A 57,671-nucleotide genomic window follows, 5' to 3' on the forward strand; every position below is an offset into this window, starting at 1 on the left:
CGGATGTCCGGGAAATGGCGGTCCATGCCGTTGTGCTGGTAAAAACCGCCGGGGTTCTCCAGCGCTTCGACAATTCGCGCCACCGGAATTTTATCCACCGCGTCGGTGCCGCCTTTAACGCTACCCTGCATTGAAGCCAGCACCGCAGCCCGGCGCGTTGGGTTACCGCCGTTGGCAAAATGGTACGACAGCCCAAAGCCGCCGCCTGGCGTCCCGATTTGTCCAAGCATGGCGGCCAGGGTGACGATCATCCAGTGTTTCTGCTCGCCATACTGTTGGCGCTGCATCCCCCATCCTGCCATCAGCATGGTGGTGTTTTGGTGAAATATCGCCGCAAGTTCGCGTATCTTCGTCGCCGGAATGCCACAAATATCAGCCGCCCACTCTGCCGTTTTTGCAACATCGTCAGATTTACCCAGCAGATAGTCGGCAAAACGGTCATATCCGGTGGTACACCGGGCGAGAAAGTCCTCGTCATGCCAGCCGTTTTCCACCAGCGTATGCGCGATGCCCAGCATCAGCGCCACGTCGGTCCCCATATGCGGGGCAATCCATTCCATCTTATCGCCAAAGAAATCGACGCTTTCCGATCGCATCGGATCGATACAGATCAACCGTTTACCGCTGTCGCGCAACGCCTCAAAGTACGCGAGGCCCTGCTCATCGGACGCGTTCCAGGCAATCTTCAGGGTATTCAGCGGATTGGCGCTCCATAACACCACCACTTCGCTGTTCTCCAGCACCACCGGCCAGCTGGTTTGCTGCTGGTAAACTTCGTTACCGCCCACCACGTACGGCATGATTGCCTGCGCAGCCCCCGTCGAATAATCCCCCAGATGCCCGGTATAACCGCCCGCCAACGCCATATAACGCTGTAACAGGGTCGCCGCTTTGTGTAACACGCCGTTGGAACGCCAGCCGTAGGAACCGGCAAAAATCGAGGCCGGACCGTAGCTGTCACGGATGCGTTTATGCTGCGTATGGATAAGATTCAGCGCGTCGTCCCAACTGACGCGAACAAATTCATCCTGCCCACGTACGCCCTGTGGGTTCTCCGGCGAGGCGAGAAACCCTTTACGCACCATCGGAAAACGTACCCGCGTTTTACTGTGAACCTGGTCGCGCACCACGGTTTGCAAAGAGTTGGGATGAGTGGTGGGCAGCGCGCCACGCGAGGAGAAAACCGTCTCACCATCGGTGTCGACGAGGATTGGTCCCCAGTGGGCGGCGGTTAACACCGAGTAATGTGCGGGTGAATTAGCCAAGATGGCGCTCCTGAATGCGATGTGACGGCTTATTTATTATGCCGTTCAATGTTACTTACAAATTTAAGAGTCTTCCCTGGAATTTTCTTCATGTTCACACGTCATAATCAACCGCCACGGTCGCTGTGGCAAAGAAGAAAAAGTCATTAAGGAATTAAGATGAAGAAACGTGTATTTGTTATTGCTGCCATCGTGAGCGGCGCCCTGGCGGTTTCTGGCTGCACAACAAACCCTTACACCGGCGAACGCGAAGCGGGTAAATCCGGCATTGGCGCAGGTATTGGCTCTCTGGTCGGCGCGGGCATTGGCGCACTCTCTTCTTCGAAGAAAGATCGCGGCAAAGGCGCACTGATTGGCGCAGCGGCTGGCGCGGCCGTTGGCGGTGGTATCGGCTATTACATGGATGTGCAGGAAGCAAAACTGCGCGAAAAAATGCAGGGAACGGGCGTCAGCGTGACGCGCAGTGGCGATAACATCATTCTGAACATGCCAAACAACGTCACCTTCGACAGCAGTAGCGCCAACCTGAAACCTGCGGGTGCCAACACCCTGACCGGCGTGGCGATGGTACTGAAAGAGTACAATAAAACCGCCGTCAACGTGCTGGGCTTCACCGACAGCACCGGCAGCCAGGATCTGAATATGCGTCTGTCGCAGCAACGCGCAGACTCCGTTGCCAGCGCCTTGATCACTCAAGGGGTCGCTGCTAACCGTATCCGTACTCAGGGTATGGGCCCGGCAAATCCGATCGCCAGCAACAGCACGGCGGAAGGTAAAGCGCAAAACCGTCGCGTAGAGATTACCTTAAGCCCGATCCAGTAACGTTTTGTGCCGGATGGAGACAGACCATATCCATCCGGCATGAAGCACTTGCCATCGTTGATTTTCGCGTTAAGGTGTTGTCACCAAATTCAGGGAAATCAGCGATGAGCAAATCAACACGGGCAACCATCAGCGATGTGGCGAAAGCCGCAAAAACCGGCAAGACCAGCATTTCACGTTATCTCAACGGTGAAAAGCACCTGCTTTCCGACGCGCTGCTGGCCCGCATTGAACAAGCCATTGCCGATCTCGACTACCGTCCCAGCCTGATGGCAAGAGGCCTGAAACACGGTCGTACCCGACTGATTGGCCTGATCATCGCCGATATTACCAATCCCTACTCTGTCAACGTGCTAAGCGGTATTGAAGCCGCCTGTCGCGATAAAGGCTTTACCCCGCTGGTGTGTAACACCAACAACGAAGTGGATCAGGAACTGCATTATCTCGACCTGCTGCGCAGCTACCAGGTCGAAGGGATTGTGGTCAACGCTGTCGGGATGCGCGAAGAGGGGCTGAATCGCCTGCAACAGTCTGCGCTGCCGATGGTGCTGATTGACCGTAAAATTCCCGATTTCGCCTGTGATATGGTCGGGCTGGATAACACCCAGGCGGCAACGGTTGCCACGGAACATCTGGTCGAGCAAGGTTTTGAAGCCATCCTGTTCCTCAGCGAACCACTCGGCATGGTGAATACCCGCCGCGAACGCCTGAGCGCTTTTCGCACCACGCTCGCGCAATACCCCGGCGTTATCGCGCAAAATGCCGAAGTTCCGCTCACGGACAATACGCAACTGGACGACACCCTGCGCCAGTTTCACCAGCAGCATCGGGGAATGCGTAAAGCCGTTATCTCTGCCAACGGAGCCCTCACATTGCAGGTTGCCCGCGCACTGAAACGCATTGGCCTTAACTGGGGGAGCGACATTGGCTTGCTCGGCTTTGACGAACTGGAATGGGCAGAGCTGGCGGGCGTTGGTATTACCACGTTGAAACAACCCACCTGGCAGATTGGTTACACCGCCGTTGAGCAGGTTGTGCGCCGGATCGATGGCGGCTCCGCTGCCGTTCAGGAACAGGTTTTCTCCGGCGAGCTGATCGTGCGCGGCTCTACCGCCCGTTAAATTACCTTCGTGATGGTGATCATAAATTCGACATCATGGGCTTTTCTTTGGAACCGGTTCCATCTAGCGTTATAACAAGAACGCTAGTCTGGAGTTTCCATGAAAAGAAAAATTATGGTGGTCACCGCCGCTTACGGCCACGACCAGGTACGGGCCGCAGGTGGGCAAACGGCAATGCTGCCCATTATCGCTGAAGCCGGTGCTGACGGCGTCGAAATCCGCCGCGAGCTATTAACCGACGCCGAGCTGAAAACGCTGTCAACAATGGCCTCTGCGATCGAAATCTTCGGCCTGCTGGCCTGTTACTCAGCGCCTGAACCGTTGTTCCTTGAGGACGGTAACCTCAATCCCCGTCTTCCAGAACTACTTGAGGAAGCGCAGGCCTTGCAGGCGCTGTGGTTAAAAGTCTCCCTCGGCCATTTTTCCCATACCGAACAGTTCGACGTTCTACGCCAATGGCTGGACAACAGCGGAATGGAGCTGGTTGTCGAGAACGATCAGACCGCCTGCGGACGCCTGCAGCCGATGCAGCGCTTTAACGAAGCCTGTCAGATGCAAAACCTGCCGATATCTTTGACCTTCGATATGGGCAACTGGCTGTGGGTGGGTGACTCCCCGGAACAAGCGGCGCAGAACCTGGCGTCAACCGTTGGCTATATCCATGTCAAAGCCGCAGTTGCACATCGCGACAACTACCGCGCCGTACCGCCAGATGCAGCAGACTCGCGCTGGCTGGCGCTGCTAAAAACGCTACCCAACGATGTCCCGCGCGGCATTGAGTTTCCCCTGGAAGGGCAGGATTTGACGGCGGTGACCCGCCGCTACGTCGAGCTGTTACGCGAGGAGTAACGCATGAAAAATTCACTGGATGTGGTCACTATTGGTGAAGCGATGGCGATGTTTGTCGCCACGCAAACCGGCGAACTGGCGGATGTGGAGCAATTTATCAAGCGCGTTGCAGGCGCGGAGCTCAACGTGGCGACCGGTCTTGCCCGTCTGGGCCTGAAGGTTGGTTGGGTGAGCCGTGTAGGCAACGACAGTTTTGGACGTTTTATCGTTAAGTCGCTGGAAAAAGAAGGGATTGATGCGCAGGGAGTCACCCAGGACGGGCGTTACGCTACCGGCTTTCAGCTTAAATCTAAGGTCGAAAATGGAACCGATCCCATTGTGGAATACTTCCGCAAAGGTTCCGCTGCCAGCCGCCTCAGCATTGAGGATTATCACGAGGCCTATTTCGCCAGCGCGCGCCACCTGCACCTGAGCGGCGTAGCAGCAGCGCTTTCCGCTAGCTCCTATGAGCTTCTGGCGCATACCGCCCGCACCATGAAGGCCCAGGGGAAGACCATCTCGTTCGACCCGAATTTGCGCCCGGTACTGTGGAAAAGCGAAGCCGAGATGGTGGAAAAACTGAACCGACTGGCATTCCAGGCGGACTGGGTTTTACCAGGGTTAAAAGAGGGCATGATTTTAACCGGTCAGCAAACGCCTGAAGCTATCGCCGACTTTTATCTGCGCCACGGAGTGAAGGCCGTGATCGTGAAAACCGGGGCTGATGGCGCCTGGTACAAAACTACCAGCGGCGAACAAGGCTGTGTTGCACCGGTAAAAGTCGACAACGTGGTCGATACGGTCGGCGCAGGCGATGGCTTTGCCGTGGGCGTTATTAGCGCCCTGCTGGAAGGCCGCTCGTTGCATCAGGCGGTGACCCGCGGCAATAAAATAGGCGCACTGGCCATTCAGGTTCAGGGCGACAGCGAAGGATTACCCACACGTGAACAATTAGGGGAATAAACTCCCGGCCAACTCTGTACCCTACATACAGAGGCGGCGTATCAGCATAACCAGAGGGCAGTCTATGAATAGCTCAACTAATGCAGCAAAACGCTGGTGGTACATCATGCCAATCGTGTTTATCACGTATAGCCTGGCGTACCTTGACCGCGCGAACTTCAGCTTCGCCTCCGCCGCCGGTATCAACGAGGACCTCGGCATTACCAAAGGGATCTCTTCCCTGCTGGGCGCGCTGTTTTTCCTCGGTTATTTCTTCTTTCAGATCCCGGGCGCAATTTACGCTGAACGCCGCAGCGTGCGGAAACTGATTTTTGTCTGTCTGATCCTCTGGGGCGCATGTGCGTCATTAACCGGCATGGTCAGCAATATTCCAATGCTTGCCGCCATCCGCTTTATTCTTGGCGTCGTTGAAGCCGCCGTGATGCCGGCAATGCTGATTTACATCAGCAACTGGTTTACGAAATCTGAACGCTCGCGCGCAAACACTTTCTTGATCCTCGGTAATCCGGTCACCGTTCTGTGGATGTCCGTGGTTTCCGGTTACCTGATTCAGGCGCTGGGCTGGCGAGAAATGTTCATCATCGAGGGCTTCCCGGCCATCATCTGGGCGTTCTGCTGGTGGGTGCTGGTAAAAGACAAACCGTCTCAGGTCGGTTGGCTGTCAGAATCTGAAAAAGCCGCCCTTCAGGCACAACTGGAAAAAGAGCAGCAAGGCATCAAAGCCGTACGTAACTACAGCGAGGCTTTCCGCTCACGAAACGTCATCCTGCTGTGTATGCAGTATTTCGCCTGGAGTATTGGCGTCTATGGTTTTGTCCTGTGGCTGCCGTCGATTATCCGCAACGGTGGCGCAAACCTGGGGATGGTGGAAGTTGGTTGGCTGTCATCTGTACCGTATCTGGCGGCAACGGCGGCGATGATCCTAGTCTCCTGGGCGTCCGATAAGCTGCAAAACCGTAAGCTGTTTGTCTGGCCACTGTTACTGATCGCGGCGTTCGCGTTTATCGGCTCCTGGGCCGTGGGCGCAGACCACTTCTGGATTTCTTACACGCTGTTGGTTATTGCAGGCGCGGCAATGTATGCCCCCTACGGTCCCTTCTTCGCCATCATCCCGGAAATGCTGCCGCGCAACGTCGCCGGTGGAGCAATGGCGCTGATTAACAGCATGGGCGCGCTAGGCTCATTCTTTGGTTCATGGTTTGTCGGCTACCTCAATGGCGCAACCGGCAGCCCGTCCGCCTCGTACATTTTTATGGGGGTAGCGCTTTTTGTCTCAGTATGGCTAACTTTGATTGTTAAGCCTGCTAATAATTCCCAAATTCCGGTTGGCGCACGCCACGCTTAAATTTTAACTTACGGAGATTCGCATGAAGCCGTCCATTATTCTCTATAAAGCGTTACCTGACGATTTACTGCATCGCCTGGAAGAGCATTTTACTGTGACTCAGGTGCCTAACCTGCGCCCGGAAACAGTCACACAGCACGCCGACGCTTTTGCCAATGCAGAAGGTCTACTGGGCTCCAGTGAAGCCGTCAATACCGATCTGCTGGAGAAAATGCCCAGGCTGCGTGCGACCTCCACGATTTCCGTAGGCTATGACAATTTCGACGTCGATGCTCTCAACGCACGTAAGGTGCTGCTGATGCACACGCCAACCGTGCTGACGGAAACCGTCGCCGATACGGTAATGGCGCTGGTGTTAAGCACCGCTCGCCGCGTGGTGGAAGTTGCTGAACGGGTGAAGGTCGGTGAATGGACCAAAAGTATCGGACCGGACTGGTTTGGTACCGATGTACACCACAAAACGCTGGGGATTGTCGGTATGGGCCGCATTGGGCTGGCGCTGGCACAACGTGCGCATTTCGGCTTTAGCATGCCGATTCTCTATAATGCGCGCCGTCATCATCAGGAAGCAGAAGAACGCTTCAATGCACGTTACTGCGACCTCGATACGCTGTTGCAGGAGTCTGATTTTGTCTGCCTGATCCTGCCGTTAACCGACGAAACGCATCATCTGTTCAGTACCGAGCAGTTTGCCAAAATGAAGTCTTCCGTCATTTTCATTAACGCCGGACGTGGCCCGGTGGTCGATGAAAAAGCGTTGATTGCCGCCCTGCAAAACGGCGAAATTCATGCCGCTGGCCTGGATGTATTTGAGCAAGAGCCATTATCGGTAGACTCACCGCTGCTGTCACTGCCCAACGTGGTGGCCGTACCGCACATTGGTTCAGCCACGCACGAAACGCGCTACAACATGGCGGCCTGTGCGGTGGATAACTTAATCGATGCGCTGCAAGGACGCGTTGAGAAGAACTGCGTAAACCCGCAGGTCGCATCATAAACAAAAGGCCGGGTAGCGCTTATGCTCACCCGGCCTTCCATGTATTACAGCACCTTCATTACTGAGCGGCATTCACCGCAGCAGTCCAGGCCTGATTAAATGCCTGATGCTGAGCAGCCAACGGGCCAATCAGCGTATTGTACTGACTTGCCTGCTGTGACGTTGGGAACTGGATACCGTTGGCGACAAAGCTCACCTGCGTATCCTGCTGCGCCACAAAATCACCGACCTGCACCAACTGCTGCGTGAAAATTTGCGCGGCAGGGATCAGTGGCTGTAAGGCCTCTGCTGGGGCAGTAACAACTTTGTTGTACACCTGATCAAAGACCGGCTTCAGATCCTCACCCTGCTTCAGCGCGCCATGTGCAGCATCCGCCTGCAGTTTCGCATTCTGCAACTGTTGCCCTAACACGCCCAGCGCACCATTTGCCTGACGCAGCGGTTCACGCTGAGTCACATAATCCTGAGGAACACGAATCGCATTTACGCTATCAACCACCGGACGCAGACCGGAGTCCATCGCCTGATTAACCTGCTGCGAATAGCCATACAGAATCGCGTAATCGGACACAAACGGGCCAAACTGTTTTTTCTGATCGGCGGTCAGCGTTGGTAAACGCTCTCCGCTACGCATTGCAGTATTCTGCAGAAAATCGATAAACGCTTTGCGTTGATCGCCTTCTTTATCAAAACACCCACTCAGGCCAACTACCATTAAAAGCGCCAAAACAGGCGCAAACCAGCGAGAGCAGGACTTACCTGTCGCCATTTTAATACTCCTTTCACCCAAAAATGCGCACAACGACACCCGCGTGCCTGACGTTGACAAGGATAGTCCAGGTCAGCCCCGCAAGATACCCTTTCCGCGTAATCTTGTGGGGGAAAATAACCGTTCCCGCCACCGTTCATTTTGCTAAACAATGCTGCATTTACCACTCGCCGTCATATTTTAGTCATCTTTACAATCGGAATCGATCGTTCGGAGATCCCGACCTTTATCAGTTCGTTAGCCAGCAAAAGATTATCACCTGCGATCCGCTGAAACGAATCCATCACACAAACCTTAAATCCGGCTTCATTTTTTCCGACTACTCTTAATGAGCTTCGAAGAAATTCACGATCCCGCTGTGTGATTTGTAGGAGTTCTCAATGGAATACAAAGATCCTATGTTTGAACTGCTAAGCAGTCTGGAGCAGATTGTTTTTAAAGATGTATCGCAGACGGTCACTCTGCCGCAAAAAACCAACCCTTTCACCGAATTTGAACAGCTACGACGAGGGACGGGTTTAAAAACAGATGATTTTGCCCGAGTGATGGGTGTGACTGTCGCGATGGTTCATGAATGGGAGTCTAAACGCGTAAAGCCTTCCATTACCGAGTTGAAGTTAATGCGCCTGATTCAGGCAGATCCAAGATTAAGTAAGCAACTGATGGATTGAACTATTTTTCAATTTTGCTTAAGAACGGTCCTGTAACAGGGCCGTTCCTTTACGAAGGTTATCCACAAAAAAGAAAATAGTAGTTGCATCCACATGCGTAAAATGAGTTAATGCCCTCAACGGTTTGACGTACAGACCATTACAGCAGTTAGTAAGGCAAGTCCCTTCAAGAGTTATCGTTGATACCCTTCGTAGTGAGCATTTCCTTTACTGTTAAAAAATCTGTAAAGCACGCCATATCGCCGAAAGGCACACTTATTTTTTAAAAGGTAATACACTATGTCCGGTAAAATGACTGGTATCGTAAAATGGTTCAACGCTGACAAAGGTTTCGGCTTCATCACTCCTGACGATGGCTCTAAAGACGTGTTCGTACACTTCTCTGCTATCCAGAACGATGGCTACAAATCTCTGGACGAAGGTCAGAAAGTTTCCTTCACCATCGAAAGCGGCGCTAAAGGCCCGGCAGCTGGCAACGTAACCAGCCTGTAAGCTTAAAAAGCTCAAAATTCTGAATCCCTGCCAAACGGCGGGGATTTTTTTTATCTGTACTTCGTAAGACTCCCCACCCAAACGCTTCTTTGCATTACTTTACCCGTCGTCCCTTTGACCTTTCCCTAAGGGCAAGCTTTATAGTGAGCCAGTCTATATTCCACAACTTTCACAAGGAATTGAAGCTATGTCGAAATCCTCACTGCTACTGATTTTAGGTTTGCTCACCACCGGTACTGCGTTCGCGGCTACCCCAGAAGCCACTTTCCTGGCCGAACACGGGCTCAGCGGTAAATCCGTCGAGCAAATCGTAGAGACGATTGATCGGTCTCCGCAGAGCCGCCCGCTGCCGTACTCAGCGTCCATCACCAGCACCGAGCTGAAGCTCTCTTCGGGCGATCAGGCTTATACCCTGCCGCTCGGTGACAAGTTCTATCTGTCGTTTGCCCCGTATGAATGGCAAACACATCCTTGCTTCAACCACAGCCTTTCTGGCTGCCAGGGCGAAATGCCGGAGAAGACATTCAATGTCAAAGTGACGGATAACAAGGGTGATGTGGTGGTACAAAAAGCGATGAAGAGCGGCCGTAATGGCTTTGTCGGGGTATGGCTACCGCGCAATATGGAAGGCACCATCGCAGTGAGCTACAACGGTAAAACGGCGGAGTATCCTATTAAGACGATGGAAGACAGCCAGACCTGTCTGACAAAATTGCAGTTGCGCTAATAACATAAAAAAATGCCGGATAAGGCAAAGCCGCCATCCGGCATTTTCTAAGTCAGCTCAGGGCCGTTACTGCAGCAGAGAAATATCCGCTACGCGCAGGAACAGCTCACGCAGTTTTTCGAGCATAGACAGACGGTTAATACGCAGATCTTTATCTTCCACGTTAACCATCACTTTCTCGAAGAACGCATCGACCGGTTCACGTAGCGCCGATAGCTCAACCAGCGCTTCCTGGTAATGACCGGCAGCGAAGACAGGCTCCAGCTTATCGCGCAGCACGACAACCTGCATTGCCAGCGCAATTTCTTCCGGCTCTTTCAGCGTCGCCGCATTCACGCGGTCATTCAGCGTCTCTTCAGACTTCGCCAGGATGTTCGATACACGTTTGTTCGCAGCAGCCAGCGCGGACGCGGCTTCCAGCGTACGGAAGTGCGAAACCGCCTTCATACGTGCGTCAAAATCAGCCGGACGAGTCGGACGACGCGCCAGTACGGCCTGAATGGTGTCGACGGTGTAACCTTCGTCCTGATACCAGGCACGGAAGCGGCCGAGCATAAAGTCGATAACATCATCCACCACATTCGCGTTGGTCAGCTTGTCACCATACAGACGAACCGCTTCTTCGGTCAGCGTTTGCAGATCCAGATTCAGGTTCTTCTCAACGATAATACGCAGCACACCCAGCGCAGCACGACGCAGCGCAAACGGGTCTTTGTCGCCTTTCGGATGCTGACCAATACCGAAGATACCCGCCAGGGTGTCCATCTTGTCGGCAATTGCCACGGCACAAGCTACCGGGTTCGACGGCAGGTCATCACCGGCAAAACGCGGCTGATACTGTTCGTTCAGCGCCACGGCTACATCTTCCGCTTCACCATCGTGACGCGCGTAGTGCATGCCCATCACACCCTGGGTGTCGGTGAACTCGAAGACCATGTTGGTCATCAGATCGCACTTGGACAGCAGGCCAGCACGCGTCGCGTGGTTAACATCAGCACCAATCTGACCAGCAATCCAGCCCGCCAGCGCCTGGATACGGTCAGTCTTGTCGCGCAGCGTACCCAGTTGCTGTTGGAACAGCACGGTTTGCAGACGCGGCAGATGGTCTTCCAGACGTTTTTTACGGTCGGTATTGAAGAAAAATTCGGCATCCGCCAGACGCGGACGAACGACTTTCTCGTTACCGGAGATAATCTGGATCGGATCTTTCGATTCGATGTTGGCAACGAAGATAAAGTTCGGCAGCAGTTTGCCGTCGTTCGCGTAAACCGGGAAGTACTTCTGGTCACCTTTCATGGTGTGTACCAGCGCTTCAGACGGAACTGCGAGGAATTTCTCTTCGAACTTCGCAGTCAGCACTACCGGCCATTCCACCAGCGAGGTGACTTCTTCCAGCAGGCTTTCGCTCAGGTCAGCGTTACCGCCAATCTTACGCGCCGCTTCTTCAGCATCGGCTTTGATTTTCGCTTTACGCTCAGCGTAATCCGCAATTACTTTGCCGCGCTCACGCAGGATTTCCGGGTACTGATCGGCAGAATCGATGGTGAATTCCGGCTCGCCCATAAAGCGATGTCCACGGATCACGCGATCGGACTGAATGCCCAGAATCGTTGCCGGGATCACTTTGTCGCCCAGCAGCAGAGTGACGGTGTGAACCGGACGCACGAAGTGGACGTCAGACGCGCCCCAGCGCATCAGTTTCGGGATCGGCAGCTTCGCCAGCGAAGTGGCAATCATGTTCGGCAGCAGTGCTTCAGCGCTTTCGCCTTTCACATGCGCACGGTACAGCAACCATTCGCCTTTGTCGGTAGTCAGACGCTCAGCCTGATCAACCGTGATGCCGCAGCCACGTGCCCAACCTTCTGCCGCTTTGCTCGGTTTGCCTTCAGCGTCAAACGCCTGGGCAATGGCCGGACCGCGTTTTTCAACTTCGCGATCGGGTTGAGATTCCGCCAGATTCGCGACTTTCAGCGCCAGACGACGCGGCGCGGCGAACCACTCAACGTTGCCGTGCGCGATGCCAGCGTTATCCAGCTCCGCGGTAAAGTTTGCAGCAAAGGACTCAGCCAGGCTGCGCAGTGCTTTTGGTGGCAGCTCTTCAGTGCCGATTTCCACCAGAAAAGTTTTCTCAGACATGGCCGCCTCTTATTTGTCTTTGTTGCACATCGGGAAGCCAAGGGCTTCACGGGAAGCGTAGTAAGCTTCTGCCACTGCTTTGGTCAGCGTGCGAATGCGCAGGATATAGCGCTGACGCTCGGTGACGGAGATGGCTTTACGCGCATCCAGCAGGTTGAAGCTATGGGCGGCTTTCAGAATACGTTCATACGCAGGCAGCGGCAGCGGATTTTCCAGCGCCAGCAGCTGCTGCGCTTCTTTCTCGTACTGCTCGAAGCAGGTGAACAGGAAGTCCACGTCGGCGTATTCGAAGTTGTAGGTGGATTGCTCCACTTCGTTCTGATGGAACACGTCGCCGTACGTGGTTTTACCCAGCGGGCCGTCGCTCCAGACCAGGTCGTAAACGCTGTCTACGCCCTGAATGTACATGGCCAGACGTTCCAGACCGTAGGTAATTTCCCCGGTTACTGGTTTACATTCCAGACCACCAACCTGCTGGAAGTAGGTGAACTGCGTTACTTCCATGCCGTTCAGCCACACTTCCCAACCCAGACCCCAGGCACCCAGCGTCGGGTTTTCCCAGTTATCTTCCACGAAACGGATATCGTGAATGGTCGGGTCCATACCCAGCTCTTTCAGAGAACCCAGGTACAGCTCCTGAATGTTGTCCGGAGAAGGCTTAATCACTACCTGGAACTGATAGTAGTGCTGTAAGCGGTTCGGGTTTTCGCCATAGCGGCCATCGGTCGGACGACGAGAAGGCTGCACATAAGCAGTCGCCATCGGTTCCGGCCCCAGCGCACGCAGGCAGGTCATTGGGTGAGATGTTCCCGCGCCGACTTCCATGTCCAATGGTTGAACAATGGTGCAGCCCTGGCGAGCCCAGTAATCCTGTAAGGTCAGGATCAAGCCCTGGAAGGTCCTGGTATCAAACTTTTGCATATTATTTCGTGCTGGATACGTGTGGATTTAAAGGAAGCGATCAGTATACCCGCTGGCTGCAAGATATACAGTACGAAACGGGAAAAAGAGGGAACTTAGCGCATGGAAAGGTGCAAAAACTGCCCGTCTGCATCAAAAGAACAGACAAAACTCTCTTTACGGAAGGTAGAACCACGCATCTCATAGCTGCCCTGGAATTGTTCCAGGCCGGAGATATCAATTTTCTGTGCGCCAGTGTTATAGCGTTGCGCCGCCTCATTTTTGCACAATGACTCCATATCCAGCGAACGTGTGGCACTGACCTTAACCTTTTGCGCTTTCTGCGCAGGTGCAGACGGTTGTGTGTCAGCGCACGCTACCAGCAAAAGGGCAGCGATCGCGGGAAAGAAATACTTCATCATCATTTTATTACCGCCTGGTTTGCTGGTCAGTCTTATTATTAGTGTCTGGAAACAGATCCTATTTTGAGAATCTCATCAGACCATCTCAAGCTTTAGCGTAAGAACTCGGATTATTCCAGTGAGCTACGTTCGCAAAATATCGGTCAGACTTTTTTTAATGGACACAGAGGAACTGATGCAGCCCAAAATTTTCTGGATTGATAACCTGCGCGGAATAGCCTGTTTAATGGTCGTGATGATCCACACCACAACCTGGTACATCACCAATGCGCAAAGCGTCAGCCCGTTGAATTGGGATCTGGCTAACGTGCTCAATTCAGCCTCTCGCGTCAGCGTTCCGCTGTTCTTTATGATTTCGGGCTATCTGTTCTTTGGTGAGCGTAGCGCCAAACCGCGCCATTTCCTGCGCATCGCGCTCTGCATTCTGTTTTACAGCAGCGTGGCGCTGGCCTATATCCTGATGTTTACCTCGATCAACGCTGAGCTGTCACTGAAGAACCTGCTGCAAAAGCCGGTGTTCTATCACCTGTGGTTTTTCTTCGCGATCGCCGTCATCTACCTGGTTTCTCCGCTGATCCAGGTGAAAAATATCAGCGGCAAGATGCTGCTGGCGCTCATGGTGGTGATTGGCGTGATTGCCAATCCCAATACCGTCTCGCAAAAAATCGGCGGCTTTGAGTGGCTGCCCATCAACCTGTACATCAGCGGCGACACCTTCTATTACATCCTGTACGGCATGCTGGGCCGGGCGATTGGCATGATGGATACGCAAAAGCGTGCGCTCAGTTGGCTCTGTGCGGCGTTGTTCATTACCGCGGTATTTATTATTTCTCGTGGCACATTGCATGAACTGCGCTGGCGAGGCAATTTTGCCGACACCTGGTACCTTTACTGCGGCCCGGTGGTATTTATTTGCGCCGTTTCACTCCTGACGCTGGTCAAAAATACGCTCAGCACACGTACTCTGCCGCTACTGGGCCTTATTTCTCGCCATTCATTGGGCATTTATGGTTTTCATGCGCTGATCATTCACGCACTACGCACCAACGGAATTGAACTCAAAAACTGGCCACCGCTCGATATGTTGTGGATTTTCAGCGCCACACTGGCTGGAAGTTTGCTGTTGTCTATATTGTTGCAGCGTATCGATACGCGCAGGCTGGTGAGTTAGGATTCTCCAGACAGCGCGTTTTCAGACGAACGCTGCAGTAACACTTGCCCCAGTAAACACACAAAGAATGCCGCCGGGTACAGCCCCATTTCGATGGGCGCCAGCGGGGCATTCCACACTCCTACCAGCAACAACCCGATAGTTATGAGCATCACCATCTGACACACAGAAGCGAAGCGTTCATCAATTTGATTGAGATTTACTGCGCGCTGATAGGCATATGTAACGAACATCCCCGTCATCAACGCCCCCAAAAAATACCCCTTGCCGCTCAATAACGGGCATGCACGCCATAAACCGATACTGTAAGTCAGTATGCCTGAGAGGAATAATATCCATGGCAAAAGCCTGGTTGTCTTCATTGGGATCTCCTTATCCATCATGGATACAATATGAATAACCCGCTAAAGACAACACAGAAAAAAGCGACTACGTCGGACTTTCAGAATAAATTCATGCACGCTAATTATTTATTAGATTGAAATATATATTTGATAAATCCCCTCTGTTTGCCAGAGGGGATTTAGGGTCAGGACATCAGCGGTTGTAATTGCTGATAGATACGACGGAAGATTTCTCGACGCTGTTGATAACGAGCATGACGCTCGGCGTCAGGATAATGCGCCTGCTCCAGCGTAAGCTGAGGCAGTAGGTCTGATAATGGCCGCTGCGGATTCATGGCAATTTGTGCCAGGCGCGCCGCGCCGAGTGCAGGGCCAACATCACCGCCGGTACGGTAATCCAGCTGCAATCCGCTGATGTCAGATAGCATCTGACGCCAGTATTCGCTGCGTGCCCCGCCGCCGATCAGCGTAATGCTGGCGGGCTGAATGCCACAGGCATGTACCACATCCATACCGTCAGCCAGCGCAAAACCTACACCTTCCAGCACCGCCTGTGCCAGTTCCGCCGGACCATGCTGATGCGTAAGACCGAAAAATACGCCCTTGGCCTGCGGATTGTTATGCGGCGTACGTTCCCCGGAAAGATAAGGTAAAAACCAGACCGGCTCCGCGTGTTCATCCGCCTGTTGCGCAGCGTCAATCAACGCAGGAACGCTCGCCAGTCCGGTTAATTTTGCCGCCCAGTCCAGACATGATGCCGCACTTAACATTACAGACATCAGATGCCATCGCTCAGGCAAAGCATGGCAAAAACTGTGAACCGCACTTTCCGGTTTGCTAAGGAAACCATCACTCACCGCAAAATAGACGCCGGACGTCCCCAGCGAAAGCATCGCCTGACCGGCATTCATCATGCCAACGCCTACCGCCCCCGCCGCGTTATCACCGCCGCCGGCAACCACTGCAACCTCCTGCATTCCCCAGGCTTTGGCAACTGCTGGCAACAAGGTTCCGGTAATCGCACTGCCTTCATAGAGCGCAGGCATATGTGCGCGAGTCAGTTTACAGGCAGCCAGCATGACATCGCTCCAGTCACGCTTCGCGACATCCAGCCACATTGTCCCTGCCGCATCAGACATATCGCTGGCAAAATCACCGGTCATGCGCAAACGCAGGTAATCTTTCGGCAGCAGGACTTTATCAATCTGGTTGAAAATCTCCGGCTCGTGGCGTTGCACCCACAGCAGTTTTGGCGCGGTAAAGCCAGGCATCATCAGGTTGCCAGTTATCGCTCGAGACTGCGGAACCTGATTCTCCAGCATCACGCACTCTTCAGCACAGCGACCGTCGTTCCATAAGATAGCCGGACGCAATACCTTCTGTTGTTCATCCAGTAACGTCGCGCCGTGCATCTGCCCGGCAATCCCCAACGCTTTCACCTCGCGGAGTGAATGCTGCTGACCCAGTGCTTTTACTGCGCGATCCGTTGCCAGCCACCACTGCTCAGGGTCTTGTTCTGACCATAACGGGTGCGGGCGCGAGACGGTGAGTTTCTCCGTTTGTGAAGCCACCACATCGCCCTGCTCATTGAGCAGAATGGCCTTTACGCCTGATGTGCCAAGATCTATCCCGATATACATAAGGCATCGTTCCTTAAAGAAAGGCCCGGTAGCGCTAGCTGACCGGGCTTACGGACGTTCTCAGAGACCCGTTATTTGTCGAACAAATAATGGTTTACCAGATTCTCCAGCAACTCCTGATGACCGCTCTGGTGCACTGGCGCCAGGTTATGTTGTTCAGCGTACTGCGCAATTTCCGTCAGCGTCATCTGGCCATTCAGAATTTGCTGGCCCAGCTCACCATTCCAACCGGCATAACGTTTAGCCACACGCTGATCAAGGCCACCGTCTTCAATCATACGGGCCGCAATTTTCAGCGACAGCGCCATGGTATCCATCGCGCCAATATGACCATAGAACAGATCGTATTTATCGGTACTCTGACGACGTACTTTGGCATCAAAGTTCAGGCCGCCGGTGGTGAAGCCGCCCGCTTTCAGGATTTCGTACATCACCAACGCATTCTCTTCTACGCTGTTCGGGAACTGGTCGGTATCCCAGCCCAGCTGTGCGTCGCCGCGGTTGGCATCAACAGAGCCAAACAGACCCAGCGCGATAGCGGTGGCGATTTCGTGATGGAACGAATGGCCTGCCAGCGTGGCGTGGTTGGCTTCGATATTCAGTTTGATCTCTTTTTCCAGACCGAACTGCTTGAGGAATCCGTACACGGTCGCCGCATCGTAGTCGTACTGGTGCTTGGTCGGTTCCTGCGGTTTCGGCTCGATAAGCAAAGTGCCCTGGAAACCGGTTTTATGTTTGTGTTCCACGACTAATTGCATGAAACGACCAATCTGCTCACGTTCCTGACGCAGATCGGTATTCAGCAGCGTTTCATAACCTTCACGACCGCCCCACAGAACGTAGTTTTCACCGCCTAACTTGTGCGTGGCATCCATGGCCGTAACCACCTGCGTAGCGGCCCAGCTGAACACTTCTGGATCCGGGTTTGTGGCCGCACCCGCGCCGTAGCGTGGGTTAGTGAAGCAGTTTGCTGTACCCCACAGCAGCTTCACGCCGCTCTGTTCCTGTTTTGCCGCCAGCACATCAACCATCTGCGCAAAGTTGTTTTTGTACTCTTTCAAAGACGCGCCTTCCGGCGAAACATCGACGTCATGGAAGCAGTAGTAAGGCACGTTCAGCTTGTGGAAGAACTCAAATGCTACGTCCGCTTTGCGTTTCGCCAGCGCCAGAGCTTCACCAGGCTGCTGCCACGGACGATCGAAAGCGCCCATACCGAACATATCCGCTCCGTTCCAGCAGAAGGTATGCCAGTAGCAGGCAGCAAAACGCAGATGATCTTCCATGCGCTTGCCCAATACGATTTCGTCAGGGTTGTAATGGCGAAATGCGAGCGGGTTAGTGGATTGAGTGCCTTCAAAACGAACACGATCGAGTTGGTCAAAATAAGCCGGCATAATAAGCTCCATAATCAGGTAATACGGCAAGTAAACTGCGATATAGCTATACTGGAATTTCCTGATTTATTGCTCAATTACGTTATTTCACACCGCTATTAAGAGAATACCCAAACGTGCGCTGGCTCCCAAAAAAACGCGCTGAGAAAAGAAATAAAAAGGCGATCGCGATCGAAGGTTAGCCAATAAACAAAAAACCATAATGCGCAGATAAAAAATGACAATTGTCATCCTGCTGGCAGTATGTGAATTTTGCGTAGCACCGGGCAAATAAGAAATTTGTCACGCTTCATCAAGCAGTCGTACCTGCGATTTTGCTAGTATCGACAGGCCCACGTTAACCTTTCCAGGACAGGTTCTTATGTTTGATAAACGTCACCGCATCACTCTGCTATTTAATGCCAATAAAGCCTACGACCGCCAGGTAGTAGAAGGAGTGGGTGAATATTTACAGGCATCGCAATCCGAGTGGGATATATTCATTGAGGAAGATTTCCGCGCCCGTATCGATAATATTAAAGACTGGTTAGGCGACGGCGTTATTGCTGATTATGACGATGATGATATTGCGCAATTACTTGCCGATGTCGAGGTTCCCATCATCGGCGTTGGAGGCTCCTACCATCTGGAGCAAGATTATCCACCGGTACATTACATCGCCACCGACAACCACGCGTTGGTAGAAAGCGCTTTCCTGCATCTGAAAGAGAAAGGGGTTAACCGCTTTGCGTTTTATGGTCTGCCTTCTTCAAGCGGTAAACGCTGGGCCGCGGAACGTGAATATGCCTTTTGCCAGCTGGTTGCCAAAGAGAAGTACCGCGGCGTTGTCTATCAGGGGCTGGAAACCGCACCGGAGAACTGGCAGCACGCGCAAAATCGTCTGGCGGACTGGCTGCAAACTCTACCGCCGCAAACCGGTATTATCGCCGTCACCGACGCGCGGGCACGGCACGTCCTGCAAGTCTGCGAGCACCTGCATATTCCGGTACCGGAAAAGCTGTGCGTGATAGGGATCGACAACGAGGAATTGACCCGTTATCTGTCGCGGGTGGCGCTGTCATCCGTGGCTCAGGGAGCCAGGCAGATGGGGTATCAGGCTGCTAAGCTCCTGCATCGTTTACTGGCGAATGAAGAACTGCCGCTGCAACGCATTCTGGTTCCTCCGGTGCGTGTCATTGAACGCCGCTCAACCGACTACCGTTCATTAACCGATCCGGCGGTGATTCAGGCGATGCACTTTATCCGCAACCATGCCTGTAAAGGTATTAAGGTTGAACAAGTGCTGGATTCAGTGGGGATTTCACGTTCGAATCTGGAGAAGCGTTTTAAAGAAGAGGTCGGAGAGACTATCCACGCCGTAATTCATGCCGAAAAGCTGGAAAAAGCGCGCAGCCTGTTGATTTCTACCACACTTTCGATCAACGAAATTTCACAGATGTGCGGCTATCCATCACTGCAGTATTTCTATTCGGTCTTTAAGAAAGAGTATGACACGACGCCAAAAGAGTATCGCGATGTGAACAGCGAAGTGTTGCTGTGAGGATTATTGCCGGATGCGGCGAAGCCGCCATCCGGCACACAGAATTACATATGCGCGGCGATTAAACGCTGGTTATCCTGATACATTGCGAACAGATAGTTGTTGTAGCTCTGTCCTTTAGTGGAATAACCCTTCAGCTTATGGATCATCGCGGTAGCGGTGACTTCCTGATCGGCTTTACGCAGCTGCGCACGTGATTTACGGAAAGAAGAGTAAGCCGGATGCGTGTTCAGGTTGATGACGTAAGCATTCACCGACTCTTTCACCGATTCAAACTGTGAGTAGCCTTTCACCTTACCCGGGGCATTGTTACAACGACCTTTGCCACATTTCATGCCAAACAGGTTGTTGTTGCTACGCGCCAGCTTCGAGGTACCCCAGCCACTTTCGGCCGCAGCCATGGTTGCCACCATACTGGTCGGGATAATGTCTACGCGCTCAAGCAGCGTATTCCACGGAATTTTACGCGTGTTGCCAGACCAGTTCACCTTGTAGCGCTTCGCGATGTCTTTCATACGCGTACGCTCAGTTGGTGACCAGCGGTTCTGGTACTGTTTTGAAATCAGCCAGTTACGGTCCGCCGTAATGGCAGCATTTTGACTGGTAATATAAGGCATAACCGTCCGGAGAAACGCTTTTTTCCTTGGTGTTCCGGAAGGGTATTTTCGCAAATCAGGAAGTGAACTACTCTTTGCACTATTGCGAGAATACTCTTGTTTACTGCTAACCTGTTTATTACTTGCCTTGGTTATCTGGGGCTTGTGACTCGTTGTCGCCGTGTGTGTCTTTGCCAGCACCTCACCCGAAAATGCAACGGTGAGTAACATAAGAATCATTGCCCCATATCGTCGAATGGGAGTCAATATCATTAGGTCTCCTGGTCGGATTTATACATTCCAACACCTTATATTTTTCACAAAAATGAGAGATGAATCTCAAATCATATCAAAAATAGCTGTCAAGAGCACCCAAAGGAATAGTCCAATTCTGAAACCATGTCACGCATTAACGGTTCAGGGTGCTATTAATTCGAAGAAAATGTGGAGGTTATCGCAAAATAAGTTCATTTTTTGCGCGCGATCGCTCACCCTCACTTCTCCTCCTGGCAGAATCGACTCAAAGGAGGAGTTTCCGGCCTGATTTCACTGGCAAACTGGCGAAAATCGCAGCATCAAGGACAGCATTATGAAACTTGCCGCCGTTGCGCTGGCGCTCATGCCCGGCATTGCTATCGCCTCATCATGGACTTCTCAGGGACTTCCCACCTTCGAAGCGGAAGGTACGGGGAAATTCGTCAGCCATGCAGCGTTGACGAAGGGTACTCGTCCTTTAATCCTGAATTTTGACCAACAGTGCTGGCAGCCTGCCGATGCGATAAAACTCAACCAGATGCTGTCGCTAAAACCGTGTGAGGGCGCGCCGCCGCAGTGGCGTTTGTTCAAAGACGGCGATTACGCGCTGGAAGTGGATACCCGCTCCGGAACGCCAACGTTGATGCTCTCGGTAAAAAGCGCCGCAGACCCTGTCACGACCCAGATTCGCCAGTGCCCGAAATGGGATGGTTCGCCGTTAACACTGGATGTGAGCCAGACCTTTCCGGAAGGTGCCGTGGTGCGTGATTTCTACAGCCAGCAAACGGCAACGGTAAAAAATGGGTCGATTACCCTACAGCCTGCCGCAGCCAGCAACGGGCTGTTGCTGCTGGAACGGGCGGAAACCGATTCCCTAGCTGCTTTCGACTGGCATAACGCTACGGTGTATTTCGTCCTGACAGACCGCTTTGTGAATGGCGATCCGAGTAACGACCACAGCTACGGTCGGCGCAGCGATGGCATGCAGGAAATTGGCACCTTCCACGGCGGCGATTTACGCGGTCTTGCCAGCAAACTCGACTATCTGCAACAACTGGGCGTTAATGCGTTATGGATCAGCGCGCCGTTTGAGCAAATCCACGGCTGGGTCGGCGGTGGTACGAAAGGCGATTTCCCCCATTATGCTTATCACGGCTATTACACTCAGGACTGGACCACCCTCGATGCGAATATGGGTAATGAAGCTGACCTGCGTGCCCTGGTTGACGGCGCGCACCAGCGCGGTATTCGTATCCTGTTCGATGTTGTCATGAATCATACTGGCTACGCCACGCTGGCGGATATGCAGGAGTATCAGTTTGGGGCTCTGTACTTGTCAGGCGATGAACTGAAAAACACGCTCGGTGAACGCTGGACAGACTGGAAGCCAGCCGCCGGGCAAAGCTGGCACAGCTTTAATGATTACATCAACTTCAGCGATAAAGCAGGCTGGGAAAAATGGTGGGGGAAAAACTGGATCCGCACCGATATTGGCGATTACGACAATCCTGGCTTTGACGACCTGACCATGTCGCTGGCTTTCCTGCCCGATCTGAAAACCGAATCCACCACGCCTTCCGGACTGCCAAACTTTTATCAACACAAACCGGATACACACGCTAAAGCTATTGCCGGTTACACGCCCCGAGATTATCTGACCCTCTGGCTCAGTCAGTGGGTGCGTGATTACGGGATTGACGGGTTTCGGGTCGATACCGCCAAACACGTCGAACTTCCCGCCTGGCAGCAGTTAAAAACACAGGCCAGCGCGGCGCTGGCTGAATGGAAGAAAGCCAACCCGGATAAAGCGCTGGATGATAAACCCTTCTGGATGACCGGCGAGGCTTGGGGTCATGGCGTGATGCAAAGCGACTATTACCGTCACGGCTTCGATGCGATGATCAATTTCGACTATCAGGAGCAGGCGGCAAAGGCCGTCGATTGTCTGGCGAGTATGGATCTCACCTGGCAACAGATGGCGGAAAAATTGCAGGATTTCAACGTTCTGAGCTATCTCTCCTCGCACGATACGCGTCTGTTCCGCGAAGGTGGAGATAAAGCCGCCGAACTATTGCTGCTGGCGCCAGGCGCGGTACAACTCTTTTACGGCGACGAGTCGGCCCGGCCCTTTGGACCAACCGGTTCAGACCCATTGCAGGGTACGCGCTCAGAAATGAACTGGCAGGATGTGAACGGGAAATCTGCTGCCAGCGTCGCTCACTGGCAGCGCATCAGTCAGTTCCGGGCCAGACATCCCGCCATCGGTGCCGGTAAACAGACCACGCTGACATTGAAGCAGGGATACGGATTGATCCGCGAGCATGACGACGATAAGGTGATGGTGGTGTGGGCCGGTCAGCCCTGATCCCAACAGGCTTCTCGCTGTGCATACAGCGGGAAGCCCAACACAAAATAAAAAACCAGCCAGGTAAACATCTGCAGCATAAAACATCAATCCAGCCCCTCCCCCCTGATTTGCACCCTGCCATAGGTAGCGCTATGGTTAGCCACTTTACTACTCAGTTCGACAGATCCCCTGCTATGACATTCTCACTTTTTGGCGACAAATTTACCCGCCATTCAGGCATCACCCGCCTGATGGAGGACCTCAACGACGGTTTACGCACCCCAGGCGCCATCATGCTCGGCGGTGGTAATCCGGCGCAAATTCCAGAGATGCAAAATTACTTCCAGTCTCTGCTGACAGATATGCTGGCAAACGGCAAAGCCACTGATGCGCTTTGCAATTATGACGGGCCGCAAGGGAAAACCGAGCTACTGTCTGAGCTGGCGAAACTGCTACGTGAGAAGCAGGGTTGGGATATCGAGCCACAAAATATTGCACTGACAAATGGCAGTCAGAGCGCGTTTTTCTACTTGTTCAATCTGTTCGCCGGACGCCGCGCTGACGGAACAACGCAAAAAGTGTTATTCCCGTTAGCCCCGGAATACATTGGCTATGCCGATTCCGGACTGGAAGAAGATCTCTTCGTCTCTGCACGTCCGAACATTGAGCTGTTACCGGAAGGCCAGTTTAAGTATCACGTTGATTTTGAACACCTGCACATCGGTGAAGAGACGGGGATGATCTGCGTGTCGCGCCCCACTAACCCGACAGGCAACGTGATCACCGATGAAGAGCTGATGAAGCTGGACCGGCTGGCCAACCAGCATGGGATCCCGCTGGTGATTGATAACGCCTATGGCGTACCGTTCCCTGGCATCATCTTTAGCGAAGCACGCCCGCTGTGGAATCCCAACATTGTGCTGTGCATGAGCCTTTCCAAGCTGGGCCTGCCAGGTTCCCGCTGCGGCATCATTATCGCGAATGAAAAAATCATCACTGCGATTACCAATATGAACGGCATCATCAGTCTGGCACCTGGCGGAATGGGTCCGGCGATGATGTGCGAGATGATTAAACGTAACGATCTGCTGCGCCTGTCCGAAACGGTTATCAAGCCGTTTTACTATCAGCGCGTTCAGGAGACGATTGCGATTATTCGCCGCTACTTGTCAGAAGATCGCTGCCTGATTCATAAACCAGAAGGGGCTATTTTTCTGTGGTTATGGTTCAAAGATTTGCCTATCACTACCGAACTGTTGTATCAGCGTCTGAAAGCACGCGGCGTGCTGATGGTTCCTGGTGACTACTTCTTCCCGGGGCTGGATAAGCCCTGGCCGCATACCCATCAGTGCATGCGGATGAACTACGTGCCAGAGCCGGAGAAAATCGAAGCTGGCGTGAAGATTCTGGCTGAAGAGATCGAACGCGCCTGGCTGGAAGGCTAACGCAAACCCGACCCAAGTGCGGGTCGGGCTCACTTCACAGCGGTTGTGAACGCAGACGCTGGCGCTGAATACTGACGGCATCAATACACTGCAACGCGCTGGTCGGGCAGGCTTCTACACACGCCGGTCCCGTCTCGCGATGCCAGCACAAATCGCATTTTATCGCCTGCACCCGCGACGAACGGGCAACGACATTCATTGCACCAAACGGGCAGGCCAGCATACAGCTTTTGCAGCCAATACAACGTGTCTGTTCAACGAAGATATGCCCATGTTCACGACGAATGGCGTGAGTTGGACAAACATTCGCGCAGGGAGCGTCTTCGCATTGATGACAAGCGACCGCCGTGGTAAAGGCGTCGTCTTTGATTACCCGAATCCGCGGTATAAACGCAGAAGAAGAGACCGACGCACAGTCCTGGTTTTGCTGATGCGCGACGACACAGGCAACTTCACAGGTACGACACCCAATACATTTTGCCGCATCCGCCATAATAAACGCGTTCATTGCCCCCTCCTTCTGCGTGAAAACCACAGATTGCCAGAGAGACGGCCCCTGTCGCTTTGATCGGACAGGGGAAACGGTTAAATAGTGTCAGGTGCCTGAATAACTATACCCTAAATACTTCGAGTTGCAGGAAGGCGATACGCTCAGTTTGACCCTGCCAATGCCGGTGCGTCGGGTATACGGAAATCCATTAGTGCGCCATGTTGCTGGTAAGGTCGCTATTCAACGCGGACCGCTGGTGTATTGCCTGGAGCAGGCCGACAACGGCGAGGAATTGCATAATCTGTGGTTGCCAAAAGAGAGTGAGTTCAGAGTATTCGAGGGTAAGGGATTGTTCAGCCATAAAATGTTAATTCAGGCTGAAGGCGTGAAGCAAAGCGCAGCCGATACTGCACAACAATCGTTGTGGCACTACGATGTTTCCCCAACTTCGCGTCAGGCGCATACATTGACGTTTATTCCGTGGTTTAGCTGGGCAAACCGTGGTGAAGGCGAAATGCGAATCTGGGTAAACGAGCAGTAATAATAAGGCGGATGGCGGCGGTTAGCCCCCATCCGTCAATGTCTCATGAAAAGATCGCCCTCCTCCCTGAGGACAAACGGGTGAGAATCAGAAACGCCAGGTCAGACCGGACATAAAGGTGAAACTGTCATCACGATCAACCATCGGACTATTTTTAATGTCATCCGGCAGTGCGCTATAGTTGGCGCTTGCCAGCAGCATCAGGTTGCTGGTCAACGCGTATTTAGCGGACAGGCCAACATACGGTGTCCAGCTATCGCCTGGGGAATAGCTTGATAAGCCACTACGACGGGACTCATTACCCGATATGCCGTAGTAGTACTCATTGAATTTTTCGTCATAGTAGAGCACGCCAATCGATGGCGTCAGCGCCAGCTTGCCCATCGGCATTGGACGGAACAGTGAAACTTCCCCTACCCAGCCATTACTGTTGTCCAGCACATCCGCAGCGGCGGAGACTTTTACGCTACCCCATCTTTCATGGTGATACCACGCGGCACCCGCCATTGCAGTTGCGTCACGCTTATCCAGCTTTTTCATCGCATGATCGTCATTATCGCCGGGATCAAACTCAAGCGGCATATAAGAGGCAGTAATACTAAATTCATTACTTTCACTCTTAGACAAAATATAACCTAGCGTTGTTTGCCTAAAATAAAATGATTCACTTTCGTAACTGACAAGCGGTACTGCGTGAACATTATCATTATACCCGCGATAAGGTGATTCATTATATACAGCACCAGCGCCAATAGAAAACTCTGCGGCAGTTGCACTCGCCATAAAAGAAAAGGCGAGCAGCGCCACAATATTGTGTTTAATTAACATGCCAACATTCCATTTTAAAATAAGCTACAAAGCGGGTGCATAATAATGCTTACAATTTCATCGGTGCAAGGTTCATATTTATATAGTAATATATAAAAAATTATATATATTGGGCTTGGCGATGAATAAATTACAACTTAAACACCGGGAACTGAAGATTATTTCGGTAATCGCTGCCAGTGAAAATATCAGTCATGCCGCTACTGTTCTCGGTATCGCACAGGCCAACGTCAGTAAATATCTTGCTGATTTTGAATCAAAAGTTGGATTAAAGGTGTTTGACCGCACCACCCGGCATCTGACCCTCACGCCGTTTGGTACGGCACTGCTTCCTTACATCAATGATATGTTGGAAAGAAACGATCAGCTAAATAGTTTCATTGCTGATTATAAGCATGAAAAACGTGGCCGGGTAACGGTATATGCGCCAACGGGGATTATTGCTTACTTATCGCAACATGTTATTGCAAAAATTCAGAATATCGGCGGTATTAGCCTCTCACTTAAAACATGTAACCTTGAACGGAAGGCATTTTATGAAGGTGTCGACTTTCCTGATGATTGTGATGTTTTAATCACCTATGCACACCCTAAAGATGAATCACTGGTCGCCAGTTTCATTACCAAATATGCAGTGACGGCTTTTGCCAGCCCTGAATATATCAAAGAAAATCCTATTAGTAGTCCGAATGAACTGGAAGAACATTCCTGCATTCTGATTGATTCCATGATGATAGATGATGCCAATATCTGGCGCTTCACCTCCGCTGGCGGCAAGGAAATGCACGATTATCGGGTGACCGGAAATTATGTCTGCGACAATACACAGTCTGCACTGGCGCTGGCACGTAACCATCTGGGCATTGTTTTTGCGCCGAATGCGAGTGTACAAAAAGACGTTCAATCAGGATTGCTGGTCCCATGTTTCTCAGAACAACATGAATGGTGGCTGGATTTGGTGGCGATTTTCCGCAAGCGCGAATATCAGCCATGGCGGGTACAGTTTATTCTTGATGAGATGTTGGCAGAGATCCGCCAGCAGCTTACTCAGTCGCTGGAGCAGCAGACTGAGCAAGCAAAATGAGGATACCAGACTCAACAGGCGTTATTGGCGCAGGTAGTTTGAACACGGACAGCGCGCAGAAACCGGAGCGTACACGCAGTACGTGAGGATTTCGAGCACTGCCGGGTTCAAAATGGCAAGCAAAATAGCCTGCGTCTAATGGTCGAGATACAGGTAATGCACCCAGCTGGTCATCCTCAGTAAGACCTTGCGCATGACCGACACATGTTCGAAGTGGTCAGAGTAAACAGCGACCTGGGCGTAAATCCCATCAGGTAACGCGTTCACATCCGCATTGTCGTTCAGCTCAATCGTGGCGATCACCCCTTCCGAACCGGGCGTAGAGTTTAAGGATTGCAGCGCCCCGTTCGACTGATAAGTACCACCCGGTACGGCCGGGCTGATAGCAGCCAGTTTGCCGCTAAATACCTTACCCGGCAGGGCGTTAAACACCACTTCCGCTTCATCGCCAGGCTCCAGTCGCAACAGCGAGTTTTGACGGAACTGGGCGATAATTTGTCGTTTTTGATCCGGAATAAACACCATCACCGGACGCATCGGCAGCGCGGCGGCATAGGTTCCTGGGCGCATCAGCACCTGAGTGACGTAACCATCGCTGGGTGCGCGAACCACGGTCTGGTCCAGGTTGAACTCCGCTTCCGCTAGCTGCGCTTTCAGGCTGGCAATTTGCGAATTCTCACCCTGCACCAGGCTGTCTAACTGACTCTGGATTTGCTGTTGTTCTGCAAAGGAGGATTTCACCGCGGCTTCCTGCGCCAGGTAGTTTTGGCGCGCCGCGTCGATATCACGTTCAGAAAAAGGATTCACCTTAGCCTGGCTCCCCTGCGCATAGCGCTGGTAATCTTTTGCCAGTTTGTCACGCGTGGCCTTTGCCCGCTGCGTGTTAGCTTTCATTTCGTCTAACTGCGCAACCAGAGCCTGCTCTTTATGCTGTGCGGTGACTATATCAGCCTTCAGGCGATCGACCCGCGCCTGATAACGCCCTGGATTAAGCTTAAACAGAACCTCGCCTTTTTTAATTAACGTATTCTTCTTATCCGTCACTTCTGTCACTACACCCGTTACCTGCGGCACCACGGGAATAGAAATTACCGCCTTTTGTGCCTTAAATGTATACGGATGGTTATAATTCATCAGTAATATAAGCCCGCAAACAATGAATATACCGCCTAATGCCGCGGTAGGAACTGTCCATTTATTTACAGGAATTTTAAAAATTTTAAATATTGACCATGCACATGCCACATAGGTCAGAACAATCAGTAAATCCATCGATATTACTCCGCCGGAGAGGTCTTGGCCTCACCCTGTTTCTTTTCCAGATCCGCAACCCTTGCCTGAAGCTGGATCAGGGAAGAATCCGCGCTCTGCATACCCCATCCGCGTTCCGGACGATAAAGCGTTGCCCAGATCCATAAAAAGGGCCATATAACATGTAAGGTAAACAAACTAACCCAACCCGCAACATGTATTGCGTCAGCATGAGGATGGTTACGCTTTTTTGCAATTAGATAGGGAATATCATGCAGAATAATAATCCCGTAAAAAATGACCAGGAATACAAAAATAAGCACTCCTAATGCAAAATAATTAAGGAACATATTTGCCTCAGGGATTTAAATTAAGGAATTCGGATGCAATTGGATATAAATAATAGAGTTGATAATAATAGTGGAATGACCAGATTGGATGCAATTGTCTTATTTATATAACGATATATGGGTTTCTATATATACCCGCCGTCTTTCGAGCTGCTTCTTTGTTGGCTGCGTTCGTTCACCCCAGTCACTTACCTGAGGACATAACTTGATGCCCGGTACGCTAAACGCGACCGGGCAGTAAGTGACGGGATATTAAAACAGCCCCAGTGGTTTATCAGAGTAGCTCACCAACAGGCATTTGGTTTGCTGATAATGATCAAGCATCATCTTATGCGTCTCGCGCCCGATGCCCGACTGCTTGTAACCGCCGAACGCCGCATGCGCCGGGTAAGCATGGTAACAGTTGGTCCATACACGCCCCGCCTGAATACCGCGGCCCATCTTGTACGCCAGATTTCCGTTACGACTCCAGACGCCAGCACCGAGACCGTATTGGGTGTCATTGGCGATTTCCAGCGCTTCTTCCATGGTTTTGAAGGTCGTGACGGCCAGCACTGGCCCGAAGATCTCCTCCTGGAAAACCCGCATGTTGTTCTTACCAAACAGAATGGTCGGTTCGAGGTAGTACCCCTCTTTTAATTCGCCATCCAGCTGCTTGCGCCGCCCGCCGGTGAGAACATCTGCCCCTTCTTTTTTACCAATGTCGATGTAATTCAGAATGGTTTCCAGTTGACCATGCGACACCTGCGCGCCCATTTGCGTCACGCTGTCTAACGGGTTGCCGCTACGGATACTTTCCACCCGACGTATGGCTCTTTCCATAAAACGTTCGTAAATGGATTCTTGTACCAGCGCACGACTTGGACAGGTACACACTTCGCCCTGGTTGAAGGCAAACAACGCAAAGCCTTCCAGCGCTTTGTCGAAGAACGCATCTTCTTCATCCATCACGTCTGCAAAGAAGATATTGGGAGATTTCCCACCCAGCTCCAGCGTGACAGGGATAATATTCTGCGTGGCGTACTGCATGATCTGCTGCCCGACTTCCGTTGAGCCGGTAAACGCCACTTTCGCAATGCGTTTGGATGTCGCCAGATACTCGCCGATTTCTCCACCCGCGCCGTTTACCACGTTCACTACGCCTGGTGGGAGAAGATCGCCGATGACTTCCATCAACAACAGCACGGACAGCGGTGTCAGGCGCGCGGGTTTCAGCACCACGCAGTTCCCCGCCGCGAGGGCGGGTGCCATCTTCCAGCTAGCCATCAGCAGCGGGAAGTTCCATGGGATAATTTGCCCTACCACGCCAAGAGGTTCATGGAAGTGATACGCCACGGTATCGCTATCAACTTCGCTTATTCCCCCTTCCTGTGCACGAATACAGGACGCGAAATAGCGGAAATGGTCAATCGCCAGCGGCACATCTGCCGCGCTGGTTTCGCGGATGGGTTTACCGTTATCCCAGGTTTCAGCCGTCGCCAGCAGCTCCAGATTTTGCTCCATACGATCGGCAATTTTGAACAGAATCGCCGCTCTGTCCTGCACAGATGTCTGCGCCCACTTGTCTTTTACTTTGTGCGCGGCATCCAGTGCCAGATCGATATCCTTTTTGCCGGAAGAGGCCACTTCGCACAGTAATTGCCCGGTTACCGGCGTCAGGTTTTGGTAATACTCACCGTCCACCGGGGCGACCCAGTCACCACCGATAAAGTTATCGTATCGGGCTTTTAACTTCAGGGGATAACCATACTCGCCGGGGTAAATACGCGTTGAAGGGGGGTTATTGGTCATGACCGTCTCCTTGCTGTAGGGGTACTACAAAGGGTAGACGGGACTGGCGAATTATTCGCCAGCCTTTTACTGCTTTACGACAGGTATCACGAATTACATGGCAGCACGATAAATCGCCATGATTTCTTCATGTGTCGCCTGAATCGGGTTAGTGAAACCACAGGCATCTTTCAGGGCATTAGTCGCCAGAACGGCAAAATCTTCTTCCTTCACGTTCAGCTCACGCAGACCGGCCGGAATATTCACTTTCTGCGCCAGTTCGCGGATCGCCGCGATGCAGGCTTCTGCCCCTTGCTCTTCGCTCAGACCAGCAACGTTCACACCCATTGCCGAGGCGCAATCGCGCAGGCGGGCGGCAGCCACTTTACTATTAAATACCTGTACATGCGGCAGCAGTACGGCATTACATACTCCGTGTGGCAGATCGTAGAAGCCACCCAGCTGGTGCGCCATCGCATGCACGTAGCCAAGAGAGGCATTGTTAAAGGCCATACCTGCGAGGAACTGCGCATAGGCCATGGCTTCGCGCGCCTGAGCATTGCTGCCCTCTTCCACGGCGACCGGCAGGTTTTCCGCAATCATGGTGACGGCTTTAAGCGCACACGCATCGGTAATAGGGGTCGCAGCAATAGAAACATAGGCTTCAATAGCGTGAGTCAGCGCATCCATACCGGTAGCCGCCGTCAGAGACTTCGGCATACCGACCATCAGCGAGGAGTCATTGACGGACAGCAGCGGTGTAACATGCTTATCCACAATCGCCATTTTAATGTGGCGTACTTCATCGGTGATGATGCAGAAGCGGGTCATTTCAGATGCCGTACCCGCCGTGGTGTTAATGGCGATCATCGGCAGCTGCGGTTTTGCAGAGCGGTCAACGCCTTCGTAATCACTAATATCGCCGCCATTAGCCGCCACCAGCGCAATCCCCTTCGCACAATCGTGTGGGGAACCGCCGCCGAGAGAAATAACGCTATCACAGTCATTTTCTTTCAGCATTTTCAGACCAGCAGCAACGTTACTGGTCGTGGGGTTAGGATGCGTACCATCGTAAATTACGCTGAAAATATCACGTTCCTGCAGCGCTTTTTGAATATCGCCAGCCATACCTAATTTCGTCAGCGTGGCATCCGTAACAATCAGCGTACGGCGAAAACCATATTCCGCCATTGTATTCATTGCGTCTTTTAATGAGTCAGCGCCGATTACATTCACGGAAGGAATAAAAAATGTTGAAGCAGCCATTGTACGATCCTTAATTACTCTAAAGAGTCAGGAAGCATACGAGTGAAATTTCCGACAAAATATGATCGTGGTTGTTATTTTAATAACATCAGAAATTAAAAAGCACATTAGGTTCATAATCTAATGTGCTTATTTCAATCAACATCTATTTTGTATTAATTCATTTAATCCATGAATTAATTGTTTCATTATTTTTCAGGGAACAGCAATGCATCGCGTAATAAATGATCATTTCCCCGACGACGCGTAAAACCAATGCGGTCAAAATATTCCAGAATCTGGATAGCCAATTTGCGCCCGACGTTAAGCCTGTCACGAAAATCTGCAGCACAGGTCGATCCCCTTTCCTGATCCAGTTCGCGGATCATATTGGCAAAGGCCACAATCCGATCGTTACGGTAATAACGATCTTTCACGATCGCGGTGATGATGCCCTGCTGCGCCGCTTGTCGCAATGCCACACGCATCATCTGCTCATCCGTTCCCGTCTGTTTTGCCAAATCGCGTACCCACCACGGCTCATCACCAAAAAGCGGCTCTACTTTTTGCCAGATTGCCAGCTGCTCATCGCTGAAACCCGCCTTATGATCCGGCAAATGCAGCCAACCATGATGGCTATGGATAGCGCCACTCTCGCGCATCTTTTCAATCAGCAGCAATACCAGCGCTTCGTCTTCCATCGGCAAAGCCATACGACGCAGGCGCTCGCGCCCAGGCCCTGGCTCATCACGGTGCTGTTCGTGGTAGGTCGCCAGCGTATCGAGAACTTTCCGCTGCCAGCGCGCGGCAACGGGGGCATTCAACAGGCTGTACCCCGCCTGAATAAATCCATGTTGCTCAATCAACGGACGCATCCCGTTGCCGTTGAGCTGACGTGCCCAGGCAAAGTCAGGAATATTCACCGCCCCACGCGTCAGGTGCAGCGCCAGAGCGTCGCCGTCAGTCTGCGCGTTTTCCAGCGCCGACAGCCACTGCAAATACTCCGGCTTACGTTTTCCGCGACGCGGCGGATTGAGCGTGACCACGCGCGCGCCAGCCAGCGTCGTACGGGCAGATATATCGCGCAGCACCAGACGATCGTTATCGGCGAGCCAGAGTGGTGTATCAAACACCAGTTCAGCCAGCGTCCCTTCAAGCAGCGAGATGCGCCCGGTGACATGACTGGCCGCGTGGTGAATATGCAGCGGTTGCCACTGCATCAGCGGCGCGGCATGTTCTAAAGAGACAATCACGCGGGTAAAAGCCTCTGGCGGTGCATCGGAAAGCAGCCAGTCGCCGCGGTTTAGTTCTTCTTTTTGTGCATCACCGGCAATATTCAGCGCAATACGTTGTCCCGCTTGCGCACGATCGGTGGCCTGATTTTGTGCATGCAGGCTACGTACGCGCATCGGTTTGTTGACGCCCGTGAGCCACAGCGTGTCACCAACATTCACTTCACCACTGAGCGCCGTCCCGGTCACCACCAGCCCTGCGCCTTTGACCGTAAAGGCACGGTCAATCGCCAGGCGGAAGCTGCGATCGCAAGCATGCTCGCGCGACGTTAATTGCAACAAATGGTCACGCAGTTCCTCGATGCCACGACCTTCACTGGCCGCGGTGACGAACAGGACTGCATCAGCGAAACCATAGTTCTCAAGCGTAGTGTGCACCTCGGCACGTACCGCGTTGATGCGCTCCTCATCCACACGGTCGGCTTTCGTGAGCGCCACGGTGATCCGCGGATTGCCCGTCAGCTGCAGAATTTGCAAATGCTCACGGGTTTGCGCCATTACGCCATCATCACACGCCACCACCAGCAACGCGTGATCGATGCCGCCGACCCCCGCCAGCATGTTGGACAGAAACTTTTCGTGTCCGGGAACATCGATAAACCCCAGCACCCGTCCATCCGGCTGCGGCCAGTAGGCATAGCCGAGATCGATGGTCATGCCGCGCTTTTTTTCTTCCGGCAGACGGTCGGCATTCACACCGGTAATCGCCTGTAATAACGTTGTTTTTCCGTGGTCAACGTGTCCGGCGGTTGCAATAATCATTTCAGCATCATCTCCATAAACCGGGTCTCGTCTTCAAGGCAGCGCAGATCCAGCCATAAGCGGCCGTCATAAATTCGCCCAATCACCGGCACGGGCAGCGTACGCCAACGGGCTGCCAACGCTTCGAGGCGGCTCCCGCGCCCGTCATGTGGGGTAAAGGTTAGCGCCGCGCTGGGCAGCCTATCAACAGGTAGTGAGCCGCTGCCAATCTGCGACAGGCAAGGCATCACATTCAGGGCGAACTCATCACCGTAATGCTCTACAAGCTGTGCCTGTAATTGCTGTGCCTGCGCGAGGATCGCCTCTTGTGAGCGAGTGAGCTGGCGCAACGTCGGCAACTTCTCCGCCAGTGCTTCCGGGTGCAGATAGAGCCGTAGCGTCGCTTCCAGCGCAGCCAGTGTCATTTTATCTGCCCGTAATGCGCGTTTCAGCGGATGGCTCTGCAAACGAGCGATCATCTCTTTTTTACCGACAATTATCCCGGCCTGCGGCCCACCCAGTAGTTTATCGCCGGAGAAACTCACCAGACTGACGCCAGCAGCAATCAGCTGCTGCGGCATCGGCTCCTGCGGCAAACCATACTGGCTGAGATCAACCAGCGAACCGCTGCCCAGATCCGCCACCACCGGAACATCCAGCTCCTGGCCAATTACGGCCAGCTCCGCCTCATCTACCGACTTTGTGAAGCCTTCAATGCTGTAATTACTGGTATGCACTTTCATCAGCAGACCGGTGTTTTCATTCACCGCCTGGCGGTAATCTTTCGCATGGGTCCGGTTGGTGGTCCCCACTTCGCGTAGAATGCATCCGGCCTGACACATGACGTCCGGAATACGAAACGCGCCGCCAATTTCCACCAGCTCGCCGCGAGACACAACCACCTCTTTGCCGTTCGCCGTGGCGGCCAGCATCAGCAGAACAGCTGCCGCATTGTTATTAACGATACAGGCGTCTTCCGCCCCCGTCAGACGGCAGAGTAAATCCGCCAGGGCCCGATCCCGATGTCCCCGACCGGCATCATCCAGACTGTATTCCAGCGTCACCGGCGTGCGCATCGCCTGCACCACCGCCTCAATCGCTTCTTCGGCCTGCGACGCGCGACCAAGGTTGGTGTGCAGCACCGTTCCGGTCAGGTTAATCACCGGGCGCAGCGCACTTTGCGATTCTCGTTCCAGCCGGGCGCAGGCTTCTTGCGCCCAGTCCTCACACCATGCCGGAAGCGCGTGCGTGTCGCGAATAGCTTCTCTGGCTTCGTCGAGCATATGACGCAGCAGGTCAACCACCCGGGTATGACCGTGAGACTCACGTAAGGCTGGGAAGGCGCTATCGCGCAATAAACGATCGATAGCAGGAAGCTGGCTGTAGAGTGAACGCATGTCGGTTGTCATGAAAGGGCCTGGCTGTTGGTGGCCCTCTCCACCGTGGAGAGGGATATCGATATAGGAAGGATTGTACCGTGACTTTGTTCAGGCGGACATAATACGTATCAAGCCTTTGGCGGTTCTGTACGGGCAAAACTTTCGCGTTGAAAGAGTGTTTCCACCAGTTTGACCAGACACGGACGGTCCACACACCAGCCAGGCGCGACCCGACGGAAATTGAGATAGCCGACGGCACAGGCAATCGCAATGGTTGCCAGGTTAACCGTATCCGTTTTCAGCGTACCGTCCGCCAGATAGCCTTCCAGCACATCCAGACTACGGGTGATCTTCTCACGCTGACGTAACAATTCAGTTTCTGACTGCTGCGCGGCAGGGCGAGCCTGTTCGCGTACCGAGACTAAACCGGCATCCATAATACCGTCTGCCAACGCTTCCAACTGGCGTACCTTCAGCGCCGCCAGCGGATCATGCGGCAGCATGGCTGGTGCAATATCCAGCAACTCGATATATTCCGCGATGATCGGAGAGTCAAACCAGTACTCGCCCTCATCGGTGACCAACGCGGGCACTTTGCCTAACGGGTTATAGCGCGCCACACCGCTATCCGCGTTGTAGGGGAGTTCATTCACAAATTCGAAGGTGATGCCCTTTTCCAGTAACAGAATCGAAATTTTACGCACAAAAGGGCTGGTATAGCTGCCAATGAGTTTCATGCCGGGTCCTTTTTGCCAACTAAAAAGCGGTGCCCAACGATTGTGGGGCACCGCTTAGTATGGCTCAGGTCACTGAAAATGGCAGGTGATGACGGTCTCAATGATCCAAATAAAGGTAATGCATCCAACTTGTCATGCGCAGCAGAACTTTACGCATTACCGACACGTGAGCGAAATGGTCGGAATAGACTGCGACCTGGGCATAGATACCGTCCGGCAGCGCATCCACATCGGCATTCGGATCCAGCTCAATTGTGGCCAGCACGCCATCGGTACCCGGCACCACCGTTAAGGACTGTAATGCCCCCTGCGCCTGATAAGAACCGCCCGGCACAACCGGAAGAATGGAGGTCAACTTACCGGAGAAAACCTGACCAGGCAGCGCATTAAACACCACTTCCGCTTCATCGCCGGGTTTAAGGCGTAGCAGCGAGTTCTGACGGAATTGCGCCACGATTTGCCGTTTTTGTTCAGGAATAAACACCATGACCGGGCGCAAAGGTAATGCTGCTGCATAGGTCCCTGGGCGAATTAAAATCTGCGTTGCATAACCGTTGCTGGGCGCACGAACCACCGTCTGTTCAAGGTTGTATTTGGCTTCGGCAAGCTGTGCACGCAGGGATGCAACCTGAGATTGTTCACCATTGACCATACTGTCTAATTGGCTCTGAATCTGCGTCTGTTCTGCAACCGAGCCTTTGACCAACGCATCCTGTGCCAGATAGTTTTGCCGGGCGTTGTCGATATCGCTTTCAGAGAACGGGTTAACCTTCGCCTGACTGCCCTTCAAATAGCGTTGATAGTCCTTATACAGGCGGTCACGTTCCGCAGATACGCGAGTGGTATTAGCGACCGCTTCCGACAGTTGAGCCTTCAGATTGTCGATATTATGCGTCGCGGTTACCAGGTCGGCCTGCAGTCTGTCGACACGTGTCTGATAACGTACCGGATCGAGCTTAAACAGCACATCGCCTTTTTTAATGAGCTGATTATTCTTATCTGTTACCTCACTAACAATTCCGGTGACTTGCGGAGTGACCGGAATTGAAATAACCGCTTTTTGCGCCGTAAAAGTATACGGGTGGTTATAGTTCATTAATAAGATAAGCCCCGCCACAATAAACACACCACCTAGTGCGGCGGTAGCTAGCGTCCATTGGTTTACCGGAATACGGAATATTTTAAAGATGGCCCAGGCAAAGGCGACATAGGTCAGGACAATCAACAAATCCATGATTAAATCTCCGGAAAGGTGGAGTTATCGGTTTTTTTCTCCCCATCCAGTCTTTTTTCCAACTGGGTGATGCGCGCTGCCAGCGCGGCAATCTCAGGGTCTGGCTCCTTTCCGGTCGGCGTGATGTGCGATTGCATTCCCCACCCCTTTTCAGGCTGGTAGAGCGTGGCCCAAATCCACAGGAACGGCCAAATAACATGCAGTGTAAAAAGGCTCACCCAGCCCGCCGTATGGATGGCATCGGCATGGGGATGGTTGCGCTTTTTAGCCATGTTATAGGGGATATCGTGGATGGCGATGATTCCATAAAACAGAACCAGAAATACGAAGATCAGCACGCCCAACGCGAAATAATTTAGAAACATACCTGCCTCGAATTCACGCTAATTAGAGTTTTTTTATGCCGGCAGCCGTATGTACCCAGGCTGATGTTTTGAACATAACTGCAGTTTGGGTTTTTCGCCATACCACAAAAAAAATATTTTTTCTGGTGATAAGTTGCTTTGTTTTGCAATAAAAATGTCGGAGGGAGAACCTGCTGTAGATCACATCCGTTCAAATCCAGATGAAAATACTTTGTGATTTACATCACAAAGATTCAACAAACAGCAAAAGCAAAAACGTGAATTAGTTCACATTTATCCGCCTTTTTTGGCTAATTCCGATCCAGCGATGTTTTTTTGTACCGCTATTTCGTGATTAAGATCACATTAACTAACGCCATACACCCTATATTTACGTGACGAAAGTCACACAAAGACCCGTCGACTGGACAGTTGAACGATTCAGTGCCAGATTTCGCAGTATCTACAGGGTCCGGCTACCTCCTGCCGCTACATTAACAAACCTCGGGCTTTCAGCCTGCGCGATAGCAAACATAAGAAGGGGTGTTTTTATGTCATCCGATATTAAGATCAAGGTGCAAAGCTTTGGTCGATTCCTCAGCAACATGGTGATGCCAAATATCGGCGCGTTTATCGCGTGGGGTATTATCACCGCATTATTCATTCCGACAGGGTGGTTGCCGAACGAAACGCTGGCGAAGCTGGTCGGCCCAATGATCACCTATCTGCTGCCGCTGCTGATCGGCTATACCGGTGGTAAGCTGGTTGGCGGTGAGCGTGGCGGCGTGGTTGGTGCTATCACCACCATGGGCGTTATCGTCGGTGCAGATATGCCAATGTTCCTCGGCGCGATGATCGCAGGTCCGCTGGGTGGCTGGGCTATCAAACATTTCGACAACTGGGTAGACGGTAAGATCAAGTCCGGTTTTGAGATGCTGGTGAATAACTTCTCCGCTGGCATCATCGGTATGATCCTCGCCATTCTGGCATTCCTCGGCATTGGCCCATTGGTTGAAGCGCTGTCCAAAATTCTGGCGGCGGGCGTTAACTTCATGGTTGTCCATGACATGCTGCCGCTGGCGTCTATCTTCGTTGAACCGGCGAAAATCCTGTTCCTCAACAACGCCATCAACCACGGTATTTTCTCACCGCTGGGTATTCAGCAGTCCCATGAGATGGGCAAATCCATCTTCTTCCTGATTGAAGCTAACCCGGGTCCGGGTATGGGCGTTCTGCTGGCGTACATGTTCTTCGGTCGCGGCAGCGCTAAGCAGTCTGCGGGCGGCGCGGCTATCATCCACTTCCTGGGCGGTATCCACGAAATTTACTTCCCGTACGTGCTGATGAACCCGCGTCTGATCCTGGCCGTTATCCTCGGCGGTATGACTGGCGTATTTACTCTGACTATCCTGAACGGCGGTCTGGTTTCTCCGGCGTCTCCGGGTTCTATCCTGGCCGTGCTGGCAATGACACCGAAGGGCGCATACTTCGCTAACATCGCTGCTATCTGTGCTGCTATGGCAGTCTCCTTTGTGGTCTCTGCCATTCTGCTGAAAACCAGCAAAGTGAAAGAAGATGATGACATTGATGCCGCAACCCGTCGTATGAACGATATGAAAGCGGAATCCAAAGGCGCATCTCCACTGGCGGCTGGCGACGTAACCAACGACCTGAGCCATGTGCGTAAAATCATCGTTGCCTGCGATGCCGGTATGGGTTCCAGCGCCATGGGTGCAGGCGTACTGCGTAAGAAAGTGCAGGATGCCGGTCTGTCTCAGATTTCCGTCACTAACAGCGCGATTAACAATCTGCCGCCGGATGTGGATCTGGTCATTACCCACCGTGACCTGACCGAACGCGCGATGCGCCAGGTGCCTCAGGCACAGCACATTTCGCTGACCAACTTCCTCGACAGCGGCCTGTACTCCAGCCTGACCGAACGTCTGGTTGCAGCACAGCGCCACAATGTGAATGAAGAGAAAGTCCGCGATCACCTGAAAGACAGCTTTGAAGAGGGTGATACCCGCCTGTTCAAACTGGGCGCGGAGAATATCTTCCTTGGCCTTAAAGCCACTCAGAAAGAAGAAGCGATTCGTTTTGCTGGTGAGCAGCTGGTGAAAGGCGGTTACGTTGAGCCAGAGTACGTTGAGGCGATGCTGGACCGCGAAAAACTGACCCCGACTTACCTGGGTGAGTCCATCGCAGTACCGCACGGTACGGTTGAAGCCAAAGACCGCGTGCTGAAAACCGGTGTGGTGTTCTGCCAGTACCCGGAAGGCGTTCGCTTCGGTGAAGAAGAAGACGATATTGCCCGCCTGGTGATTGGTATCGCAGCGCGTAACAACGAGCACATCCAGGTGATTACCAGCCTGACCAACGCTCTGGATGATGAATCCGTGATCGAACGTCTGGCCCATACCACCAGCGTGGATGAAGTTCTGGAACTGCTGGCAGGTAAAAAGCTTAACAGTTAAGTATCTCCAAAATAGTTCGAGCTGCAGGAAGGCGGCAACGCAGCGAATCCCCAGGAGCGTACACAAGTACGTGACTGGGGTGAGCGAGGAGAGCCAACGCATCTGCAGTTCGAAATATGAAGGCGATATCCTCTCCCTTGTGGAGAGGGTTAGGTTGAGGGAAAAGCCTCACCCCAGCCCTCTTGGGTAAAAACATTAATGAAGGTTAATACTATGAAAGCATTACATTTTGGCGCAGGTAATATCGGTCGTGGCTTTATCGGCAAACTGCTGGCGGACGCGGGGATACAGCTGACGTTCGCGGATGTAAACCAGGTCGTTCTCGATGCCTTGAATGCCCGTCATAGCTATCAGGTTCATGTGGTGGGTGAAAACGAGCAGGTTGATACCGTTTCTGGCGTCAATGCCGTCAGCAGCATTGGCGATGATGTCGTCGATCTGATTGCCCACGTAGATTTAGTCACTACCGCCGTCGGTCCGGTCGTGCTTGAACGCATCGCTCCGGCCATCGCCAAAGGGCTGGTTAAACGCAAGGCGCAGGGCATCACTACTCCGCTGAATATCATCGCCTGTGAAAACATGGTGCGCGGAACGACCCAGTTGAAAGGCCACGTAATGAACGCGCTGGCAGATGAAGATAAAGCCTGGGTTGAAGAACATGTTGGCTTTGTCGATTCCGCCGTGGACCGCATTGTTCCGCCTTCGGCTTCAGCAACTAACGATCCGCTGGAAGTTACCGTAGAAACCTTCAGTGAGTGGATTGTCGACAAAACACAGTTCAAAGGTGAACTGCCAAATATCCCAGGAATGGAATTAACTGATAACCTGATGGCATTTGTCGAACGTAAACTCTTCACGCTGAACACCGGGCATGCTATAACCGCGTACCTCGGAAAATTGACCGGTCATCAGACCATCCGTGACGCGATTCTCGACGAGAAAATCCGCGCAGTGGTAAAAGGTGCGATGGAAGAGAGCGGCGCGGTCCTGATCAAACGCTATGGCTTTGATGCAGCAAAACATGCGGCATACATTCAGAAAATCCTCGGTCGCTTTGAAAACCCGTATCTGAAAGATGACGTTGAGCGCGTGGGCCGTCAGCCGCTGCGTAAGCTGAGCGCGGGCGATCGCCTGATTAAACCGCTGCTGGGCACGCTGGAGTATGGTCTGCCGCACGCCAATCTGGTCACCGGTATTGCCGCTGCAATGCACTATCGCAGTGAGGAAGATCCGCAGGCACAGGAACTGGCCGCGCTGATTGACGAAAAAGGCCCACAAGCCGCGCTGGCGCAGGTTTCCGGTCTGGATGCCAACAGTGACGTGGTGGCGGAGGCGGTTAACGCATATAACGCAACCAAATGATAGAGAATGTGGCGCAGGTCAGCCTGCGCCCAAATGACAGATTGTCAGATATGCAGGCAATAATGGAACAAACGCAGGCCTTTGAAAATCGTGTGCTTGAGCGTCTGAATGCTGGCAAAACCGTACGCAGCTTCCTCATCACCGCCGTAGAACTGCTCACCGAGGCGGTGAATATCCTTGTGCTTCAGGTATTTCGCAAAGACGACTATGCGGTGAAATACGCCGTAGAACCGCTGCTCGACGGCGATGGGCCGCTGGGCGATCTTTCCGTTCGTTTGAAGTTAATCTACGGTCTGGGCGTACTCAGTCGCCCGGAGTACGAAGATGCTGAGCTCCTGATGGCGCTGCGGGAAGAGTTAAACCACGATGGCAATGAATACGCGTTTACTGACGACGAAATTCTTGGACCGTTTGGCGAACTCCACTGCGTGACGGCACTCCCGCCGCCACCCCAGTTTGATACCTCAGACACTGGTTTGCACGCGATGCAGATCCAGCGCTACCAGCAGATGGTGCGCTCCACGATGGTACTTTCCCTGACCGAGCTGATTTCTAAAATCAGCTTAAAAAAAGCCTTTCAAAAATAAGACCCTGCAGGCTTACTTCTCTTCCTGCTGTGGTCGATATAGCTGCCGATAATACGCCAGACGTTGCAGATACAGCTGCGCATTCTCCTGCGGTATTTCAGAAGGGACAACGTTGCGCGGCGGTGTTTTATTCAGATATTCGCGAAAAGCCTGGCTTGAAGCCATAAAATCGACCGTCTTATCAATCAGGACCGAAACATTTTCACCTATTTTCGCCATAATCTTCCCTCCTCCATGTATTAACCACGCTCAGCCTGCGCGGTTGATCGTTTAAGTTTAGGATCGGTTGGGCAATTACATTGAGGAAAACGTGCTTCACTATGAACCCGCCAATAAAAAGCACCATGGCCAATCTTATCGCTTAAAATCCTTTATTAATCAAAATGGTAGTATTTTCATTAGCTGAATAATACTTGCAACATTTGATTATTTATCTTCGATTAGTTGTGAATAATCCCGCTCTGCGCGCATACTATAGGATATTCATCCTATTTTTATCAGAAGCTATCCTATGAAAGAAGTCGAAAAAAACGAAATTAAACGCCTGAGCGATCGTCTGGACGCTATCCGCCACCAGCAGGCTGACCTGTCTCTGGTTGAAGCCGCCGACAAATATGCCGAGCTGGAGCAAGAGAAAGAAACCCTGGAAACTGAAATTGCGCGTCTGCGTGAAGTCCATGGTCAGAAGCTGAGCAAAGAAGCGCAAAAGCTGACGAAACTCCCTTTTCGTCGTGCCATCACCAAAAAAGAGCAGGCCGACATGGGCAAGCTGAAGAAGAGCGTGCGCGGCCTGATCGTCGTTCACCCAATGACCGAGCTTGGCCGTGAAATGGGCCTGAAAGAGATGACGGGCTTCGCGAAGAGCGAGTTCTAATCTCCCGCCGGGCAACATCCGCTTGCCCGGTCCTCCACTTCCTCTCGCAATTGGCCCTACCAATTTTAGCCAGATACCACAACCCACTCACATTTCATTAAAATTAACCCACAATACTGTTGCCAACACATAACATATGATTAACCATTTGTTGTCATTATCCCTACACAACAATATTGGCAGGGCCACTTTTACACATAATGTGACGAAGATTTGAGCAAAGACTCATTCCATTATGTTGGCGGCCCCGAGGAGACCTGCAATGAACCTCTGGCAACAGAACTATGACCCGGCCGGTAATATCTGGCTTTCCAGCCTGATCGCATCGCTCCCTATCCTGTTCTTTTTCTTCGCCCTGATTAAGCTCAAGCTGAAAGGCTATGTTGCGGCGTCATGGACGGTGGTGATCGCTTTATCGGTCGCCCTGCTGTTTTACAAAATGCCGGTCGATCACGCACTGGCTTCCGTAGTGTACGGTTTCTTCTACGGTCTGTGGCCAATTGCCTGGATCATTATCGCCGCGGTATTCGTCTATAAAATCTCGGTGAAGACCGGGCAGTTCGACATTATCCGCTCATCGATACTCTCGATTACCCCAGACCAGCGTCTGCAAATGCTGATTGTCGGTTTCTCCTTTGGGGCATTCCTCGAAGGGGCAGCAGGTTTCGGTGCTCCGGTAGCGATTACCGCCGCACTGCTGGTTGGCCTTGGCTTTAACCCGCTGTATGCGGCAGGTTTGTGCCTGATCGTAAACACCGCGCCGGTCGCTTTTGGCGCAATGGGCATTCCGATTCTGGTTGCCGGTCAGGTTACCGGACTGGACAGCTTCGAGATTGGCCAGATGGTGGGCCGTCAACTGCCGTTCCTGACTATTATCGTGCTGTTCTGGATTATGGCGATTATGGATGGCTGGCGTGGTGTCAAAGAAACCTGGCCTGCGGTGATGGTCGCTGGCGGCTCATTTGCTATCGCGCAGTACCTCAGCTCTAACTTTATCGGGCCGGAACTGCCGGACATCATCTCTTCTCTGGTTTCGCTGGTGTGTCTGACGCTGTTCCTGAAGCGATGGCAACCGGTACGCATCTTCCGCTTTGGCGATATGGGCGCTTCGCAGGTCGATATGGACCTGTCACGCACCCGCTACACCGCTGGCCAGGTGGTACGCGCCTGGTCACCGTTCCTGTTCCTGACCGCTACCGTCACGCTGTGGAGCATACCGCCGTTTAAAGCGCTGTTTGCGCCCGGCGGCGCGATGTACCACTGGGTGGTCAATATTCCGGTTCCGTTCCTCGACAAGCTGGTTGCCCGTATGCCGCCGGTCGTACACGAAGCCACAGCCTACGCGGCGGTGTACAAATTTGACTGGTTCTCTGCGACCGGTACCGCGATCCTGTTTGCCGCCCTGCTGTCTATCGTCTGGCTGAAGATGAAGCCCTCTGCTGCGCTGCAGACCTTTGGCAGCACGCTGAAAGATCTGGCGCTGCCTATCTACTCCATCGGGATGGTGCTGGCATTCGCGTTTATCTCTAACTACTCCGGGCTTTCATCCACCCTGGCGCTGGCCCTGGCACACACCGGCAGCGCGTTTACCTTCTTCTCGCCGTTCCTCGGCTGGCTGGGGGTATTCCTGACTGGATCCGACACCTCATCAAACGCACTGTTTGCCGCCCTGCAGGCCACAGCCGCTCAGCAAATCGGCGTATCAGACGTACTGATGGTAGCGGCAAATACCACCGGCGGCGTGACCGGCAAGATGATCTCTCCACAGTCCATTGCTATCGCCTGTGCGGCAGTAGGATTAGTAGGGAAAGAGTCTGACCTGTTCCGCTTTACCGTGAAGCACAGCCTGATTTTCACCTGCATGGTGGGTGTGATTACCACGCTGCAGGCCTATGTCTTAACCTGGATGATTCCATGATAGTGATGCCCAGACGCCTGTCAGACGAAGTCGCATCTCGTGTGCGGGCGCTGATTGAAGAACAGCAGCTGGAGGCGGGCATGAAGTTGCCCGCTGAGCGCCAGCTGGCCGTACAGCTCGGCGTATCACGCAACTCGCTGCGCGAGGCGTTAGCAAAGCTGGTGAGTGAAGGCGTACTGATTAGCCGTCGCGGCGGCGGGACGTTTATCCGCTGGCAGCATGAGGCCTGGTCTGAACAGAACATTGTTCAGCCGCTGAAAACATTGCTGGCGGACGACCCTGATTACAGTTTCGATATTCTGGAAGCTCGCCACGCCATCGAAGCCAGCACCGCCTGGCACGCAGCCATGCGCGCCACTGTTGCCGACAAAGAGAAAATCAAGCTCTGTTTTGAGGCCACGCAAAGCGAAGATCCGGATCTCGCCTCACAGGCTGACGTGCGCTTTCATCTCGCCATTGCGGAGGCCTCGCACAACGTGGTGCTGTTACAGACCATGCGCGGTTTCTTCGACGTATTGCAGTCTTCGGTGAAACAGAGCCGCCAGCGTATGTACCTCGTGCCGCCCGTATTTTCACAGCTGACGGCACAACATCAGGCCGTACTGGATGCCATTGTTGCCGGAGATGCCGACGGAGCGCGCAAAGCGATGATGGCGCACCTCAGTTTTGTCCACACCACGATTAAACGATTTGATGAAGATCAGGCCCGCCAGGCGCGAATCACCCGCCTGCCCGGTGACCCTGGTGAGAATAGCAGGGAGAACAACACATGATTATTTCAGCAGCCAGCGACTATCGCGCCGCAGCCCAGCGCATCCTACCCCCCTTCTTGTTCCACTACATTGACGGTGGGGCGTATGCAGAGCACACTCTGCGCCGTAACGTGACGGACCTGTCGGAGGTGGCACTTCGCCAGCGCGTGCTGAAGAATATGTCCGACCTGAGCCTGGAGACAAAGCTGTTCAACGAAACGCTCTCCATGCCGGTGGCCCTCGCGCCCGTTGGACTGTGCGGCATGTACGCACGCCGGGGCGAAGTTCAGGCCGCCGCCGCCGCTGATGCCAAAGGTATTCCGTTTACGCTTTCCACGGTATCCGTATGCCCGATTGAAGAAGTCGCTCCAACCATCAAGCGTCCGATGTGGTTTCAGCTGTATGTTCTGCGCGATCGTGGTTTTATGCGTAACGCACTGGAGCGCGCCAAAGCAGCGGGTTGCTCCACGCTGGTCTTTACCGTCGATATGCCAACACCTGGCGCACGCTACCGTGACGCCCATTCCGGGATGAGCGGCCCGAATGCCGCACTGCGCCGCTACTGGCAGGCTGTCACCCATCCACAGTGGGCATGGGACGTTGGCCTGAACGGTCGCCCGCATGATTTAGGCAATATCTCGACTTATCTTGGCAAACCCACTGGCCTTGAGGACTACATCGGCTGGCTGGCGAATAACTTCGATCCGTCAATTTCCTGGAAAGACCTCGAATGGATCCGTGAATTCTGGGATGGCCCGATGGTGATCAAAGGGATCCTCGATCCTGAAGATGCCCGCGACGCCGTACGCTTTGGCGCGGATGGCATCGTTGTCTCTAACCACGGTGGTCGCCAGTTAGACGGCGTGCTGTCTTCAGCTCGCGCGTTACCCGCTATTGCCGATGCGGTAAAAGGCGATATCACCATTCTGGCAGACAGTGGGATCCGCAACGGCCTGGACGTCGTACGTATGATTGCGCTGGGCGCGGATAGTGTTCTGCTGGGGCGTGCTTATCTGTACGCGCTGGCAACCCACGGTCAGGCCGGGGTGGCGAATCTGCTGAATCTAATCGAGAAAGAGATGAAGGTGGCAATGACCCTGACCGGGGCAAAATCGATTAGCGAAATCAGTCGTGATTCGCTGGTACAAGAACTGGGTAAGAGCCTGCCTGCTGCGCTGGCACCTCTGGTTCAGGGTAGCGCAGCGTAACAATATCCCCATAAAACCCACTTTCTGCATGGTCGGCCTGTTCTCAGTCCGGCCATTTTTTATCCAAAAATAACGACCAATTAACATTTATAATCAATATATTTGACAACTTTTTATCCACCTGTCAAATGTATATACAAGCTAATACAACAGCATTTTATACATGTACCCTAAATAATTCGAGCTGCAGGAAGGCGTCAACGCAGCGAATCTCAGGAGCGTACATAAGTACGTGACTGGGGTGAGCAAGTAAAGCCAACGCACATGCAGCCTGAAGTATGACGGGTAGACAACAATCATCATAACGGGCGAGGGTGACATGGCTTATTCCGGAAAAGTGAATATCCAGCAGGCAATAGACGACAGTCCTTTTTCGCGCTTCCACTGGGTCATTATTGTCCTGGGCTTTCTGGTTCTAGCCATCGACGGCTTCGATACGGCGGCGATGGGCTATATTGCCCCCACGCTCTCAGCTGATTGGGGCATCAAGAAGCAGGATCTCGGGCCGGTGTTAAGCGCCGCGCTATTGGGGCTCTCATTTGGTGCATTATTAGCCGGACCGATTTCCGATCGTATGGGCCGTAAGCGCGTTCTGGTCTTTTCCTGCCTGTTCTTTGGCCTCGCCAGTCTGGGCACCGCCTATGCACAGACGCTGAATATGCTCACTTTCTGGCGCTTTCTCACCGGGCTTGGGCTTGGCGCGGCAATGCCCAATGCCATTACCCTGGTGTCAGAATTCGCCCCCAAACGCTGTCGCTCCATGGCGATTAACACCATGTACTGCGGCTTTCCGTTAGGCGCTGCGGGCGGCGGCGTGATCTCCTCCTGGCTAATCCCCAACTACGGCTGGCACAGTGTTCTGCTTGCCGGTGCGATCGCCCCGCTGGCCCTCACCGTGCTGTTGGTGCTGTTCCTGCCGGAGTCGGTGAAGTATCTGGTTCACCGCGGTAAAGGGATTGCACAGGTTAAACGCATTGCTCAACGCTTTATGTCGGGAAGTCTGGAACAGGTTACCCAGTTTTATCTGGATGAAGACCGCGTCACGGTCAAAAAAGGCAGCGTGGCACAGTTATTCAGTATGCCCTGGCTGCCGGGTACGCTGATGCTCTGGATGACCTATTTTATGGGACTGGTTATCTATTACGTACTGCTGAGCTGGATGCCAACGCTGATGCTGGGAATGGGTTATCCGCTGGCTGAATCTGCCTGGTTGACGTCGCTGTTTACCTTCGGTGGTACGGCGGGGATCCTGCTGGCCGGTTGGCTAATGGACCGTTGGGAAGCGCATAAAGTGGTGTCACTCGGCTTTATTCTGACGATGCTGTTTGCCCTCGCTCTCGGGTTTGAACATAACCATATCATCCTGTTCGGCGCACTGATCTTCCTGATGGGGATTACCATGAACGGCGCGCAGTCCGGGCTGCAAACGCTGGCCGCAACGTTTTATCCAACCCATTGCCGCGCAACAGGCATTGCCTGGATGCAGGGCGTAGGCCGCTTCGGTGGCGTAGCCGGAACGATGATGAGCGCCCAGCTGCTTTCCCTACAATGGCAGGCAGACAGTATATTAATGTTCCTCAGCCTTCCTGCGCTGGTCGCAGCTGCCGCAACGATTTACAAACTGCAACGCTATAAACCGCACGCGCTGACCGTCGCATAGTACCCGCTCTTTCTGCTATTCTGCCCCCCGTTATCAAGGGGGCAGTATGCTTAACATCGTTTTATTCGAACCAGAAATCCCGCCAAATACCGGCAATATTATCCGTCTTTGCGCCAATACCGGCTTTCGTCTGCATATTATTGAGCCAATGGGCTTTACCTGGGACGACAAGCGCCTGCGTCGCGCGGGGCTGGATTACCATGAATTTACCGCTGTGCTGCGCCACCCTGATTACGCCGCCTTCGTCGCCGCAGAAAATCCGCAACGTCTGTTTGCCCTGACCACCAAAGGTACGCCAGCGCATAGCGCGGTAAGCTATCAGGATGGGGATTATCTGATGTTTGGCCCGGAAACTCGCGGTCTGCCAGCCAGCATCCTCGACGCACTGCCAGCTGAACAAAAAATTCGTATTCCGATGATGCCGGACAGTCGCAGTATGAACCTGTCGAATGCGGTGTCGGTGGTGGTGTATGAGGCCTGGCGCCAGTTAGGTTATCCCGGCGCGGTATTGCGTAGTTGATTTTTGTCGGATGGCGGCTGACGCCTTATCCGACCTACGAAAAAATTTACCGTTATTTTTCGAGCGTTATCGGCGCAGTCAGGTTGGACACGGACTGCGCTTGCCGACCTGCGCGTACACGTAGTACGTGAGGATGGCGAGTACAGCCCGGGTTCAAGATGACAAGTAAGATAGCTCGAAATCAGATCCCATCGCCGTATTCGAAAGTATGATGAATCCCGTTGAAATGCTGATCCATATCCATAGACGGTTTATCGCTGTCTGGCTTGCCGACGATGCGTGCAGGAACGCCTGCGGCGGTGGTATGCGGCGGTACGGGCTGTAGCACGACCGAACCTGCGCCAATCTTCGCGCCGCGCCCGACTTCAATGTTGCCGAGAATTTTTGCGCCCGCGCCAATCATCACGCCTTCACGAATTTTCGGATGACGATCGCCGCCGGCTTTACCAGTCCCGCCCAGCGTGACGGATTGCAGAATAGAGACGTCGTTTTCAATCACTGCCGTTTCACCAACCACAATGCCGGTGGCGTGATCGAGCATAATCCCACGACCAATTTTTGCCGCCGGGTGAATATCTACCTGGAAGCTAACGGATACCTGATTTTGCAGGAAGATCGCCAGCGCCTGACGCCCCTGATGCCACAGCCAGTGACCGATACGGTAGGCCTGAAGCGCATGAAAACCCTTCAGGTACAGAAGTGGAGTGGAATATTTATCGACAGCGGGGTCACGCGTACGTACCGCCTGAATATCACAGGCCGCCGAGGCAATCATTTCAGGATCGGCCGCGTAGGCCTCTTCCACGACTTCGCGAATCGCAATGGCGGGCATGATCGGAGAAGCGAGTTTATTCGCCAGCATATAGCTTAGCGCACTGCCGAGATTTTCATGCTTGAGCAGCGTTGCGTGGTAAAAACTGGCCAGCATTGGCTCACATTCTGCCAGTGCCCGGGCTTCTGCTTTAATGTTTTTCCAGACGATATCCAGTTCTTCACACGGCATTGCGTACTCCAGAAGGTAGCAAAACGACCGACCCGTTCTTCGCGGGTCGGGTCGTTATATTCAACAGTTCCTTACAGCTAGTGGCGACTCAGCTCGTCCTTGCGTGCACGGCCTAATAACGTCAATGCTGCCTCGCGCGCGTTTTTTCCGCAATACAATACTTGATAAATTTCCTCGGTTATTGGCATCTCAACACCAAAACGGTGCGCCAATTCACGAACTTCTTTCGTATTGCGATAGCCTTCAACCACTTGGCCAATCTTGTCCTGCGCGCCCTGCACGTCCATCCCCTGGCCGAGCATCATGCCAAAACGACGGTTGCGCGACTGGTTGTCGGTACAGGTCAGCACCAGATCGCCTAAACCCGCCATCCCCATAAAGGTGGCAGGATCGGCACCCAGCGCCGCACCAAGACGAGACATTTCGGTCAACCCACGGGTGATCAATGCGGTTCGTGCATTCGCGCCGAAACCGATGCCGTCAGACATCCCTGCGCCAATGGCAATAACGTTTTTCACCGCACCGCCAAGCTGCACACCAATGAAATCCGGATTGCTGTAAACGCGGAAGCTTTTGCCGCAATGCAGCAACTGCTGGAGATCGTCAGCAAAGGTGTCGTCCGTCGAGGCCAGAGAAATCGCCGTCGGCATGCCCGCAGCCAGCTCTTTGGCGAACGTCGGACCGGAGATGACCGCCAGTGGAATTGAGTCCCCCAGCGCTTCACGCGCGACGTCCTGCAGCAGACGCCCTGTTTCCGCTTCCAGACCTTTTGTCGCCCAGACCAGTCGTGCGTCAGGACGCATCAATGGTTTGATGTTACGCAGCACTTCGCCAAAGACGTGGCTCGGCACCACCACCAGAATATTACGACTGGCGGCCAGCGCAGTGGCTAAATCACTTTCCAGGCGCAACGTATCGGGAAAAGGCACATCAGGGAGGAACGCGACGTTGCAGCGATCGTGCTCGAGAGTCGCGATATGTTTCGGATCATGGCCCCACAGGACAACCTGATGGCCATTTCTTGCCAGGGTGATGGCAAGAGCGGTGCCGTACGAGCCGGCACCAATCACAGTCATTGAAGCATTACTTTGGTTCATCAGGCATCCTGATGTTCTTCAGTACCTTCGCCAGCCTGCTGCTGTAAATAGTTCATGAACAGCGCATCAAAGTTGACCGGCGCAAGGTTCAGTTGCGGGAATGTACCGCGTGAAACCAGGCTGGTGATGCATTCGCGGGCATACGGGAACAGAATGTTCGGGCAGTATGCGCCCAGGCAATGCGCCATCTGAGTCCCTTCGATACCACTGATGGAGAAAATACCGCCCTGCTGAACTTCGCACAGGAACGCAGTTTCTTCACCCAGGGAAGCCGTTACGGTGACACGCAGCACTACTTCATACACATCATCTGCCAGTTGGGTAGATGCGGTATCAAGATCCAGTTTAACCTCTGGCTGCCAATCTTTCTGGAAAACATGCGGTGCATTTGGCGCTTCGAAAGACACATCCTTGGTATAGATACGTTGGATCTGGAAAGCCATTTCAGTGTTATTTTGTTCTGACATGTTGAGAAAACCCTTTAGTGTTGTCCTTTAAATACTTCGGTACGCCTTAACGCAGCAGCGGATCCAGTCCACCACGCGCATCCAACGCATACAAGTCGTCACAACCACCAATGTGCTGTGCATCAATAAAAATCTGCGGAACCGTAGTACGGCCACTGCGCTTGATCATCTCTTCACGCTTCACGGCATCGCCGTCAATCGGAAGCTCCTGGAAACTCACACCCTTGCTATTCAACAGCGCCTTTGCACGATGGCAAAACGGGCAGGTTGCTTTGGTATAGATCTCAATATTGGCCATGACTTATCTCCAGTGTTCTTTTTACCCTGCGGCATGAAAGAAGACGGGTAAATTACTTGCCGCGAACCAGTGGCAGATTCTCACCACTCCAGCCCGCTACGCCATCTTTCAGTACAGACACCTGCTCAAAACCGGCTTTAATCAGCGCAGTCGCTGAATCCTGGCACTGCATGCCTGAGCCATCAACCACAATAACAGGTTTGTTTTTGTGTTTTTCCAGTTCGCCAAAGTTGTTGGCTTTGATTTCGCTCGGCAGCAGGTTAGTGGAGCCAGCGATATGACCTTTGCGGAAGTCGTCGCGCTGACGTAAATCCACGACAACGGCGTCTTCTTTATTGATGAGACGTGTGGCTTCTCCGCGCGTAATCACCTTCACTTTGGAAGTCAGGCTCTTAAACGTGGTAAATAATACAGCCGCCAGTAACGCAATCCAGGCGATACTCAATACAGGGTGGCGACTAACAAATTGCATAATTTCTTGCATGGGGGGTAACAACTCCCGACTCAGTGATTAAAAAAACCAGGAAAGGAGTATACCTGCGCGTTGGCGCAAATACAGCCAGAGCGTGCATTGGATTGCATTTTTGCGGGGCGCTACGGAAAAAAAAACCTAAAACCACGCCCTCTGCGGCGCGCTCTGGTCGATTATTTGATCTTCTGGGGCTACTTTATCGATTCAGCTGTAGTAAAATTACGCAATTATTTTTTATCTATTAAGTGTGAGGTTGTCGCAATGTCGGTTTCTAAAAAACCTATGGTACTGGTGATTCTGGATGGCTATGGCTATCGCGAAGACAGCCAGGATAACGCCATCTTTAATGCCAAAACCCCGGTAATGGATGCCCTGTGGGCAAAACGTCCGCATACCCTGATTGATGCGTCTGGCCTGGAAGTTGGCCTGCCCGATCGCCAGATGGGCAACTCCGAAGTGGGTCACGTCAACCTGGGCGCGGGCCGCATCGTGTATCAGGACCTGACCCGTCTGGATGTAGAAATTAAAGAGCGTACTTTCTTCGCTAACCCGGTGCTGACCAATGCGGTCGACCAGGCAAAAAATAGCGGCAAAGCGGTACACATTATGGGTCTTCTCTCCGCGGGCGGCGTTCACAGCCACGAAGATCACATCATGGCGATGGTAGAAATGGCCGCTGAACGTGGCGCTGAGAAAATCTACCTGCACGCTTTCCTTGATGGCCGTGATACCCCGCCGCGCAGCGCTGAACATTCACTGCAGAAATTCGAAGAGAAATTTGCCGCGCTGGGCAAAGGCCGCGTAGCGTCCATCATTGGTCGTTACTACGCTATGGACCGCGACAACCGTTGGGATCGCGTTGAACAGGCTTATGACCTGATGACGCTGGCAAAAGGTGAGTTCCAGTTCGCTACGGCGGTTGAAGGCCTGCAAGCTGCTTATGCCCGCGACGAAAACGACGAATTCGTGAAAGCGACCGTGATCCGTGCTGAAGGCCAGGCTGAAGCCGCCATGGAAGACGGCGATACGCTGATTTTCATGAACTTCCGTGCTGACCGTGCGCGTGAAATCACCCGTGCGTTTGTTAACGCTGACTTCGACGGCTTCGCCCGTAAGAAAGTCGTTAACCTCAACTTTGTGATGCTGACCGAATACGCGGCCGACATCAAAACTGCGGTTGCTTACCCGCCAGCCTCTCTGGCTAACACCCTTGGCGAGTGGATGGCGAAGAACGACAAAACGCAGCTGCGTATTTCCGAAACTGAAAAATATGCACACGTGACCTTCTTCTTCAACGGCGGCGTAGAAGAACCGTTCAAAGGCGAAGACCGCATCCTGATCAACTCGCCGAAAGTTGCGACCTACGATCTGCAGCCGGAAATGAGCTCTGCTGAGCTGACCGAAAAACTGGTTGCTGCGATTGAGAGTGGAAAATACGACACCATCATTTGTAACTACCCGAACGGCGACATGGTTGGTCACACCGGGGTGATGGAAGCAGCGGTTAAAGCGGTTGAAGCGCTGGATCACTGCGTTGAGCAGGTGACTAAAGCGGTTGAATCCGTTGGCGGCCAACTGCTGATCACCGCAGACCACGGTAACGCAGAGCAGATGCGCGATCCGTCCACCGGTCAGGCGCACACAGCGCACACCAACCTGCCCGTTCCGCTGATTTATGTCGGTGGTAAGAACGTCAAAGCAGTTGAAGGCGGCAAACTTTCTGATATCGCCCCGACGATGCTGACGCTGATGGGTATGGAAATCCCGCAAGAGATGACTGGTAAGCCGCTGTTCATCGTGGAATAATCCCTCCCCATGAGGGGAAAGGCGATTAATACCATCACTCGGGCCGTGAAACCGCGTAAGTTTTCAGTCAGGCCCTTGTTCTACGCCAGCGCGCTTAGCGCTGGCGTATTGCTGTGCGCCTTTTCCGCCCACGCGGACGAACGCGACCAGCTCAAATCTATTCAGGCCGATATCGCGGCAAAAGAACGCGCGGTACGCCAACAGCAACAACAACGCGCCACCCTCCTCGCTCAGCTTAAAGCTCAGGAACAAGCCATCGCCGTTGCTGCAAGGCAGTTGCGCGAAACGCAAAACTCACTGGCACAACTGAATGCGCAAATCGCAGAGATGAATGCAGCACTCGCGAAGCTGGAAAAGCAACGAGCAGCGCAAGAACGCAGCCTTGCAGCCCAACTTGATGCAGCATTTCGCCAGGGCGAACACACCGGTATTCAGCTTATCCTCAGCGGGGAAGAGAGCCAGCGCGGGCAACGCCTGCAGGCCTATTTCGGCTATCTGAACCAGGCGCGACAGGAAACTATCGCACAGTTGAAACAAACCCGCGAAGAGGTCGACTCGCAAAAAGCCGAGCTGGAAGATAAGCAGAGCGAGCAGCAGACGCTTCTGTACGAACAGCGCGCTCAGCAGGCTAAGCTGGAACAGGCACGTAACGAACGCCAGAAAACGCTTTCGAGTCTGGAATCATCGATTCAACAGGGGCAACAGCAACTGGGCGAAATGCGCGCCAACGAATCCCGTCTGCGCAACAGCATTGCCCGCGCCGAAGCCGCAGCCAAAGCTCGTGCCGAACGTGAAGCACGCGAGGCTCAGGCCGTACGCGATAAGCAACAGGATGCGTCGCGAAAAGGCTCAACCTATAAACCGACCGAAAGTGAAAAATCACTGATGTCGCGTACCGGCGGTTTGGGTTCGCCTCGCGGTCAGGCATTCTGGCCCGTTCGTGGTCCAACTCTACATCGTTATGGCGAACAGCTGCAGGGTGAGCTACGTTGGAAGGGGATGGTTATTGGCGCATCCGAAGGCACCGAAGTTAAAGCCATTGCCGATGGTCGCGTCATTCTGGCGGACTGGCTGCAGGGCTATGGCCTGGTAGTCGTCGTAGAACACGGTAAAGGCGATATGAGCCTGTACGGTTATAACCAGAGCGCACTGGTCAGCGTCGGTACGCAGGTTCGCGCCGGGCAGCCTATAGCACTTGTGGGTAGCAGCGGCGGTCAGGGCAGGCCGGCACTCTATTTCGAAATTCGTCGCCAGGGTCAGGCGGTCAATCCACAGCCGTGGTTGGGAAGATAAGTTTTGCCACAACAATTTCGTCGTCTACTACTCTCTCTCGCCAGCCTGCTGGCCTTCGCAACACCTGTATTTGCTGGCAAACTCGCCATCGTTATTGATGATTTCGGCTATCGCCCACACACTGAAAACCAGGTACTGGCAATGCCTTCTGCCATCTCCGTTGCCGTTTTGCCTAACGCCCCACATGCACGTGAAATGGCAATCAAAGCGCATAACAGCGGGCATGAAGTCTTAATCCATCTACCGATGGCGCCGCTGAGCAAACAGCCGTTAGAGAAAGATACGTTACGCCCGGAAATGAGCAACGAAGAGATTGAGCGGATTATTCGCGACGCGGTAAGCAAAGTGCCGAATGCGGTCGGGCTGAACAACCACATGGGCAGCGCGATGACCTCCAGTTTGTTTGGCATGCAGAAGGTGATGCAGGCGCTGGAACGCTACGACCTCTACTTTCTGGACAGCATGACCATCGGTAACAGCCAGGCAATGCGCGCAGCGTCAGGCACCGGTGTGAAGGTCATCAAACGCAAAGTCTTCCTGGATGACACGCAAAACGAAGCCGATATTCGCCGTCAGTTTAATCGTGCCGTCGAGCTGGCGCGCCGCAACGGTTCCGCAATCGCCATTGGCCACCCTCACCCGTCTACGGTTCGCGTCCTGCAGCAGATGCTGTATAGCCTGCCAGCCGACATCACTCTGGTTCGCCCAAGCAGCCTGCTAAATGAACCACAGGTGGATACCTCCAGACCAAACCTCACGCCACCGAGAAACGGTACACCTGATGCGCCGCGGAATCCTTTCCGTGGAGTGAAATTATGCAAACCGAAACAGCCGTTAGAGCCAGTGTACGCCAGCCGCTTCTTCAGCGTGCTCGGCGAAAGCATCACCCAAAGCACGCTGGTGCAGTATATGCGCCTGCAGTGGCAGGGCTGGCAATAATCAGTCTTTACTATCCAGCGTTAAATGGGCCAGGCGGCGCGGCGTCAGTGATTTATCGCGCCACTGGCTAAAGCGGATGGCCCACAACAGCACCTGATAACCCAGCTTAACGCTGCAGATATTCCTCACCATACGCTTGAACATACCCGATACAAATACTTCAGCAATCATGCGCTGACGGATCTGTGGATCGGGTTCTTTACGAATACAATGACATACTCGCAGTCCCTCATAAATCACCTGTTGTTTAAACTCAGGATGGATAGTGATGCGGTTAGCGTAGCTATGATTAAGTTCATCCAGCAGGCGAGTGATCTTTATATAGTGCCGTTGATAGTTTAAATTCGCTTCACCCTGCCGCTTCATGTGGCTAATTGAGCCATCATGTTGGTAGTATTTATATAATGGTTTTTCCGTATATTTCACACGAGTGGCATTAAACATAAACACCGTACTCCACAAGACATCCTGATGGTGTAACCCAGGGATAAACCTTATATTGTGTTCTTTAATAAGGTCATTTCTATATACCCCCATCCAGAGAACATGCGTCCAGCGGCGCGAAGCAAGCCCCATACGCAACCAGTCTGGGCCGGAGAGAATACCGGTAGAACGCAGACGATCTGTTGGAATGGATACCCAGACTCGGGATGTTTCCCGCGAACTCCAGTCTGCGTTGCTTTGTACAACGTCAAGGTTATCCTGCAAAGCCATTCCCATCAATGTCTCATACATCTCCGGATAGACTTCATCATCGGCATCAACGAATGCGATATAATCCCCCACAGCGACATCCAGGCCAAGGTTACGCGCGACAGAGACACCCTGGTTGGCCTGATGCAGCAGCCGAACATGGGGATACTTTTCCGCATAGCATTGCGCAATATCGACTGAGCAGTCCGTAGAACCATCATTTACAATGATGATTTCAAGATCTTTCCAGGTCTGCGCAATTAACGACTCCATACAGTCACGAAAGTAACTACCGGCATTATATAAAGGGATAATAACGCTTAATTTATATTTACTTTGCATCTTAGGGTAATCATCTAATCTATGGGATTGTCGTTACTCTATCACCCGATTATTAAGATATTATTAAGGTCGAACAAGAGATAAAATTTTCAGAGGAATAGGCCAGCGTCCCTACAAATTTATATTAACTAGATTTATAATCTATTTACTTACACGTCCGAGAAACAAAAAACAGCACAAATAGCCAACTTAGTTGTTACCTGTGTATGACAAAGGATTTTGTTATACTAACTTGATCTCTATCACAAAATGAACAGTACAAATGTAATGATGGCCAAACCCCCCTTGCTACATTGATACTTTAAGTCATAAATCTTCATAACGAAAATAAATTAATCAATTATTTTCAATTAGATAGAGTATAGCTGCGCTGCTTATGTGCCTTTTACATAAAAGCATGTATTAACTAACCATCGTCGATACAATTTTG

General features: G+C 52.9%; 53 protein-coding genes and 1 pseudogene. 27 read left to right on the forward strand and 27 right to left on the reverse strand.

Translation table 11 applies throughout. From position 1 onward, the window contains the following. Positions 1 to 1,265: molybdopterin-dependent oxidoreductase (locus tag BZK41_RS22585; protein ID WP_172313280.1), on the reverse strand; the 1,265-nt coding region annotated here is incomplete at its 3' end. A gap of 159 nt (positions 1,266 to 1,424) precedes the next feature. Here BZK41_RS22585 and BZK41_RS22590 point away from each other — a divergent pair. The 6 genes from BZK41_RS22590 to ghrB all read left to right on the forward strand — a co-directional run bounded on the left by BZK41_RS22590 (position 1,425) and on the right by ghrB (position 7,341). Continuing rightward, positions 1,425 to 2,087, forward strand: coding sequence for an OmpA family lipoprotein (locus BZK41_RS22590; RefSeq protein WP_003827397.1), 663 nt, complete (start codon positions 1,425 to 1,427; stop codon positions 2,085 to 2,087). Between the two features lie 104 nt (positions 2,088 to 2,191). After that, positions 2,192 to 3,208 (forward strand): LacI family DNA-binding transcriptional regulator, encoded by a 1,017-nt coding sequence (locus tag BZK41_RS22595; protein WP_079939651.1) that lies wholly within the window; start codon positions 2,192 to 2,194, stop codon positions 3,206 to 3,208. A 99-nt stretch (positions 3,209 to 3,307) separates the two neighbouring features. Then, a complete protein-coding gene (locus BZK41_RS22600) occupies positions 3,308 to 4,057 on the forward strand; it encodes a sugar phosphate isomerase/epimerase (protein WP_079939652.1) in 750 nt (249 codons plus the stop codon). A gap of 3 nt (positions 4,058 to 4,060) precedes the next feature. Then, positions 4,061 to 4,999 carry a sugar kinase gene (locus BZK41_RS22605; protein ID WP_079939653.1) on the forward strand — a complete coding sequence of 313 codons (939 nt, stop codon included), beginning with the start codon at positions 4,061 to 4,063 and terminating at the stop codon, positions 4,997 to 4,999. 64 nt (positions 5,000 to 5,063) lie between these two features. Next, entirely contained in the window at positions 5,064 to 6,344 is a 1,281-nt protein-coding gene (locus BZK41_RS22610) for an MFS transporter (RefSeq protein ID WP_048215328.1), read from the forward strand. Positions 6,345 to 6,366: 22 nt separating this feature from the next. After that, a complete protein-coding gene (ghrB, locus tag BZK41_RS22615; protein ID WP_079939654.1) occupies positions 6,367 to 7,341 on the forward strand; it encodes a glyoxylate/hydroxypyruvate reductase GhrB in 975 nt (324 codons plus the stop codon). Between the two features lie 58 nt (positions 7,342 to 7,399). Here ghrB and BZK41_RS22620 read toward each other — a convergent pair whose 3' ends face one another. After that, the gene (locus tag BZK41_RS22620) at positions 7,400 to 8,110 is read right to left on the reverse strand and encodes a DUF3053 domain-containing protein (RefSeq protein ID WP_003827386.1); all 711 of its coding nucleotides are present in this window, start codon (positions 8,108 to 8,110) and stop codon (positions 7,400 to 7,402) included. A gap of 380 nt (positions 8,111 to 8,490) precedes the next feature. Here BZK41_RS22620 and BZK41_RS22625 point away from each other — a divergent pair, with 380 nt between their 5' ends. The 3 genes from BZK41_RS22625 to cueP all read left to right on the forward strand — a co-directional run bounded on the left by BZK41_RS22625 (position 8,491) and on the right by cueP (position 10,000). Then, positions 8,491 to 8,781 carry an HTH-type transcriptional regulator gene (locus BZK41_RS22625; RefSeq protein WP_079939655.1) on the forward strand — a complete coding sequence of 97 codons (291 nt, stop codon included), beginning with the start codon at positions 8,491 to 8,493 and terminating at the stop codon, positions 8,779 to 8,781. Between the two features lie 279 nt (positions 8,782 to 9,060). Continuing rightward, positions 9,061 to 9,273, forward strand: coding sequence for an RNA chaperone/antiterminator CspA (gene cspA, locus BZK41_RS22630; RefSeq protein WP_000014594.1), 213 nt, complete (start codon positions 9,061 to 9,063; stop codon positions 9,271 to 9,273). Between the two features lie 187 nt (positions 9,274 to 9,460). After that, positions 9,461 to 10,000 (forward strand): copper-binding periplasmic metallochaperone CueP, encoded by a 540-nt coding sequence (cueP, locus tag BZK41_RS22635; RefSeq protein WP_079939656.1) that lies wholly within the window; start codon positions 9,461 to 9,463, stop codon positions 9,998 to 10,000. Between the two features lie 66 nt (positions 10,001 to 10,066). Here the strand turns inward: cueP and glyS are convergent, their stop codons facing one another. From glyS to BZK41_RS22650, 3 genes are all read right to left on the reverse strand, one after another. After that, the gene (gene glyS / locus BZK41_RS22640) at positions 10,067 to 12,136 is read right to left on the reverse strand and encodes a glycine--tRNA ligase subunit beta (protein WP_079939657.1); all 2,070 of its coding nucleotides are present in this window, start codon (positions 12,134 to 12,136) and stop codon (positions 10,067 to 10,069) included. Positions 12,137 to 12,145: 9 nt separating this feature from the next. Then, the gene (gene glyQ / locus BZK41_RS22645; protein WP_001168551.1) at positions 12,146 to 13,057 is read right to left on the reverse strand and encodes a glycine--tRNA ligase subunit alpha; all 912 of its coding nucleotides are present in this window, start codon (positions 13,055 to 13,057) and stop codon (positions 12,146 to 12,148) included. 95 nt (positions 13,058 to 13,152) lie between these two features. Then, a complete protein-coding gene (locus BZK41_RS22650; protein WP_079939658.1) occupies positions 13,153 to 13,461 on the reverse strand; it encodes a YsaB family lipoprotein in 309 nt (102 codons plus the stop codon). 172 nt (positions 13,462 to 13,633) lie between these two features. Here BZK41_RS22650 and BZK41_RS22655 point away from each other — a divergent pair, with 172 nt between their 5' ends. Beyond that, positions 13,634 to 14,629 carry an acyltransferase gene (locus tag BZK41_RS22655; protein WP_079939703.1) on the forward strand — a complete coding sequence of 332 codons (996 nt, stop codon included), beginning with the start codon at positions 13,634 to 13,636 and terminating at the stop codon, positions 14,627 to 14,629. Here BZK41_RS22655 and yiaB read toward each other — a convergent pair. The 3 genes from yiaB to xylA form a co-directional block, all read right to left on the reverse strand. Next, entirely contained in the window at positions 14,626 to 14,991 is a 366-nt protein-coding gene (gene yiaB / locus BZK41_RS22660; RefSeq protein ID WP_079939659.1) for an inner membrane protein YiaB, read from the reverse strand. The genes BZK41_RS22655 and yiaB overlap by 4 nt on opposite strands. Before the next feature lie 167 nt (positions 14,992 to 15,158). Beyond that, positions 15,159 to 16,613, reverse strand: coding sequence for a xylulokinase (gene xylB / locus BZK41_RS22665; RefSeq protein WP_079939660.1), 1,455 nt, complete (start codon positions 16,611 to 16,613; stop codon positions 15,159 to 15,161). A gap of 71 nt (positions 16,614 to 16,684) precedes the next feature. Then, the gene (xylA, locus tag BZK41_RS22670) at positions 16,685 to 18,007 is read right to left on the reverse strand and encodes a xylose isomerase (protein WP_079939661.1); all 1,323 of its coding nucleotides are present in this window, start codon (positions 18,005 to 18,007) and stop codon (positions 16,685 to 16,687) included. A 361-nt stretch (positions 18,008 to 18,368) separates the two neighbouring features. On the opposite strand from xylA, the gene xylR reads away from it, so the two are divergent. After that, complete coding sequence (xylR, locus tag BZK41_RS22680) at positions 18,369 to 19,547, forward strand: D-xylose utilization transcriptional activator XylR (RefSeq protein WP_079939662.1); 1,179 nt, start codon at positions 18,369 to 18,371, stop codon at positions 19,545 to 19,547. A gap of 44 nt (positions 19,548 to 19,591) precedes the next feature. Here xylR and BZK41_RS22685 read toward each other — a convergent pair whose 3' ends face one another. Beyond that, complete coding sequence (locus BZK41_RS22685; protein WP_016154930.1) at positions 19,592 to 20,416, reverse strand: protein bax; 825 nt, start codon at positions 20,414 to 20,416, stop codon at positions 19,592 to 19,594. Positions 20,417 to 20,732: 316 nt separating this feature from the next. On the opposite strand from BZK41_RS22685, the gene malS reads away from it, so the two are divergent. Both malS and avtA read left to right on the forward strand, forming a co-directional pair. After that, the gene (gene malS / locus BZK41_RS22695; protein ID WP_079939663.1) at positions 20,733 to 22,763 is read left to right on the forward strand and encodes an alpha-amylase; all 2,031 of its coding nucleotides are present in this window, start codon (positions 20,733 to 20,735) and stop codon (positions 22,761 to 22,763) included. A 176-nt stretch (positions 22,764 to 22,939) separates the two neighbouring features. After that, positions 22,940 to 24,190: a valine--pyruvate transaminase gene (gene avtA / locus BZK41_RS22700; protein WP_079939664.1), complete on the forward strand. Its 1,251-nt coding sequence runs from the start codon at positions 22,940 to 22,942 to the stop codon at positions 24,188 to 24,190. Between the two features lie 34 nt (positions 24,191 to 24,224). Here the strand turns inward: avtA and BZK41_RS22705 are convergent, their stop codons facing one another. Next, positions 24,225 to 24,698, reverse strand: coding sequence for a 4Fe-4S dicluster domain-containing protein (locus tag BZK41_RS22705; protein ID WP_044700411.1), 474 nt, complete (start codon positions 24,696 to 24,698; stop codon positions 24,225 to 24,227). Between the two features lie 127 nt (positions 24,699 to 24,825). On the opposite strand from BZK41_RS22705, the pseudogene BZK41_RS22710 reads away from it, so the two are divergent. Further along, a pseudogene (locus BZK41_RS22710) lies at positions 24,826 to 25,221 on the forward strand (glycoside hydrolase family 127 protein); the annotation flags it as partial. An 87-nt stretch (positions 25,222 to 25,308) separates the two neighbouring features. Here the strand turns inward: BZK41_RS22710 and BZK41_RS22715 are convergent. Next, the gene (locus BZK41_RS22715) at positions 25,309 to 26,049 is read right to left on the reverse strand and encodes a MipA/OmpV family protein (RefSeq protein WP_079939665.1); all 741 of its coding nucleotides are present in this window, start codon (positions 26,047 to 26,049) and stop codon (positions 25,309 to 25,311) included. Between the two features lie 121 nt (positions 26,050 to 26,170). On the opposite strand from BZK41_RS22715, the gene BZK41_RS22720 reads away from it, so the two are divergent. After that, entirely contained in the window at positions 26,171 to 27,133 is a 963-nt protein-coding gene (locus BZK41_RS22720) for a LysR family transcriptional regulator (protein WP_079939666.1), read from the forward strand. Between the two features lie 135 nt (positions 27,134 to 27,268). Here the strand turns inward: BZK41_RS22720 and BZK41_RS22730 are convergent, their stop codons facing one another. The 9 genes from BZK41_RS22730 to BZK41_RS22770 all read right to left on the reverse strand — a co-directional run bounded on the left by BZK41_RS22730 (position 27,269) and on the right by BZK41_RS22770 (position 37,497). After that, positions 27,269 to 28,405 carry an HlyD family secretion protein gene (locus BZK41_RS22730; RefSeq protein ID WP_079939668.1) on the reverse strand — a complete coding sequence of 379 codons (1,137 nt, stop codon included), beginning with the start codon at positions 28,403 to 28,405 and terminating at the stop codon, positions 27,269 to 27,271. Positions 28,406 to 28,410: 5 nt separating this feature from the next. After that, positions 28,411 to 28,734, reverse strand: a complete 324-nt coding sequence (locus BZK41_RS22735) for a DUF3302 domain-containing protein (protein WP_060682941.1) — start codon at positions 28,732 to 28,734, stop codon at positions 28,411 to 28,413. 252 nt (positions 28,735 to 28,986) lie between these two features. Beyond that, the gene (aldB, locus tag BZK41_RS22740; protein WP_079939669.1) at positions 28,987 to 30,525 is read right to left on the reverse strand and encodes an aldehyde dehydrogenase AldB; all 1,539 of its coding nucleotides are present in this window, start codon (positions 30,523 to 30,525) and stop codon (positions 28,987 to 28,989) included. A 93-nt stretch (positions 30,526 to 30,618) separates the two neighbouring features. Beyond that, positions 30,619 to 31,770: an L-threonine dehydrogenase gene (yiaY, locus tag BZK41_RS22745; protein ID WP_079939670.1), complete on the reverse strand. Its 1,152-nt coding sequence runs from the start codon at positions 31,768 to 31,770 to the stop codon at positions 30,619 to 30,621. 188 nt (positions 31,771 to 31,958) lie between these two features. Then, the gene (selB, locus tag BZK41_RS22750; RefSeq protein WP_079939671.1) at positions 31,959 to 33,803 is read right to left on the reverse strand and encodes a selenocysteine-specific translation elongation factor; all 1,845 of its coding nucleotides are present in this window, start codon (positions 33,801 to 33,803) and stop codon (positions 31,959 to 31,961) included. Then, positions 33,800 to 35,191 carry an L-seryl-tRNA(Sec) selenium transferase gene (gene selA / locus BZK41_RS22755; RefSeq protein ID WP_079939672.1) on the reverse strand — a complete coding sequence of 464 codons (1,392 nt, stop codon included), beginning with the start codon at positions 35,189 to 35,191 and terminating at the stop codon, positions 33,800 to 33,802. The genes selB and selA overlap by 4 nt, the downstream gene beginning before the upstream one ends. 98 nt (positions 35,192 to 35,289) lie before the next feature. After that, a complete protein-coding gene (locus BZK41_RS22760) occupies positions 35,290 to 35,898 on the reverse strand; it encodes a glutathione S-transferase (RefSeq protein WP_079939673.1) in 609 nt (202 codons plus the stop codon). A gap of 97 nt (positions 35,899 to 35,995) precedes the next feature. Further along, positions 35,996 to 37,132, reverse strand: coding sequence for an HlyD family secretion protein (locus BZK41_RS22765; protein ID WP_079939674.1), 1,137 nt, complete (start codon positions 37,130 to 37,132; stop codon positions 35,996 to 35,998). 2 nt (positions 37,133 to 37,134) lie between these two features. Further along, entirely contained in the window at positions 37,135 to 37,497 is a 363-nt protein-coding gene (locus BZK41_RS22770) for a DUF3302 domain-containing protein (RefSeq protein ID WP_048227313.1), read from the reverse strand. Between the two features lie 530 nt (positions 37,498 to 38,027). On the opposite strand from BZK41_RS22770, the gene mtlA reads away from it, so the two are divergent. The 3 genes from mtlA (at position 38,028) to mtlR (ending at position 41,899) form a co-directional block, all read left to right on the forward strand. Continuing rightward, positions 38,028 to 39,950, forward strand: coding sequence for a PTS mannitol transporter subunit IICBA (gene mtlA, locus BZK41_RS22780; protein WP_079939675.1), 1,923 nt, complete (start codon positions 38,028 to 38,030; stop codon positions 39,948 to 39,950). Between the two features lie 213 nt (positions 39,951 to 40,163). After that, positions 40,164 to 41,312, forward strand: coding sequence for a mannitol-1-phosphate 5-dehydrogenase (mtlD, locus tag BZK41_RS22790; protein ID WP_123268900.1), 1,149 nt, complete (start codon positions 40,164 to 40,166; stop codon positions 41,310 to 41,312). Continuing rightward, complete coding sequence (gene mtlR / locus BZK41_RS22795; RefSeq protein WP_079939678.1) at positions 41,309 to 41,899, forward strand: mannitol operon repressor MtlR; 591 nt, start codon at positions 41,309 to 41,311, stop codon at positions 41,897 to 41,899. The genes mtlD and mtlR overlap by 4 nt, the downstream gene beginning before the upstream one ends. Positions 41,900 to 41,911: 12 nt before the next feature. Here the strand turns inward: mtlR and BZK41_RS22800 are convergent, their stop codons facing one another. Further along, the gene (locus tag BZK41_RS22800; protein WP_003827334.1) at positions 41,912 to 42,118 is read right to left on the reverse strand and encodes a hypothetical protein; all 207 of its coding nucleotides are present in this window, start codon (positions 42,116 to 42,118) and stop codon (positions 41,912 to 41,914) included. A 292-nt stretch (positions 42,119 to 42,410) separates the two neighbouring features. On the opposite strand from BZK41_RS22800, the gene BZK41_RS22805 reads away from it, so the two are divergent. The 6 genes from BZK41_RS22805 (at position 42,411) to trmL (ending at position 48,831) form a co-directional block, all read left to right on the forward strand. Continuing rightward, positions 42,411 to 42,773 (forward strand): YibL family ribosome-associated protein, encoded by a 363-nt coding sequence (locus BZK41_RS22805; RefSeq protein ID WP_043018722.1) that lies wholly within the window; start codon positions 42,411 to 42,413, stop codon positions 42,771 to 42,773. Positions 42,774 to 43,035: 262 nt separating this feature from the next. Beyond that, positions 43,036 to 44,691, forward strand: coding sequence for an L-lactate permease (lldP, locus tag BZK41_RS22810; RefSeq protein WP_003827332.1), 1,656 nt, complete (start codon positions 43,036 to 43,038; stop codon positions 44,689 to 44,691). Next, positions 44,688 to 45,464 carry a transcriptional regulator LldR gene (gene lldR, locus BZK41_RS22815; protein WP_079939679.1) on the forward strand — a complete coding sequence of 259 codons (777 nt, stop codon included), beginning with the start codon at positions 44,688 to 44,690 and terminating at the stop codon, positions 45,462 to 45,464. The genes lldP and lldR overlap by 4 nt, the downstream gene beginning before the upstream one ends. Beyond that, positions 45,461 to 46,651 (forward strand): FMN-dependent L-lactate dehydrogenase LldD, encoded by a 1,191-nt coding sequence (lldD, locus tag BZK41_RS22820; protein WP_079939680.1) that lies wholly within the window; start codon positions 45,461 to 45,463, stop codon positions 46,649 to 46,651. Before lldR ends, lldD begins: the two co-directional genes overlap by 4 nt. Before the next feature lie 319 nt (positions 46,652 to 46,970). Then, positions 46,971 to 48,311 carry an aromatic acid/H+ symport family MFS transporter gene (locus BZK41_RS22825; protein WP_003844545.1) on the forward strand — a complete coding sequence of 447 codons (1,341 nt, stop codon included), beginning with the start codon at positions 46,971 to 46,973 and terminating at the stop codon, positions 48,309 to 48,311. 46 nt (positions 48,312 to 48,357) lie between these two features. Beyond that, a complete protein-coding gene (gene trmL / locus BZK41_RS22830) occupies positions 48,358 to 48,831 on the forward strand; it encodes a tRNA (uridine(34)/cytosine(34)/5-carboxymethylaminomethyluridine(34)-2'-O)-methyltransferase TrmL (protein WP_003827329.1) in 474 nt (157 codons plus the stop codon). A gap of 181 nt (positions 48,832 to 49,012) precedes the next feature. Here the strand turns inward: trmL and cysE are convergent, their stop codons facing one another. From cysE to BZK41_RS22855, 5 genes are all read right to left on the reverse strand, one after another. Beyond that, entirely contained in the window at positions 49,013 to 49,834 is an 822-nt protein-coding gene (gene cysE / locus BZK41_RS22835; protein ID WP_016154965.1) for a serine O-acetyltransferase, read from the reverse strand. A 77-nt stretch (positions 49,835 to 49,911) separates the two neighbouring features. Beyond that, positions 49,912 to 50,931 carry an NAD(P)H-dependent glycerol-3-phosphate dehydrogenase gene (gpsA, locus tag BZK41_RS22840; RefSeq protein ID WP_008786462.1) on the reverse strand — a complete coding sequence of 340 codons (1,020 nt, stop codon included), beginning with the start codon at positions 50,929 to 50,931 and terminating at the stop codon, positions 49,912 to 49,914. Then, the gene (gene secB, locus BZK41_RS22845; protein WP_003024155.1) at positions 50,931 to 51,398 is read right to left on the reverse strand and encodes a protein-export chaperone SecB; all 468 of its coding nucleotides are present in this window, start codon (positions 51,396 to 51,398) and stop codon (positions 50,931 to 50,933) included. Before secB ends, gpsA begins: the two co-directional genes overlap by 1 nt. A gap of 46 nt (positions 51,399 to 51,444) precedes the next feature. Next, on the reverse strand, positions 51,445 to 51,696 hold the full coding sequence (gene grxC / locus BZK41_RS22850; RefSeq protein ID WP_003024152.1) for a glutaredoxin 3: 252 nt from the start codon (positions 51,694 to 51,696) through the stop codon (positions 51,445 to 51,447). A gap of 52 nt (positions 51,697 to 51,748) precedes the next feature. Continuing rightward, positions 51,749 to 52,180 (reverse strand): rhodanese-like domain-containing protein, encoded by a 432-nt coding sequence (locus tag BZK41_RS22855; protein ID WP_003024148.1) that lies wholly within the window; start codon positions 52,178 to 52,180, stop codon positions 51,749 to 51,751. 249 nt (positions 52,181 to 52,429) lie between these two features. On the opposite strand from BZK41_RS22855, the gene gpmM reads away from it, so the two are divergent. Genes gpmM through BZK41_RS22875 form a run of 3 tightly spaced genes read left to right on the forward strand, consistent with a single transcriptional unit; the run spans position 52,430 to position 56,206 of the window. Further along, complete coding sequence (gene gpmM / locus BZK41_RS22865) at positions 52,430 to 53,974, forward strand: 2,3-bisphosphoglycerate-independent phosphoglycerate mutase (protein WP_043018843.1); 1,545 nt, start codon at positions 52,430 to 52,432, stop codon at positions 53,972 to 53,974. A 33-nt stretch (positions 53,975 to 54,007) separates the two neighbouring features. Then, positions 54,008 to 55,267, forward strand: a complete 1,260-nt coding sequence (envC, locus tag BZK41_RS22870; RefSeq protein ID WP_231504629.1) for a murein hydrolase activator EnvC — start codon at positions 54,008 to 54,010, stop codon at positions 55,265 to 55,267. 3 nt (positions 55,268 to 55,270) lie between these two features. Next, the gene (locus BZK41_RS22875; RefSeq protein WP_079939681.1) at positions 55,271 to 56,206 is read left to right on the forward strand and encodes a divergent polysaccharide deacetylase family protein; all 936 of its coding nucleotides are present in this window, start codon (positions 55,271 to 55,273) and stop codon (positions 56,204 to 56,206) included. Here BZK41_RS22875 and BZK41_RS22880 read toward each other — a convergent pair whose 3' ends face one another. Then, entirely contained in the window at positions 56,207 to 57,241 is a 1,035-nt protein-coding gene (locus BZK41_RS22880; protein WP_079939682.1) for a glycosyltransferase, read from the reverse strand. It lies immediately after the preceding gene. Between the last annotated feature and the right edge of the window lie 430 nt (positions 57,242 to 57,671).

The organism is Citrobacter sp. A316 (assembly GCF_002042945.1).
Classification (GTDB): domain Bacteria; phylum Pseudomonadota; class Gammaproteobacteria; order Enterobacterales; family Enterobacteriaceae; genus Citrobacter; species Citrobacter portucalensis.

Excerpts from the sequence above, each read along its gene's own strand:
- BZK41_RS22600 (WP_079939652.1), top strand. The coding sequence starts at position 3,308 with ATGAAAAGAAAAATTATGGTGGTCACCGCCGCTTACGGCCACGACCAG.
- BZK41_RS22825 (WP_003844545.1), top strand. The coding sequence starts at position 46,971 with ATGGCTTATTCCGGAAAAGTGAATATCCAGCAGGCAATAGACGACAGT.
- yiaY (WP_079939670.1), bottom strand. The coding sequence starts at position 31,770 with ATGGCTGCTTCAACATTTTTTATTCCTTCCGTGAATGTAATCGGCGCT.
- lldR (WP_079939679.1), top strand. The coding sequence starts at position 44,688 with ATGATAGTGATGCCCAGACGCCTGTCAGACGAAGTCGCATCTCGTGTG.
- BZK41_RS22595 (WP_079939651.1), top strand. The coding sequence starts at position 2,192 with ATGAGCAAATCAACACGGGCAACCATCAGCGATGTGGCGAAAGCCGCA.
- selA (WP_079939672.1), bottom strand. The coding sequence starts at position 35,191 with ATGACAACCGACATGCGTTCACTCTACAGCCAGCTTCCTGCTATCGAT.
- selB (WP_079939671.1), bottom strand. The coding sequence starts at position 33,803 with ATGATTATTGCAACCGCCGGACACGTTGACCACGGAAAAACAACGTTA.
- glyS (WP_079939657.1), bottom strand. The coding sequence starts at position 12,136 with ATGTCTGAGAAAACTTTTCTGGTGGAAATCGGCACTGAAGAGCTGCCA.
- BZK41_RS22770 (WP_048227313.1), bottom strand. The coding sequence starts at position 37,497 with ATGTTTCTAAATTATTTCGCGTTGGGCGTGCTGATCTTCGTATTTCTG.
- xylA (WP_079939661.1), bottom strand. The coding sequence starts at position 18,007 with ATGCCGGCTTATTTTGACCAACTCGATCGTGTTCGTTTTGAAGGCACT.
- cueP (WP_079939656.1), top strand. The coding sequence starts at position 9,461 with ATGTCGAAATCCTCACTGCTACTGATTTTAGGTTTGCTCACCACCGGT.
- mtlD (WP_123268900.1), top strand. The coding sequence starts at position 40,164 with ATGAAAGCATTACATTTTGGCGCAGGTAATATCGGTCGTGGCTTTATC.
- trmL (WP_003827329.1), top strand. The coding sequence starts at position 48,358 with ATGCTTAACATCGTTTTATTCGAACCAGAAATCCCGCCAAATACCGGC.
- BZK41_RS22720 (WP_079939666.1), top strand. The coding sequence starts at position 26,171 with ATGAATAAATTACAACTTAAACACCGGGAACTGAAGATTATTTCGGTA.
- BZK41_RS22765 (WP_079939674.1), bottom strand. The coding sequence starts at position 37,132 with ATGGATTTGTTGATTGTCCTGACCTATGTCGCCTTTGCCTGGGCCATC.
- BZK41_RS22880 (WP_079939682.1), bottom strand. The coding sequence starts at position 57,241 with ATGCAAAGTAAATATAAATTAAGCGTTATTATCCCTTTATATAATGCC.
- malS (WP_079939663.1), top strand. The coding sequence starts at position 20,733 with ATGAAACTTGCCGCCGTTGCGCTGGCGCTCATGCCCGGCATTGCTATC.
- BZK41_RS22605 (WP_079939653.1), top strand. The coding sequence starts at position 4,061 with ATGAAAAATTCACTGGATGTGGTCACTATTGGTGAAGCGATGGCGATG.
- BZK41_RS22855 (WP_003024148.1), bottom strand. The coding sequence starts at position 52,180 with ATGCAAGAAATTATGCAATTTGTTAGTCGCCACCCTGTATTGAGTATC.
- yiaB (WP_079939659.1), bottom strand. The coding sequence starts at position 14,991 with ATGAAGACAACCAGGCTTTTGCCATGGATATTATTCCTCTCAGGCATA.
- BZK41_RS22730 (WP_079939668.1), bottom strand. The coding sequence starts at position 28,405 with ATGGATTTACTGATTGTTCTGACCTATGTGGCATGTGCATGGTCAATA.
- mtlR (WP_079939678.1), top strand. The coding sequence starts at position 41,309 with ATGATAGAGAATGTGGCGCAGGTCAGCCTGCGCCCAAATGACAGATTG.
- BZK41_RS22705 (WP_044700411.1), bottom strand. The coding sequence starts at position 24,698 with ATGAACGCGTTTATTATGGCGGATGCGGCAAAATGTATTGGGTGTCGT.
- BZK41_RS22625 (WP_079939655.1), top strand. The coding sequence starts at position 8,491 with ATGGAATACAAAGATCCTATGTTTGAACTGCTAAGCAGTCTGGAGCAG.
- xylR (WP_079939662.1), top strand. The coding sequence starts at position 18,369 with ATGTTTGATAAACGTCACCGCATCACTCTGCTATTTAATGCCAATAAA.
- ghrB (WP_079939654.1), top strand. The coding sequence starts at position 6,367 with ATGAAGCCGTCCATTATTCTCTATAAAGCGTTACCTGACGATTTACTG.
- BZK41_RS22805 (WP_043018722.1), top strand. The coding sequence starts at position 42,411 with ATGAAAGAAGTCGAAAAAAACGAAATTAAACGCCTGAGCGATCGTCTG.
- BZK41_RS22760 (WP_079939673.1), bottom strand. The coding sequence starts at position 35,898 with ATGAAACTCATTGGCAGCTATACCAGCCCTTTTGTGCGTAAAATTTCG.
- BZK41_RS22655 (WP_079939703.1), top strand. The coding sequence starts at position 13,634 with ATGCAGCCCAAAATTTTCTGGATTGATAACCTGCGCGGAATAGCCTGT.
- grxC (WP_003024152.1), bottom strand. The coding sequence starts at position 51,696 with ATGGCCAATATTGAGATCTATACCAAAGCAACCTGCCCGTTTTGCCAT.
- BZK41_RS22715 (WP_079939665.1), bottom strand. The coding sequence starts at position 26,049 with ATGTTAATTAAACACAATATTGTGGCGCTGCTCGCCTTTTCTTTTATG.
- glyQ (WP_001168551.1), bottom strand. The coding sequence starts at position 13,057 with ATGCAAAAGTTTGATACCAGGACCTTCCAGGGCTTGATCCTGACCTTA.
- secB (WP_003024155.1), bottom strand. The coding sequence starts at position 51,398 with ATGTCAGAACAAAATAACACTGAAATGGCTTTCCAGATCCAACGTATC.
- lldP (WP_003827332.1), top strand. The coding sequence starts at position 43,036 with ATGAACCTCTGGCAACAGAACTATGACCCGGCCGGTAATATCTGGCTT.
- BZK41_RS22620 (WP_003827386.1), bottom strand. The coding sequence starts at position 8,110 with ATGGCGACAGGTAAGTCCTGCTCTCGCTGGTTTGCGCCTGTTTTGGCG.
- avtA (WP_079939664.1), top strand. The coding sequence starts at position 22,940 with ATGACATTCTCACTTTTTGGCGACAAATTTACCCGCCATTCAGGCATC.
- cspA (WP_000014594.1), top strand. The coding sequence starts at position 9,061 with ATGTCCGGTAAAATGACTGGTATCGTAAAATGGTTCAACGCTGACAAA.
- gpsA (WP_008786462.1), bottom strand. The coding sequence starts at position 50,931 with ATGAACCAAAGTAATGCTTCAATGACTGTGATTGGTGCCGGCTCGTAC.
- cysE (WP_016154965.1), bottom strand. The coding sequence starts at position 49,834 with ATGCCGTGTGAAGAACTGGATATCGTCTGGAAAAACATTAAAGCAGAA.
- lldD (WP_079939680.1), top strand. The coding sequence starts at position 45,461 with ATGATTATTTCAGCAGCCAGCGACTATCGCGCCGCAGCCCAGCGCATC.
- BZK41_RS22650 (WP_079939658.1), bottom strand. The coding sequence starts at position 13,461 with ATGATGATGAAGTATTTCTTTCCCGCGATCGCTGCCCTTTTGCTGGTA.
- BZK41_RS22685 (WP_016154930.1), bottom strand. The coding sequence starts at position 20,416 with ATGATATTGACTCCCATTCGACGATATGGGGCAATGATTCTTATGTTA.
- BZK41_RS22590 (WP_003827397.1), top strand. The coding sequence starts at position 1,425 with ATGAAGAAACGTGTATTTGTTATTGCTGCCATCGTGAGCGGCGCCCTG.
- BZK41_RS22610 (WP_048215328.1), top strand. The coding sequence starts at position 5,064 with ATGAATAGCTCAACTAATGCAGCAAAACGCTGGTGGTACATCATGCCA.
- BZK41_RS22800 (WP_003827334.1), bottom strand. The coding sequence starts at position 42,118 with ATGGCGAAAATAGGTGAAAATGTTTCGGTCCTGATTGATAAGACGGTC.
- gpmM (WP_043018843.1), top strand. The coding sequence starts at position 52,430 with ATGTCGGTTTCTAAAAAACCTATGGTACTGGTGATTCTGGATGGCTAT.
- xylB (WP_079939660.1), bottom strand. The coding sequence starts at position 16,613 with ATGTATATCGGGATAGATCTTGGCACATCAGGCGTAAAGGCCATTCTG.
- aldB (WP_079939669.1), bottom strand. The coding sequence starts at position 30,525 with ATGACCAATAACCCCCCTTCAACGCGTATTTACCCCGGCGAGTATGGT.
- BZK41_RS22735 (WP_060682941.1), bottom strand. The coding sequence starts at position 28,734 with ATGTTCCTTAATTATTTTGCATTAGGAGTGCTTATTTTTGTATTCCTG.
- mtlA (WP_079939675.1), top strand. The coding sequence starts at position 38,028 with ATGTCATCCGATATTAAGATCAAGGTGCAAAGCTTTGGTCGATTCCTC.